We start from the raw sequence: 55368 nt of genomic DNA on the forward strand, positions 1-55368 counted from the left end.
CCCTCCACCAGCTTCGCTGGTCCCCCCGCCCCCGCCACGCGGGGGAGGATCATCGCGCGGACGGTGAACTCGCACTGATGACGCCTGCAACACATGCATGGCTTGCTTGCCTTCCGGCCCACTGCCGGAGGCAGGCAAGCCTTCCCATGTATGGGAGGACGAAAGGACCTCCAGATGACCCGCAAGCCGAACCTTCTCCGTGACGTCTTCAGCATCTTTGGCGCTGCCAATGCAGCCGCTGCCGCGACCCAGGCAGGCCGCATTCCGACCGCCCGCGACCTGCGCACCCTCGGCATCGAGCCCAAACAGTTCCGCGCCATCGGCCGTTGACCGGTCGAGCCGCTGGAAATGACGTTGCGCCAGGCATCGGTCCTGCGCAACGCGTTGCTCTTTGCCTCGCGCGCGGGGAATAAGTCCTCCGGATCAATGCACTAGGCTTTGACGCGAACCGGCATTCTCGTGTTTCTCGCCTCACCGAATCCTCGGTTCATTCCGATTTTTCTGCTGGGGCATAATGAACAAGCTTTTCACTACGGCCGTTGCCGCCATTCTGCTGGGGACCGCGCCGGTGCTGGCGCAGACCACCGAGATCCTCAACGTCTCCTATGACATTTCGCGCGAGCTGTTCGATGCGGTGAACGCCAAGTTCGTCCCGTCCTACAAGGCCTCGGCCAACGCCGACGTGAAGGTCAACCAGTCGCATGCCGGCTCGTCCAAGCAGGCCGGCCTGATCCTCGAGGGGCTGGAAGCCGATGTGGTTACCTTCAACCAGGTGATCGACGTCGACACGCTCGCCAAAGGCGAGTTCGTCACTGCGGACTGGAAGTCGAAGTTCGCCAACAACGCTTCGCCGTTCTACTCGCTGCCGGCGTTCCTCGTGCGTGAGGGTAACCCCAAGGCGATCAAGGACTGGGCCGATCTCGCTCGCGACGACGTCAAGATCATCTTCCCGAACCCCAAGACCTCGGGCAATGGCCGCTATACCTATCTCGCCGCCCGCGCCTGGGCGACCGAGGCGTTTGCCGGCGATGAAGCCAAGATCGAAGAGTACCTCAAGAAGGTGTTCTCGAACGTTCCGGTGTTCGAGACCGGCGGCCGCGCCGCCACCACCACCTTTGTCGAGAACAAAATCGGCGACGTGCTGATCACCTTCGAGGCCGAAGTGCTCGGCACCATAAAGCAGCTCGGCGACGACCAGTATGACGCGGTGATCCCGTCAGTCAGCCTCTTGGCCGAGTTCCCGATCGCTGTGGTCGACAAGGTGGTCGACAAGCGCGGCACCCGCGAGATCGCCACCGCTTACCTCAACTACCTCTACTCGCCCGAGGGGCAGGATATCGCCGGCTCGCTGTTCCACCGCGTGCACGAAGCGGCGGCGGCCGAGAAGTACAAGGGGCAGTTCCCCGAGGTGCGCCTCGTGACGGTCGAGGACGTGTTCGGCGGCTGGGACAAGATCAAGGCCGACCACTTCGCTGAAGGCGGCCTGCTCGACAAGGTATTCGTCAACCAGTAGGGCCGGGCATTGACCAGCCTCGATACGGCGCGGGAGGGCCCCCGCGCCGTTGCCTTCGGAACGCGCCTGCCCAAGGCGCGAAAGCCCGGTCGCAGGCATCTGCTGCCGGGCTTCGGGCTGACCTTCGGCATCACGGCGCTCTATCTCGTCCTGATCGTGGCGCTGCCTCTGGCGGCGATGCTGCTCAAGACCTTCAGCCTCGGCTGGCCGGAGTTCTGGCGCATCGTCTCGTCGCCGCGCGCTATTTCGGCCTACTGGATCACCTTCTCCTCCGCCGCCGCGGCGGCGGTGTTCAACGGCTTTTTCGGCCTGCTGCTGGCCTGGGTGCTGGTGCGCTATGAGTTCCCCGGCAAGCGCATCATCGACGGGCTGGTCGACCTGCCATTCGCATTGCCCACCGCCGTCGCGGGCCTTGCGCTGGTGACGTTGTTCGGTCCGGCCGGCTGGTATGGGCAGGTCCTCGTGCCGCTGGGGATTACCGTCACTCACGCGCAGCTCGGCATCATCGTTGCCATGGCCTTCACCTCGCTGCCCTTCGTGGTGCGCACGGTGCAGCCGGTGCTGGAGGACATTCCTGAGGACGTGCAGGAAGCGGCGCGGCTGCTCGGGGCAACGCCGTTCCAGGTGTTTTCGCGCGTGATCCTGCCGCTGATCCTGCCGGCGTTCACCACCGGCGTGGTGCTCTGCTTCGCCCGCGCCATCGGCGAGTTCGGCGCCGTGGTGTTCATCGCCGGGAACCTGCCGGGGATGACCGAGATCGTCTCGCTGCTGGTCTTCATCCGGCTCGACGAGCACAATTATCCCGCCGCCGCGGCGCTCGCGACCGTGCTGCTGGCGACGGCGTTCGTCACGCTCTTCCTCACCAACCTGCTTCAGGCCTGGCAGCTCCGCTATGCAGATAAATCCCGCTGACGCGTCGCTCCCGGCCGATCCGCGCCGCCCGCAGTCCGCGGTGGCGTGGGGGTTGATCGGGCTTGCCTACCTGATGGCCGGCGCGGTGCTGCTGGTGCCGCTGCTGCTGATCGTCGTCACCGGGTTTCGCGAAGGCGTCGGCGTCTACGTCGCCAACATCGTCGAGCCCGAAACCCTGCACGCGATCTTTCTCACCGTGCTGGCGGCGATCGTCGTGGTGCCGATCAATGTGGGGTTCGGCATCGCCGCCGCCTGGCTGGTGACGCGCTACGAATTCCGCGGCAAGCGGCTGCTGATCACCTTCATCGAGATCCCGTTCTCGGTGAGCCCGATCGTGGCTGGGGTGATCTACCTGTTCCTCTATGGCGGGCAGGGGCTGCTCGGCCCGTTGCTCGCACAGTTCGACATCAAACTGATGTTCACCGTGTGGGCGATCTTCCTCGTCTCGCTGTTCGTCACCTCGCCGTTCGTGGCGCGTGAGTTGATCCCGCTGATGCAGCAGCAGGGCGGCGAGGACGAGGAGGCGGCGCTGTCGCTCGGCGCCAATGGCCGGCAGATCTTCTGGCACGTGACCTTGCCTAATATCCGCTGGGCGCTGCTCTATGGCGCGGTGCTGTGCAACGCCCGGGTGATCGGCGAGTTCGGCGCGGTGTCGGTGGTTTCGGGCGCCATCCGCGGCCAGACCAACACGTTGCCGCTGCAGATCGAGCTCTTGTTCAACGATTTCAACGTCACCGGCGCTTTTGCCGCCGCCTCGACGCTGGCGCTGCTGGCCGTGCTGACCATCATCCTCAAGTCGGTGCTCGAGCAGAAGACTGGGCACTAGCTCCAGTTCGACATCAATCAGCGGCAAAACCAACCTCCGGCGTTAAGCCGAGCTTGCAGCGCGCCGCCTAGAGTTCGGCCTCGTCCTCACCGTCCGCAGCTGCGGATGCTCGTCCCAAGCGACCCCGTGAGGACCTGCCATGCTCTCGTTCCGCACTGCCTTCTGCGCTCTCGCCACCTTTGCCCTGCCGGTGACGTCGCTCGATTTCGCTACGACGCCGGCCTGGGCTCAGGATGTTGCTGCTGCGACCACCGACACCGTCAGCCCCGATGCCGCGCCCAGCGCGTTGAGCGAGGACGAGCTCGAGGTGCTGGTGGCGCGTATCGCGCTCTATCCGGATGACCTGGTGGCGCTGATCTCGTCGGCGTCGCTCTATCCGCTGCAGATCGTCGAAGCCGAGCGCTACCTCGAGGAGGCGAAGAGCAAGCCGGACGAACAGCCCAAGGACAGTTGGGACGGCAGCGTCATCTCGCTGCTCAACTACCCCGAGATCGTCAAGATGATGAGCGACGACCTCGAATGGACCCAGGATCTCGGCACGGCGCTGGCTTATCAGCAGAAGGATGTGCTGCTCGCCATCCAGCAGCTGCGCGACGAGGCGGTCGCTGAGAACGTCATCAAGACCGACGACAGGCTGACCGTCACGCACGAGGGTGAGAATGTCGTCATCCAGTCAGCGAGCCCGGACAAGGTCTACATCCCGCAATACCCGCCGGAGATGCTGTACGAGCCGGACTACGATCCCGTGCCGGTGAGCTACTACCCCGAGCCATATCCCTATTATTACGACCCGGCCGCGACCTATTTCGCCGGCTTCGTCACCGGGGCGGTGTGGGGCGCCGCGATGGATTGGGATCATTGGGGCGTGTGGGGTGGCGACATCGGCGACGACATCGACATCAACTGCCGCGATTGCTTCAACAATATCAACGGCAAGGTACGGATCGGCGATGTCGACTGGCGCAATGTCGACCGCAGCAAGGTGAGCTTCGACCGCGACCAATTCATCGGCGGCAACCACGACAATATCCGCAACAGCATCAAGGCCAACGACCACAACAACATCCGCACCAAGGCAGCGGACATCAAACGTGGTGACCACAGCAAAGCGCAGGCAGCGGCCAAAGCCCGGGACGTCCGCGCTGACCACCATCAGGCCAATATCGGCGGCAATGGCGGCAAACAGCGCCCGGCCGCGACTGGCGATCGTCGTCCCGGCGGCGATGCGGCCCGCACCGCTTCAGTCAAGCCCGGCACCAAGGCCGCGGCGACCAAGCACCACGCGAGCAAACCAAAGGCCGCGGCGCGCTCCGACCATCGCAGCAAGAAGCCGTCGGCGCTCGGCGAGGTGAAGAGCGGCAAGCATGCCAAGGTGCAGTCGAGCCGCGGGCACAAGTCGATGGGCGGCAGCGGGCGGCCGCACAAGTCAGTGAGCCGCGGGGGAGGTGGCGGTCGACACGCCGGCGGTGGCGGCGGTCACCGCGGCGGCGGCGGACGACACCGGTAATCCCGCAACAGAGGATCAGAACATGCGTACCCCTCATCTGCTAACGACGTCCTTCGTCGCCCTGACCCTGGCGATGGCACCCGCCCAGGCCCAGCAGCAATCGAGCCTCACCGACTTCGTCGCGGCCGACGATCCACCGTTGTTCGACCAGGCGGCCAGCGCCGTCGATGCCTTCAAGGCTGCCTTGGCCAGCAACGACCTCGATGCCCTCGCCAGGCTGCTCGGCCTGGATGCCGCGAAGCTGAAGGGTGCCGACGGCGCCGCGGATAGTTTCGCCCAGATGCGCGAGGGGGCGGCCACCCAACTGCTCGTCGACGACAGAGGCGACCAGCAGTTCATCGAACTGGGCAAGCAACTCTGGCCGGTGCCGTTCCCGATCGTCAAAGGCGATAACGGCAAATGGGCCTTCGACACCATCGCCGGCATCGAAGAAATCGTGAACCGCCGCGTCGGCGAGAACGAGATCGAGGCGCTCGCCACGGTACGTGCCTATGTCGAGGCACAGCAGGACTATTTTGCCGACGATCGCGACGGCGACGGGGTGCAGGAATATGCGCAGAAGCTGATCAGCACGCCTGGCACGACCGACGGGCTCTATTGGCCCGCGGACCAGGGCGACGGCGAGAGCCCGGCCGCTGCCATTCCGGATGAAGGCCGCCTCGACGAGGCCAAGGCGCAGTTCGAGAAGGCAAGGAACGATCAGGGCTACTACGGCTATCGCTTCCGCATCCTGAGCGGGCAGGGCGACAAGGTGGTCGGCGGCAAATACGACTATGTCATCAACGACAACATGATCGCCGGCTTCGCACTGGTCGCCTGGCCGGTGGCCTATGCCGAGACCGGGGTGAAGACTTTTGTCGTCAGCAAGGACGGTATCGTCTACGAGGCCGATCTCGGTGCGGAAACCGAGATGGCGGTGAAGACCATCAGCAGCTTCAACCCGGATGACAGCTGGGAAATCACGACGGATTGAGGCCCGGCGCCTGGCGCCGGGCCTCGGGAAGATCACTCGGCGGCCACGGCCTGCCTCGCAGGGCTGGCGATGAGCAGTAGCGCGGCCAGTGCGGCGATCGCCGCGACGATCATCGCGCCGAAGAACGCCGCCTGGAAGCCGGCCAGCAGGTCCGAGTCGCTTCCCGCCGCCACCGCCACCATGGCAGCGAGGCCGATGGCCGAGCCGACCTGGTAGGTGGTGCTGATCAGGCCCGAAGCGAGCCCGGTCTGCTCGGGACGCGCCCCGGACATCCCTGCCATCGTCGCCGGGATATAGGCCAGCGCCATGCCAAGCGCGGCGAGCAGCGAAGCCGGCAGCACGTCGACCCAGAAGTTGCCGTCGGCCGGCACACGGGTAAACAGGAACAGCGCGACCGCCATGGCGAGGAGGCCGGCGACGAGGTTGGCCTTGATGCCAAAGCGGCCGACCAGCCGGCCCGACAGCCACACCATCAGCACCATGATGGTGATGGTCATCGGCACCAGCGCCAGGCCGCTATAGAGCGCCGAGAGCCCCAGCACCTGCTGCAGATAGAGGTTGAGGTAGAACCACAGCGGAATCCACGCCGCGCCGAGCAGCGCCATCAGCAGGTTGGCGGCCGCGAGGTTGGGTGTCGCAAAGATCGAGAGCGGCAGCAATGGCTGCCGGCCCATGGCCTGCAGCACGATGAACCCGAAGAACAGCAGCGCCGCAACGCCCAGCAGGGTCAGCGTCGTGGGCGATGACCAGTTTCCGGGCTCGGTGGTGATGATGGCGTACACTGCGAGCGAGAGAGAGCCGGTGATGGTGATGGCGCCGAGCCAATCGATCCGGCCGATGCCGCCATGTACCCGCGGCAGCAGGGCGGGGGTCAGCAACAGCACCAGCGCGCCGAGCGGCACGTTGACGAGGAAGGTCCACGGCCAGCTCAACCACTCGGTGATGACGCCGCCGAGGAACACCCCAGCCGTGCCACCCGCTGCAGCGGCGGCCCCCCAGACGCCGAAGGCCTTGCCGAGCTCACGGCCATCATGCGCGAACAGCTGCATCAGCAGCACCAGCGCCGACGGCGCAATCAACGCTGCGCCAACACCCTGGATGGCGCGGCCCGCGATGAGCACCGCCTGAGAGCTTGCAACACCGGCGAGGATCGAGGCCGCCGTCAAAATGACGAAGCCGAGCGCGAACATGCGGCGCGCTCCGAACACGTCGCTCAGCTTGCCGCCGAGCAGCAGCAGGCCACCAAAGGCGACGACATAGGCATTGAAAATCCAGCTGAGGTTCTCGGGCGAGAAGCCGAGCTGGGTCTGGATCGCCGGCAGGGCGACGCCGACGATCGAGGTATCGAGAATGACGATGAACTGGGCGGCGCTGAGCAGCGCCAGGCCCCACCATCGCCGTGGATCGGGTTGCATTGTAAAGGTCCTTTCGACTGGTCCGGCGCGGGGAGTCGCGCGGCATCGATCGAGGTGCCTAAGGGTTCCAATGTTTGGAGGGTCAAGCCTCAGTGCAACTGAGCGATGCCGAAGCGGGGGCGGTTTGCCGGGCGGCCCGAAGGCGGCACGGCGGCGGCGATCTTTTCGATGATCGGGCAGCTCGGCCGATCGTCGCCGTGACAGGTTTCAGCCAGGTGCTGCAGCGTCTCGCTCATCGCGGCGAGGGCGCGGGCCTTCTCGGCCAGGACCGCGATATGCGCGCGGGCGATCGCCTTGACGTCGGCGCTGGCCCGGTCGCGGTCGCGCCACAGCGTCAGCAGGTCGCGCATCTGTTCGACCGAGAAGCCGAGGTCACGGGCGCGATTGATGAAGCGCAGCGCATGCAGATCGTCGTCGAGATAGACCCGGTAGCCGGACTCGGTCCTGTGCGGGGCAGCGACCAGCCCGATCGATTCGTAGTAGCGGATCATCTTGGTGGAGATGCCGGTGGCCTTCGCGGCCTGTCCGATGTTCATGCAATGCCTCCTTGCTCAGCAGGAGGCGGGTACACCTTCCCATGATGGGAAGGTCAAGCTCCAGGTCAGCCCCAGCTCAGGGGGATCACGTCGACGATCTCGCCCGGCGGCACGCCTGGCGAATCCTCCGGCACGACGATCAGGGCGTCGGCCAGCGCCAGCGAGGTCGAGTGGCTCGAGTCGGTCTCGAAGATCGGCTCGACCTGCAGGAAGCCGATATCGTTGCGGCTGAGCGTCGCCCGCATGAAGTGCCGGCGCGGCCCGTTCGGCGGCAGGCCGAGCAGGGTGGGGACGCCAATGCGGGGCCAGAACGGATCGATGTGGCCGGTGAGCGCCCTGAGCGCCGGCTTCAGGATCACTGTGGCCGTCACCAGCGCCGAGACCGGGTTGCCCGGCAGGCCGAACACCAGCGTCTTGCCGCGGGTACCGAACATCAACGGCTTGCCTGGCCGCATCCGCAACTTCCAGAAATCCACCTCGACGCCGAGGTCGCGCAGCACTTCCTGGACGTAATCGCGCTCACCGACGCTGGCGCCGCCAGTGGTGACCAGCATGTCGACGCCCTGGTCGAAGGCGCCGAGCAGAGCTGCCTCGAGCTTATCCTTGTCGTCGGCGACGATGCCGAGGTCGTTCACCTGCTCGGCCCAGGGCGCCAGCAGCGGGATCAGCCCATAGCTGTTCGAGGCGATGATCTGGTCCGGCCCGAGCGTCGTGCCCGGCGCCACCAGTTCGTCGCCGGTCGCCAGCACGGCGATCCGGGGGCGGCGCGTGACAGTGAGGGTCGGGTGGTTGGCTGAAGCGGCGAGGTTCAGCATCGCGGGGGTCAGCGCCACGCCAGCCGGCAGCAGCTCGGCGCCGCGCTTGAAGTCAAAGCCCTGCTTGCGGACGCTCTGGCCGACCGGCGGGGTCTTTTCGAAGCTGATCTGGTTGCCCTTGGCCGTGGCTTCTTCCTGCATGATCACTGCATCGGCGCCGATCGGCAGCGGCGCGCCGGTGAAGATGCGAACGCACTGGCCGTGCTCCATCATGCCGACGAAGCGGGCGCCGGCCTGCGAGGTGCCGGCCAGCTTCAACGGCCGACCGGGAAGCACCTCGGCGGCGCGCACGGCGTAGCCGTCCATGGCGCTGGCGTCGAACGGCGGCTGGCTGTGCCGCGCCACCAGTGGCTGGGCGAGCACCCGGCGATGCGCGCGGGCCAGCGGCACCGCCTCGCTGCCGAGCTTCGGGAGCTTGCGGAAGACCCGCTCGATGGCTTCGTCGACCGGCATCATCGGTGGAAATCACCCGACTTGCCGCCCGACTTCTCTTCGAGCTGGATGGAGGTCACCCGCATGGCGCGGTCGTGCGACTTGGCCATGTCGTAGAGGGTCAGCGCGGCGACCGAAGCCGCCGTCATCGCTTCCATCTCGACGCCGGTCTGCGCCGTCGTCTCTGCCGTCGCCGTCACCAGCAGGGCAGGGCCATCAGCTTCGATCTGGACGGTTATGCTGGTGAGCGGGATCGGGTGGCAGAGCGGGATCAACTCGGAGGTCTTCTTCGCCGCCATGATGCCGGCGATGCGAGCTACCGCCAGCGCATCGCCCTTCTTCAGCTCGCCGCCGAGGATCAGCGCCACCGTCTCGGGCTTGGCTTCCAGCCGCGCTGTCGCCACCGCCCGGCGGTGCGTCACGGCCTTGTCGCCGATATCGACGATATGCGCTTCCCCCCGCTGGTTGAGGTGGGTGAGCGCCATCAGCCGTGCAGCAGCTTGATGGTTGCGGCGGTGACGTCGTCCTGGCGCATCAGGCTCTCGCCGACGAGGAAGGTGCCGATGCCGGCATGCTCGAGCTTCACCAGGTCGGCATGGGTATTGACGCCGCTCTCCGACACCAGGTGCACGCCCTGCGGCACGCCGCCGGCAAGCGTGACCGAGGTGTTGAGCGTCGTCTCGAAGGTGCGGAGGTTCCGGTTGTTGATGCCGATGAACTCGGCATTCAGCCCTAGCGCCCGGTCTAGTTCGATCTGGTCGTGCACTTCGACCAGCGCATCCATCCGCCACTCCTCGGCAGCGTCGAGGAGGTAGCGCGCCGTATCGTCGTTGACCGCGGCGAGGATGATCAGGATGCAGTCGGCGCCCCAGGCGCGGCTCTCGGCCACCTGGTAGGTCTCGAACAGGAAGTCCTTGCGCAGCACCGGGAGCTTGGTGGCGTTGCGGGCCTCGATCAGGTAGCCCGGCGCGCCCTGGAAGCTGGGGCGGTCGGTGAGCACGGAGAGGCACGAGGCCCCACCCAGTTCATAGGCCCGGGCGATCTCGGCCGGGTTGAAGTCAGGGCGGATCAGGCCCTTGGAGGGGCTCGCCTTCTTCACCTCGGCGATCAGCGCGAACTGGTTGTCGGCCCGCTTCTTCTTCAGCGCCGAGAGGAAGCGCCGTACCGGAGGCGCGTCGTGCGCTTCGGCGACCACCTCGTTCCAGGGGCGGAGGGTTTTCGCCGCGGCGATTTCCTCGCGTTTATAGACTTCGATCTGGGAGAGGATGTCGGACATGGGTCAGCTGTTCGATACGGAAATGAGTTTGTCGAGGGTAGCTTTGGCGCGGCCGGAATCGATCTCGCGGGCCGCAAGGTCGGCGCCCAGCTTCAGGGTGTCGGTCCGGCCGGCGACGATGAAGGCGGCAGCGGCGTTGAGCAGCACGATATCGCGATAGGGGTCTTTCACCCCATCCAGCAGCCCGCGCAGCCGCGAGGCGTTGTAGGCCGGGTCGGCGCCCTTGAGATCAGCCATGCTGGCGCGCGGCAGGCCGGCGTCCTCCGGGGTGATCTCGAAGCTGCGCAGGTCCCCGCCCTTGATCGAGGCAACGAAGCTCGGGCCGGTGGTCGACAACTCGTCGAGCCCATCGGCGCCATGCACGACCCAGGCCGAAATGGCGCGGTTGGCGAGCAGCGCCGCCGCGACCGGTTCGACCCACTTCTTGTCGTAGACACCCAGGACGTAGCGGCGCGCGCCGGCCGGGTTCGACTGGGGCCCGAGGAGGTTGAACATGGTGCGGGTGCCCATTTCCATGCGGGCGGGGCCGACATGCTTCATCGCCGGATGGTGTGCCGGAGCGAACATGAAGCCGATGCCGGCGTCGCGAATGCACTGGCTGATCTTGTCCGGCCCGATATCGATCTTGATGCCGAGCGCCTGCAGCACGTCGGAGGCGCCGGAGTTCGAGCTCAGCGCCCGGTTGCCGTGCTTGGCCACCGGGATACCGGCGGCTGCGGCAACGATCGAGGTCGCGGTGGAAATGTTGAGGGTTTTCGCGCCATCGCCGCCGGTGCCGACGATATCGATGACGCTGTCGGGCGCGTCGATCGTCACCGGCACCATCTTGGCGCGGAGAATGGAGACCGCGGCGGCGATCTCGCCGACCGTCTCGCCTTTCACCCGCATGCCCATCAGGAAGGCGCCGATCTGGCTGGGCGTCGCTTCGCCGTCCATGATCGTGGTCATCACGGTGCGCATCTCTTCGCCGGTCAGATCCTGGCGCGCTGCGATCTTGTTGAGAGCTCCCTTGATGTCCATCACGCGGCCTTCCTGAGGTTGAAGTCGCGGGCGAGATTGAGGAAGTTCTGCAGAATCGCGTGCCCGTTTTCCGACGCGATGCTCTCAGGGTGGAACTGCACGCCGTGGCTCGGGTAATTGCGGTGCTGCATGCCCATGATCAGCCCGTCATCGCTGGAGGCGGTGACCTCCAGCACATCCGGCAGGCTCTGCGGCCTGACGATCAGCGAGTGGTAGCGCGTCGCCTCGAAGCCGGAGTTCAGCCCGCGGAACAGGCCCTTGCCGCTGTGATTGATCTTGGAGGTCTTGCCGTGCATCAGGTGCGGCGCACGGATCACCTCGCCGCCCATCGCCTGGCCGAGTGCCTGGTGGCCGAGGCACACCCCCAGAATTGGCGTCGTCGGAGCAAAGCGCTCGATCAGGCTGAGGCAGATGCCAGCCGTATCGGGGGTCGCCGGGCCCGGCGACAGCACGATGGCTTCGGGGGCAATCGCTGCGACCTGATCGAGCGTGATCTTGTCGTTGCGCCACACCTCGGACTCGCCGCCCAGTTCGCCCAGGAAGTGAACGAGGTTGTAGGTAAAGCTGTCGTAGTTATCGATGACGAGGAGTTTCATTCGGCCACTTGCTCCCTGTAGCCCTTCTATCACCGGGTCTTTCCCGCGAAAGCGGGAATCTCCGTTTTCGATGCCAGCCTCGGACCCGGTAAACAGAGGTTCCCGCTTTCGCGGGAATGACTCAGTAGTGGCGGCACCTACCGACCGAGCTCCGCCATCGTAGAGTGCTCATTGGCCCACCCGCGCTTCGCCGGCATAGCGGAGCGCCTCCTCTGCGGCGCTGAACAGGGCGCGGGCCTTGTTCTCGCATTCGAGCTGCTCGAGTTCGGCCTTGCTGTCGGCGACGATACCGGCGCCGGCCTGTACGTAGATCTTGCCGTTCGAGACGATCGCGGTGCGCAGCACGATGCAGGTGTCCATGGTGCCATCGGCGCCGAAATAGCCGACGCAGCCGCCATAGATGCCGCGACGCGATTTCTCGAGCTCGTCGATGATCTCCATCGCCCGCACTTTCGGCGCTCCCGAGACGGTGCCGGCCGGAAAACCGGCGGCCAGCGCGTCGACGAAATCGTATTTCGGATCGAGGTCGCCCACCACGTTCGAGACGATGTGCATGACGTGCGAGTAGTACTCGAGGAAGAACTTGTCGGTAACCTCGACGCTACCGATCTTGGCCACCCGGCCGACGTCGTTGCGGCCGAGGTCGAGCAGCATCAGGTGCTCGGCCAATTCCTTGGGGTCGCTCAGCAGCTCGTCCGCCAGTTCCTTGTCGCGCGTCGGCGTGGCGCCGCGCTTGCGGGTGCCGGCGATGGGGCGGATGTTGACTTTGCCGTCCTGTACCTTGACCAGGATTTCCGGGCTCGACCCCGCCACGGCGAAATCGCCGAAATCCAGCATATACATGTAGGGCGAAGGGTTGGTGCGGCGCAGCGCCCGATAGAGCGCGGTGGGCGGCAGGGTGAACTCGGCTTCGAAGCGCTGGCTCAACACCACCTGGAAGATGTCGCCGGCCCGGATGTACTCCTTGGCGTCCTCGACCATGCGGGCATACTGCTCGACGCTGGTGTTGGACTTCACCGCGATGGAGTCGATATCGGGCGGCGTCGAGGTGTAGGGCAGGGTGCGCCCCATGCGGCCCACGGCGTCGTCGATGCGGCTCTGCGCGCCTTCCCAGGCCTGCCTGGCGGTCACGCCCGGGCGGATGTAGACCGGCGCGGTGAGATAGAGTTCGTCCTTCAGCGTATCGAACACGGCGAGCACCGTCGGCCGCATCAGGATCGCCTCGGGGAAACCCAGCGGGTCCTCGTGGCGGTCGGGCAGCACCTCCATCAGGCGCACCATGTCGTAGCCGAGATAGCCGTAGATACCCGCGGCAGTGGATGGCAGCCCGGGCGGCACCTCGGCCTGGCTTTCGGCGACCAGGGCGCGCAGCACGTCGAGCGGCGGCTCGCTGACCGGCGTGAAGGCGTCGGGCGTCAGGCCGGCATTGCGATTGATGCTCGCCTGGCCCCGCTCGACCTTGAGGATGATGTCCGGATCGAAGCCGATCATCGAATAGCGCCCGACCGTGGCGCCATCCTGCACGCTCTCGAGCAGGAAGGTGTTCTTCCGCCCCTCGGCGAGCTTCAGGTAGGCGCCGATCGGCGTTTCCAGATCGGCGACGACGCGCCGGAAGACGATCTGGGCGCGGCCGGCTTCGTATCCGGCCGCGAAGGCGCCGTACTGGTCGTCAGCGGTCATTGCAGGGCGCCGGTATCGGTAAGCTGATTGAGCACCTGTTCGTTGATCCTGAGGCCGGCTTCCGACTTCAGGCCGGTCAGCAGATCGTTGTAGAGCGCATCACGGCTCGACTCTTCGACGAACTTCTTGATCTCGGCCGTCTGGTCGGTGGTGCCCTGGTTCACTTCGACCACCTGGAACACCACGTGGTCACCGTCGCCGTTCACCGCCGAGCCGAAATGCGTCGGGCCGCCGTTGAATATCTCGTTGGCGACAGTCTGGTTGAGCACGGTGGTGCCGTCGCCGGCGCGCTTCAGCGGCTGGCTGAGGATCGGGAACTGGCCGATGCTGCCGGCGACGTCGGCAAATGCCGAGCCGGCCTTCACCTGCTCGAGGAGCTTGGTCACTTCGGCGGCAACGGCCTCGTCGGTCTTGGCGTTGGTCCACGCAGTGATCACCGCATCGCGGACCTCTTCGAGCGTCTGGTCGCGCGCCTCATCGACCTGCTTGAGATCGAACCAGACGTTACGGGTCGAGCTCAGCTGGATGGTCGGCGCGAGGTTGCCCTGTTCCGCCTTGAACACGGCGGTGGCGATGCGCTGCGCGGCGTCGGCACCGACATCGGGGTCGTTGGCGAGCTCGGTGCCGGATTCGGTCAGCGGGATGGTCACGGTCTTGAGGCCGAAGCGCTCGGCGATCTCGGGCAGCGGCTTGAAGGCGGCGCGCAACTCTTCGATCTGGTCGAGCACGTCGGTATATTCATTGCGGGCCTGAGTGAGCGCCAATTGTTTGGCGATATCGGCCTTGGCGTCCTCGAGGCTGACCACGCCGCCCAGCTCGATCGCCGATACGGTGACGGCGCGCTTCGAGCCGATGCCTTCGATGATGACGTAGTCGTTCAGCGCCAGCCCGAATGCGGCGTCGGCGAGGCTACTGTCGGTGATCTCAGCTTTGCTGAGGTTGCCCAGATCCTGGGCGGTGGCGCCGCTGGCGGTGAGCACGTCGGCGAATGGCGTGCCGGCAGCCTTGCCGTCGGTGAAGGCCTTCTCGAGCTCAGGCGTGTTGAGCACCACCTGCTTGACGGTGCGCCGCTCGATCTTCACCCGGCTGTCCTTGGTGCGCTCGTATTCGGCGGCGATCTCTTCATCCGAGATCGTCTTGGTGGCGGCGATCGCCTCGGGCGACAGCGCCAGCAGTTCGATCGTGCGGGTCGCCCTGGTGCGGAAGCTGGCCTGGTTGTCCTTGAGATAGGTCGCCAGCTCTTCTTCCGTCGGCTCGGCAACCGGGGGGAGGGCCTGGGCGTTCAGCACGAAGTAGTCGACCGTGCGGGTGTCGCCCGAAAAGCGGGTCAACAGGTCGGTTGCGGTAGCGGGCGCCGGCGCACCGGAGAGCAGGCCGCTCACCAGTTGCTGGCGGCGCGCTGCCTTGGTCTGGAGGTCGAAATACTCAGCTTCGGTAAAGCCATTCTGCTGCAGCACGCGCAGGAAGTTGCTGCGATCGAACGCACCGAGTGCGCTCGAAAAGCTCGGGTCCTCAGCCAGCATCTTGCCGAGGCGATCCTCGGAGACGCCGAGACCGAGGTCTTCGCCGAGCTTGTTGACGGCGGCCTCGCCGGCAAGCCGGTCGAGCACCGCACCCGGCACGCCGAAGGCGTTGGCTTCCTCGACCGTTGGCACGCGGCCGATCTGCTGGGCGACGGCATTGATCTGGGTATTGTAGGCGCGCTGATAGTCGCGCACCGAAATATCCTGTCCGGCGACGGTGGCGACGGTGTTCGTGCCGAAGCCGGTAATGACGTTCGAAATACCGAACCCCGCCAGGCCGACAATCAGAAAGGCGCCGAGAATCTTGCCAAACCAGGTCTTGGTCAGGTGGCGAAAGCTATCGAGCATCGAGACAAATCCAACAACAGCCGCCTCCCCGGCGGGCGGCGGATACTAGACAGGGTCGAGTTTGTGCCGCAAGGCACATCGGGACGGGGGTTATGGGAAACTCCCGCAATAGGCAAGTAGAAGGAGCGTCAAGGTGACGGCAGAGATAACGCCGCTGATCGCGGGCAACTGGAAGATGAACGGCACCACGGCCTCCCTGGGGGAGGTGCAGAAGCTCGCGGCGCTGCTCGCCAATGGCGGCGGACCGCGGGGCACGGTGGTGCTCTGTCCGCCTGCCACGCTGCTCGAGCGGCTCAACGACCTGGCCTCTCCCGCCGGCATCGTCACCGGTGGACAGGACTGCCATTCGGCCGCCAGCGGCGCCCATACCGGCGATATCAGCGCGCAGATGCTGGCCGATGCCGGGGCGCAATACGTGATCGTCGGCCATTCGGAACGCCGCACTAACCACGGCGAAACCGATGCGCTGGTGCAGCAGAAGGCACTTGCGGCGCACGCCTCTGGGCTCGTGCCGATCATCTGCGTCGGCGAAACCGAGGCCGAGCGCGATGCCGGCGGCGCCGTTGCTGTCGTTATCGGGCAGCTCGAAGGCTCGGTGCCGGACGACTGGTCGGGTCACGACATCGTCATCGCCTATGAGCCGGTGTGGGCCATCGGCACCGGGCGCACGCCCACCTCCGCCGACATCGCCGAGATGCACAATGCCATCCGCGAGCAGCTGAAATCCCGCTTCGGCGAACGTGGCGCGGCCGTACGCATCCTCTATGGCGGCTCGATGAAGCCATCGAATGCCAGCGAGATTCTGCGCATCGCCAACGTCAATGGCGGGTTGGTCGGCGGGGCAAGCCTCTTGGCAAACGACTTCCACGCCATTATCTCCGCCCTCTAGAAGACGCATCCGGCGCCGAGCGAAAGGCGGCGGATGGCGCTGGCATTTGTGTTGGCGCGCGTGTAGAAGGCGCGCCAAACCGATATCGAAAGCCTGAAGGTCCAATGGCCAACGTCCTGATCGTCGCCTACCTCCTGATCGTGCTCGCGCTGATTGCAGTGATCCTGCTGCAGCGGTCCGAGGGCGGCGGGCTTGGTATGGGTTCCTCGAACGCCAACGGCCTGATTTCGGTCCGCGGCTCGGCGAACCTTCTGACCCGCACCACGGCGATCCTCGCGGCGCTGTTCTTTGCTTCGGCCATCGGCCTGACGATTCTCTCCTCGGTTGACCGCGGGACGAGCTCCATCCTCGATCGCGCCACCCAGGGTGGTGAAGCGGCGCCGACGACCGTGCTCGACGCGCTCGAGCAGCTGCAGCAGCAGACCTCGGGTGATTTGCCGGTCCCCACCGATACGACCACTGCGCCGGCGCCGGCGACCACCACCACTCCGGCGACCACCACCACTCCGGCGACCACCACCGAGGCGCCGGCAGCCGGTTCCGACCTGCCAGTGCCCACCGAAACGGCGCCCGCCACCGAAACTCCGGCGGCACCGGCGACGACAGAACAACCAGCGGCGCCCGCCAACTGAGGCCGCCGCGACAGCGAACCGGGGAAGGGGATGGCAACATCCCCTTCTTCTTTTTGTGTGGGGTGCCGTTCGTGATCGGCGGCGCTCTTGAGAATCAGAACTTCGACCGAATAGGATAAAGGCCCATGGCTCGGTACGTTTTCATCACCGGTGGCGTGGTTTCCTCATTGGGCAAAGGCCTTGCATCCGCTGCGCTCGGCGCGGTGCTGCAGGCTCGTGGCTATAAGGTCCGCCTCCGCAAGCTCGACCCCTATCTCAACGTCGATCCGGGCACGATGTCGCCCACCCAGCACGGCGAGGTGTTCGTCACCGACGACGGTGCGGAAACCGACCTCGATCTTGGCCATTACGAGCGCTTCACTGGGCGTCACGCCAACAAGCGCGACAACATCACCACCGGCCGCATCTATTCCGACATCATCGCCAAGGAGCGCCGCGGCGATTACCTCGGCGCCACCGTGCAGGTGATCCCCCACGTCACCGACGCCATCAAGGATTTTATCCGCGAGGGCAACGAAGACTTCGATTTCGTGCTCGTCGAAGTCGGCGGCACCGTCGGCGACATCGAGGGCCTGCCGTTCTTCGAGGCGATCCGCCAGTTCGGCAACGACCTGCCGCGCGGCCACGCCATTTATGTCCACCTGACGCTGATGCCGTTCATTCCCTCGGCCGGTGAGCTCAAAACCAAGCCGACCCAGCACTCGGTGGCGACGCTGCGTTCGATCGGCATCGCGCCCGACATTCTGCTGATCCGCTGCGACCGGCCGATTCCGCAGTCCGAGCGCAAGAAGCTGGCGCTGTTCTGCAACGTGCGCGAGAGCGCCGTGATTCAAGGCCTCGACGTCGCTTCGATCTACGACGTGCCGCTTGCCTACCACAAGGAAGGCCTCGACCGCGAAGTGCTCGCCGCCTTCGGCATCGAAGATGCGCCGGCGCCAGACCTCAAGGCCTGGGAAGATGTGTCGTCCCGCCTCCACAACCCGGAGGGCGAGGTCAATATCGCCATCGTCGGCAAGTATACCGGCCTCAAGGACGCCTACAAATCGCTCAGCGAAGCCCTGGTACATGGCGGCATTGCCAACCGGGTGAAGGTCAACCTCAACTGGATCGATTCCGAGATCTTCGAGCATGAGGATCCGGCGCCCTATCTCGAGCACATCCACGGCATTCTGGTGCCGGGCGGCTTCGGCGAGCGTGGGTCCGCCGGCAAGATCCAGGCGGCCCGCTTCGCGCGCCTGAAGGACGTGCCGTATTTCGGCATCTGCTTCGGCATGCAGATGGCGTGCATCGAGGCGGCGCGGAACACTGCCGGCATCAAAAATGCCAATTCCACCGAGTTCGGCCCGACCAAGGAACCGATCGTCGGCATCATGACCGAGTGGACCAAGGGTAACGAGCAGGTTACGCGCAGCTCCGAGACCGATCTCGGCGGCACCATGCGTCTCGGCTCCTACCCGGCGCAGCTCGCCAAGGGATCTCGCGTCGCCGACATCTACGGCTCGACCCGGATCACCGAGCGGCATCGCCACCGCTACGAAGTGAACATGAACTACCGCAAGGTGCTCGAGGCCAATGGCCTCTTGTTCTCCGGCGTCTCGCCGGACGGCAAGCTGCTCGAGATCGTCGAGCGCACCGATCATCCGTGGTTCATCGGCGTGCAGTTCCACCCGGAGCTGAAATCGAAGCCGTTCGAGCCGCACCCGCTCTTTGCCAGCTTCATCGAAGCGGCAAAGGAGCAGAGCCGGCTGGTCTGATGCAAATCCGTACGGCGCGGCTGGTTCTGCGCCGGGCGGTTCCGGCGGATCTCGACGCCTTCCATCCGATCCTGTCGTCGCCCGAGGCCATGCGCTACTGGGCAACGCTGCCGCATGCCTCGTTTGATGTGACCGAGAAGTGGTTCGCTGACCAGTTCTTCAGCGGCCTCGCCAATCGTGACGAGTGGGTGATCGAGCGGGACGGCCGGGTCATCGGCAATATCGGCATCTGGAACCTGCCGGAGTTCGGCTTCATCCTCCATCCCGACGCCTGGGGGCAGGGGATCGGCACCGAAGCCGCACGGGCCTTTCTCGACTATGCCTTTGCCACCCACCCGGTCGATGCCATCAAGGCCGATGTCGACCCGCGCAACAGTGCGTCGCTGAACCTGTTACAAAAGCTCGGCTTCACCGTCACCGGCACCGCCGAGAACACCTTCCTCCTCGGTGATGAATGGTGCCACAGTGTCTATCTTGCGCTGCCGCGCCCCAGTTGAGCTTCGGAGCTCCCGCCATGGCCGATATCCTCTCCCTCTCGAAAGCCCGCAAGGCCAAGGCGCGCGTTGCCAAGGAGCAGGTTGCGGCGGAGAACCGGATCAAGTTCGGCCGCAGCAAGGCGGAGCGGCAGCTCGAGACGGCGCAGGACGCGCTCCATACCCGGCGGATCGATGCGCATCTGCGCAACCCCGATGGCTCCGAGGGGTAGGGAAATTCGCCCCGCGTTGCGCTAGCCTCTTCTGATGATCGTAACGAGGTCGCGTGGTCGCCCGCCCTATGCCGATAGCCTGACGCCCGCCGAATGGCGGGTGGCCCATGCCATCCGGCATGGCGGTACCGACCGCACCATCTCGAAACGCCTTGGTATCAGCAGCGACGCGGTGAAATTCCACGTCAGCAACATCCTGAGCAAGCTCGGCTTCGCCGATCGGCGCGCGTTGCGGCAATGGGCCGGGGTGCCGCAGGCGAGCGCGCTTGGGCGGCACAGGCAGAGGGGAGACGACATGTCGATGACAGCTGAGGTTCCGGAGCGCAACGACGTCCGCTGGGGCACTATCGGGCAGCTGTCTCGCTCGGTTCATGACATTGCGGCGGCTGAGGCCTGGTATCGCGATGTGCTGCGGCTGCCGCACCTTTACACCTTCGGCAACCTTGCTTTCTTCGATTGCGGCGGCACCCGGCTGATGCTGAGCGCCGGTGAGAAAGCCGACGCCGACAGCTACGTCATCTATTTGCGTGTGCCCGACATCCACGCCGCGCACCGAGAGTTGCAGGCGCGTGGTGCGGTGTTCCAGGCGGCGCCACACATGATTCATCGGCATGCCGACGGCACCGAGGAATGGATGGCGTTCTTCGGCGACAACGAGGGCCGGCCGCTCGGTATCATGTGCCAGGTCCCGCCGGCCTGACGGTTACATGCCTGTTCCTTGAAAAGCCTCGCCAGATGATGCAGCTATCGAGTTAGGGCAGGGATGTTGCCCTGACCGGAGCTATTGCCTTGACCACACTTTATGACTTTTCCGCCCCGTTGCTCGGTGGGGCCGAGCAGCAGCTTTCAACCTATCGCGACAAGGTCGTGCTGGTGGTCAACGTCGCCAGCAAATGCGGTTTCACGCCGCAATATACCGGGCTCGAAAAGCTCTATGAGACCTACAAAGACCGCGGCCTTGTCGTTCTTGGCTTCCCCTGCAACCAGTTCGGCGAGCAGGAGCCGGGCACGGAGGCCGAGATCGCCGCGTTCTGCGATCTCAACTACAACGTCACCTTCCCGATCTTCAGCAAGGTGATGGTCAATGGCCGCGGCGCGCTGCCGCTCTACCAGTGGCTGCGCCGCAAGGCGCCGGGCCTGCTCGGTGTGCAGCTGATCCCGTGGAACTTCACCAAGTTCCTCGTCGATCGCAGCGGCAAGAACGTGCAGCGCTTCGCCTCGGCGACAGAGCCAACCGATCTCGCGCCTGCAATCGAGAAGCTGCTCTAGCTAGTTAGCCCTTGTGATGCAGGCGCCGTCGCTCGGCGCGTGTTTCGTGCCGAGCCTCGTGCACGGCCTTCTGATCGACGACACGGCCACGCCAGAACAGCACCGCGCCCCAGGCCACGAAGCCCAGGAGCACCACCAGAGCCAAGACCACCCCACCCGGCATCTTCGCCACCTCGTTTGGGTTGCTGAGGGGGACGATATGCCTGTTGGGGAGCGGTGAACAGGGGCCGGGGGCCCCTGTCTTCGGCGGGATGGCAGCGACGGGCCGGACCGAGCTACTTTCGTTTCAGGTTCCACAGCGCATAGAGCCGGTTCAACTCCTCGGCATTCCCGGCGAAGACGTGCGGCAGGCCGGAGGCCACGGCCAGCTGCCGGTACTTGGCGGCGGCGTTCCGAGACTTCCATAGCCAGCGGAGCATCATCCAGCTCAGCGAGTCCTGTTCTCCGTCCAGGGCGCCCGCTCGCGACCTCTGAAACAGGGTGCGGTAGAAATAGCGTCGATATCGCGTGACCAGACTTGCATCGATAACGACGATGCCTGTGGCCCGTCGAACCCGCTGTGGCGCCAGCCGCGAATAGCCGCCATCAATGATCCAACTGCGCTCCAGGATGACTTGGTCGTGCAGCGCCGCGAACTCCTCCTCTGGCCGCACCTGCCAGTTGGTATTGGGCAAGTGCTGCAGGCGATCGAGGTGGATGGCGGGGATATCAAGCTTCCGCGCCATCGCAGCGGCCAAGGTCGATTTACCCGAGTTGGTCGGGCCCAGAATCATGATCCGGCAGCCGAGATTGGCAAGTGGAGGCAGGTCCTGCACGTCGTTCCTCCAGAGACAGAAATGCCGCCCCAGCACTGGGCTGGAGCGGCATAGCGGCGTGAGAGGCGATCACTCGGCCGGCTGCATGTCCTTGCCGGTGTAGACGTCGTCCACCCAGTACTGGTCGCGGCGCCAGAAGCCGTTGAACGGGGTGAGCGAGGCCTGGGTATAGGCACCCATCAGGCCGAACTCGATCCAGTCATCTTCATCGACGTCCGAGGGCAGGGTGAAGATCTGCGGCAGCACGTCGTAGCTGTCGCAGGTCGGGCCCCACACGGTGAAATCGGAGAACTCGCCGTCATTGTCGTGCAGGCGCGGACCACGCCACACCCGGGTCGGCGGGGTGAAGTGCATGAACTTCACTTCCATCAGCGAGCCGTAAGCGCCGTCGTTGAGATAAACCGATTGCCCGCCGCGCTGATGCTTTACCCGCAGCAGCAGCGAGGTCGACGAGGTCACCAGTGCACGGCCCGGCTCGATGATCAGTTCGGGCTTCGAACCGGCAAAGTTGTCCTTCACCGCCTGCGAGATGGTCTCGAAATAATAGTCCATCGGCGGGGCTTCGGAAGTCGGGTAGGGGGCCGGATAGCCGCCGCCGATGTTGAGGCGCTTCAGCTCGATGCCACTTTCCTCGGCAATCTTGGCGGCTGCCGCGATGTGACGCTCATAGGCGTAGACGTCCTCGCACTGCGACCCGACATGGAAGCAGAGCGACGGCGTGTAGCCCATCTGGTCGACGAGCCGGACGATCTCGGCGGCGCCGTCCTGCATCACGCCGAACTTGATGCCGAAATCGTAGGATTTCAGCGCCTTGCCGGCCTTGAAGCGGGTCGTCACCTCGATATCACGCGACGGCGAGACCACCGCCGCCAGCTGGTCGAGCTGCTGCGGGTGATCGATGGTGAACGAGCGGACCCCGAACTCCTCATAGGCGCGCTCGATCTCGCGCTTGTTCTTGATCGGGTTGTTGTAGTGCATCGCCGCGCCCGGGGCGTGGTCGCGCACCAGCTCCATCTCCATGTTGGAGGCGACGTCGAAGGCCTTGAGGCCCTCTTCGTGCAGCTGCCGGATGATGTGCGGCGACGGGTTGCACTTGACCGCGTAGGTCAGCAGGCCGTCGAAGCCCTTCTTGAACACCTTGGTCGCCCGGTGCAGTTCTTTTTTGGAGAACAGGAAGCTCGGAAAATCCGGCTCCTCGCTGGCGATAAGCTGCGACGTGTTGGTGTAGACCGTGGTCGGCTCAGTCATTGGGCGGCTAACCTTTCAGGGGTCTTGTACGAGAAGGTCCTCGGGGCAGAAAAGTGAGCGCTGCATATAGGGTCGATTGACCCACTGGGCAACGTCATATTTCGGGGATTACCAATCCGTAAGCCCAGTACCTAAAAGGCGCCAGATTCGCGGCGTTTGTCGGGCCATCGCGCCCACGGTTCGCGGCGCATTATCGCCCGAGGATATGACGATGTCGAAACAGGGTTTGGTCTTGGTGCTCGGAGGCGTCGCTGCCGGCGCCGCGCTGGTGTTCGGTTACGCCGAGCTGTCGAGTCGCACTGCCGAACCGCCGGCCATAGTCAGCGCCGTGCAAGCTACCGAGCCCGTCGCCGCCGAAACGCGCGCCGTTCCAGCCACCCGCACCGAGCTGCAGCTCAGCTTTGCACCGGTGGTGAAGTCGGTGACCCCCTCGGTGGTCAATGTCTACGCCACGACGATCAGCCAGCGCGCCACTTCGCCGTTCCTCGATGACCCGTTCTTCCAGCGCTTCTTCGGCGGCGATGGGCCGTTCATGGACAGCCGGCCGCAGAAGTCGCAGTCGCTCGGTTCCGGTGTCATCGTCGATGGCGCCGGGGTGATCCTCACCAACCACCACGTCATCGAAGGCGCGACCGATATCCGGGTCTCGACCAATGACGGGCACGAATATCCGGTCGACCTGGTGCTGGACGATCCCAAGACCGATCTCGCCGTGCTGAAGGTCAAGGACGCCAAGGGCGCCACGTTCCCGGCACTGGCCTTTGCCGATTCCGACCAGTTGGAGGTCGGCGACCTGGTGCTCGCCATCGGCAATCCGTTCGGCGTCGGCCAGACCGTCACTTCCGGCATCGTCTCGGCGCTGGCGCGCACCGGCGTCGAGAGCTCGAACTACGAGTTCTTCATCCAGACTGATGCTGCGATCAATCCGGGCAATTCCGGCGGGGCGCTGGTCGATCTGCAGGGCCGGCTGGTCGGGGTCAATACCGCGATCGTCTCGCGCTCCGGCGGCTCGGTCGGCATCGGCTTTGCCATCCCGGCCAATATGGCGAAGCTCGTCGCCGAGACCGGCATCGCCGGTGGCGCGCTGGTGCGTCCATGGTTCGGCGCGCGCATGCAGCCGGTCACCGCCGATCTCGCCGACAGCCTGGGGCTCGGCCAGGCGCGGGGTGCGCTGATCAGCGAGATCGCCCCGGGTGGACCGGCCGAGAAGGCCGGCTTTGCCGATGGCGACGTGATCCTCGCGGTCGATGGCTTCAATATCGAGCAGCCCAGCGCCTTCGACTTCCGTCTCGCCACCAAGCCGGTCGGCGCCACGGCGGACCTGCAATATTTCCGCTCGGGCAAGACCGAGGACAAGATCATCACCCTCGAAGCCCCTCCGGGCACCGCTAAGCCGGTCACCGTCTCGGGCAATACCCGCTTCGCAGGCACCACGGTGGAAACGGTGACGCCCGCTGTAGCGCAGGAGCTGGGGCTGCCCTACGACACGCATGCGGTGGTGGTGCGTGGCATCGAGGCCGGCTCGCCGGCCGACGATATGGGCTTGCGCGCCGGTGACCTGATCATCAGCCTCAACGGCGATGCGACCGATGATGCGGAGCGCTTCGGCAAGCTTGCCAATGACCGTCCGCAGAGCTGGCGGGTTGTGCTACAGCGGGGCGGCCGGATTGTCCGGGCCGAGGTGAGTGGTTGATGCTTTCGCTGTTCGATGATGCCGCGCCGCGTCCGCTCGCCGAGGCCCTGAGGCCGCAGCGGCTCGCCGACGTCATCGGGCAGGATCACCTCTTGGGACCCAATGGCCCGATCGGCCGCATGGTCGCCGCCGGCCGGGTCTCGTCGTTCATCCTGTGGGGCCCACCGGGTGTCGGCAAGACCACCATTGCGCGCCTCGTCGCCAAGGAGGTCGGGCTCGATTTCGTGCAGTTGAGCGCCGTGCTGTCGGGCGTTGCCGACCTCCGCAAGGTGATCGCCGACGCCAAGGCCCTGCGGCTCGGGGCAGGGCGGCAGACGGTGATGTTCGTCGATGAGCTGCACCGCTTCAACCGGACCACGCAGGACGCGTTGCTGCCGCATGTCGAAGACGGCACCGTCATCCTGATCGGCGCCACCACGGAAAACCCGAGCTTTTCGATGGTCGCGGCGCTCTTGTCGCGCGCCAAGGTCTATACGCTGCGCCGCTTCGAAAAGCCCGATCTCGCCATCCTTGCAGAGCGAGCTGAGGCACATGTCGGCCGGACGCTGCCGATCAGCGCCGAAGCGCGCGATGCACTGCTCGAGATGGCGGACGGCGATGGCCGCTATCTCATCGGCCTCGCCGAGGAGCTGTTCGCGCTGCCGGAAGACGCGATGCTCGATGTCGCCGCCCTCGCCGAGACGGTACAGAAGCGGGCGCCGGTCTACGACAAGGGGCAGGAGGAGCATTACAACCTGCTCAGCTGCTTCCACAAAAGCCTGCGCGGCTCCGATGTGCAGGCGGCGATGTACTGGGCGCAGCGCATGCTGGTGGGCGGCGAGCACCCGGACACCATCTTCCGCCGTCTCGCCTGCGCCGCATCGGAGGATGTCGGCATGGCCGATCCGCAGGCCATGGTGCAGGTGATCACCGCCTGGAACGCTTTCGAACGCACGGGTTTCCCCGAGGGCGAGCTGTTCATGGCGCAGGCCATTGCCTATGTCGCGACGGCGCCGAAATCCAACGCCGCCATGGTTGGCTTTGCCAACGCCAAGGCGCTGGCCCAGCAGACCGGCTCGCTGCCGCCGCCCAAGCACATCCTCAACGCCCCGACCAAGCTGATGAAAGAGCTCGGCTACAACAAGGGCTACCGCTACGACCACGACTATCCCGATGCCTTCTCAGGCCAGGAGTTTTTCCCGGACGAACTGGCCGGTGACCGCCGGCCCGAGCTCTACCAGCCGAACGAACGCGGCTTCGAACGCGAGGTGATCAAGCGCCTCGACTTCTGGTCCAGCCGCCGCGAACAGCGGCGGGAGGAAGAGGGCGGGGAGTAGCCGCTTCTGCTCTCCTCCCCCTTGAGGGGAGGGCCATCGCATATGCGGCCCTGGGCACCTCTTGCCTTCTCCCCTTGTGGGAGAAGGTGGCGCGTAGCGCCGGATGAGGGGTCCGCGCAACGAAGTGTAGCGCGGCCGGAGCGAAGCGACGGACGATGAGTACGCGGAGAGGACCCCTCATCCGGCCTTCGGCCACCTTCTCCCACAAGGGGAGAAGGCCATCCAACTTCTGTCTGTGCTCCATATGTGATAGCCCTGCCTTGTGGGGAGGGAGGCACTAGCCCTTACATCCCCGCCCAGTTGCAATCGTCGGTGCGCCCGCCGTTGCTTGCCTCCGCCTGAGCAGCCAAGATTAGCCATATCGAGATTCTGCGCCTCGAAGTCCTTGCGGCCTATGGAAAACTGTCACAACAGTCCCATATGACCTGAAGGGATCAGGGGAGGGGCAAGATAGAACTGTTCGCGCCGGAGTTCGCACCGTTCACCGTTGCATTGATCGTCATGCTGGCGATCGGCGTAATCGAGTTGCTATCGCTCCTCATCGGCTTCTCGCCCTCCGCCTCGATCGAGGCGGCGCTTCCGGGCGTCGATGTTCCCGACCTCGAGGCGCCTGAACTCAGCGGCGCCGAAGTCGGCCCGCTATCGCATGTGCTCAGCTGGTTCTCGGTCGGACGGCTGCCCTTCCTGGCGCTGCTGGTGATCTTTCTCACCGGCTTCGGCCTCTCTGGCTACATCGTGCAGTGGGCGGCTGGCGCCGCCATCGGCAGCCCATTGACGCCTTGGCTCGCCGCGGTGCCAGCGCTGGTCGGCGCCAGCTATGCAACACGCCACCTTGGGCGCTGGCTTGGCGATATCTTCCCGAGGGATCAGTCCGAGGCGGCCAGCCGCTCGGAGCTCGTCGGCAGCTACGCCACGATCATTCGCGGCGAGGCCAGGCAGGGCCAGCCGGCCGAAGCCAAGACCACAGACCTCCGCGGTCGTACCCATTACATCCTGCTCGAGCCGGGTGAACGCGGCATGACCTACGGCGCCGGCGACCGGGTGTTCCTCGTCGGCCGCGACAAGAACATCTACCGCGCCATTACGCGCCTCACCCCGCCACAGGAATAGCTCCGCAATGTACGACCAGCTCATTTCGATCCTGATCTTGGCCGCCATCATCATCGTCGCGATCTTCGTGATCGGCATGATCATCGCGCGGCTCTATCGTCGCGCCAGCAAGGAAGTGTCGTTCGTGCGCACCGGCTTCGGTGGGCAGCGGGTGATCATGAACGGTGGCGCCCTGGTGCTGCCGGTGCTGCATGAGACCATCCCGGTCAATATGAACACCCTCCGCCTCGAAGTGGTGCGCACCGCCGAGCAGGCGCTGATCACCAAGGACCGCATGCGCGTCGACGTGCAGGCGGAGTTCTACGTGCGCGTGCAGCCGACCGCCGAGGCGATCGCCGACGCCGCCCAGACGCTGGGTCGCCGCACCATGGAGCCGCAGGCGCTGAAGGAACTGGTCGAAGGCAAGTTCGTCGATGCGCTCCGCGCCGTCGCCGCCGAGATGGCGATGGAGGAACTGCACGAGCAGCGGGTTAACTTCGTACAGAAGGTGCAGTCGGCGGTTTCCGAGGACATCCTCAAGAACGGCCTCGAACTCGAATCCGTGTCGCTCACCGGCCTCGACCAGACCAACCGGGAGTTCTTCAATCCCGACAACGTGTTCGACGCGGAAGGTCTCACCAAGATGACCCAGTCGATCGAGGATCGGCGCAAGACCCGTAACGACATCGAACAGAACACCCAGGTGGCGATCGCGCGAAAGAACCTCGAGGCGCAGCAGGAGCAGTTCACCATCACCCGTGACAGCGAGTATGCGCGCCTCAACAACGAGCGCGAGATCGCCATCCGCATCGACCAGCAGAACGCCGAAATCGAGAGTCTCCGCGCCCAGCGCGCCACCGAAGCCGAGGCGGCTCGTACGCTGTCGCGACAGCAGGTGAAGGAGGCGGCAATCAAGGCCGACCAGGCCATCGCGCTCAGCGAGCAGATCAGCGCCACGGCGATCGCCGCCAAGTCCGAGGAGCAGTCGAAGGCGGAGGCCAAGGCGGACGTCGCCCGTGCGCTCGCTGCCAAGGCGGCCGAAGAGGTGGAGACCGCGCGTCTTACCGAGATCGCCGAGCGCACCAAGCGCATCCAGCTGATCGAAGCCGAGCAGGAAGCCCAGAAGGCCTCGATCAACATCGTCATCTCGTCCGATGCCGAAAAGCAGGCCGCCAAGAACCGCGCCGAGGCCGCCCGCACGCTGGCGCAGGGCGAGGCGGAAGCCGCCAAGTTGAAGGCCGCCGCCACCGAGGTGACCTACGCGGTCGAGGCTGAGGGTAAGCAGAAGCTCAACGAGGCCGCCAACCGGCTGTCACCCGAGCAGATCGCGATGAACATCCGCATGGCGCTGATTGAGGCGCTGCCGTCGATCATCGCGGAATCGGTGAAGCCGATGGAGAACATCGAGGGCATCAAGATCCTGCATGTCGACGGGCTGTCGGGGGGTGGCTCGGGCGGGCACGCGATGAACGGCCACAATGGCGCCGGGATCGCCGACCAGGCGGTCGATGCGGCGCTGCGCTACCGCAGCCAGGCCCCGCTGATCGACGCGCTGCTGGCCGAGCTCGGTCTCAAGGGCGGCTCGCTCAACGGCCTCGTCTCGTCGGCCGTGGCGCCGGCGCTGGAGATCGACCCCGAAGACGAGGACGAGGCCCCCGCCAGCGCCTGAGCGGCCGATCTCGATAGCAGAGAGCTCGCTGTCATCCTTGATTTCATCGATGGCAGCGGGCAGAAGGATCGGTATTCATTCGGACCCGGTGCAAACCCGGGTGGCTCTTCCGGCCGCCGATCCGCCGGACACTCCAGCAGAACCGCATCACAGTTGTCGTTCGCCGTCGGGCGAGCCGCACGCTCATGCCGTCTGGACCAGCAATGACTTTCGCTCAGACCTTCCGCCGTGACTGGCTCTCCAATATTCGTGGCGATGTGCTCGCCGGCATCGTCGTCGCCCTGGCGCTGATCCCCGAAGCCATCGGGTTTTCCATCATTGCAGGCGTCGATCCCAAGATCGGGCTCTACGCCTCGTTCATTATCGCCATGGTGATCTCGGTCGCCGGCGGCCGTCCGGCGATGATCTCCGCCGCCACCGCCGCCACCGCGGTGCTGATGGGCACGCTGGTGCGCGAGCACGGCCTGCAGTACCTGCTCGTCGCCACTATCCTCGCCGGCATCCTGCAGGTGGTCGCCGGCTACGCTCGCGTCGGCTATGTCATGCGCTTCGTTTCACGCTCGGTGATGACGGGCTTCGTCAATGCGCTGGCCATTCTGATCTTCATGGCGCAGTTGCCAGAATTGATCGGCGTCACCTGGGAGACCTACGTGATGATCGCGGCCGGCCTCGCGATCATCTACCTGTTCCCGCGCCTCACCCGGCTGGTGCCGTCGCCACTGGTCTGCATCCTCGTGCTCTCGGCGATCTCGCTGATGCTGCATGTCGATGTCCGCACCGTCGCCGACCTCGGCGAGCTGCCCTCCACATTGCCGACGCTGCTGTTCCCCGATGTGCCGCTGACGCTCGCGACGGTCTGGATCATCCTGCCGTACTCGGTCGCCGTCGCGGCAGTCGGCCTGCTCGAGAGTCTGCTCACCGCCTCCATCGTCGACCAGATGACCGACACCCGCAGCGACAAGAACCGCGAGTCGATCGGGCAGGGCATCGCCAACATGGCGAGCGGTTTCTTCGGCGGCATGGCCGGGTGCGCGATGATCGGCCAGTCGGTGATCAACGTGAAGTCCGGTGGCCGCGGGCGGCTCTCCACCTTCGTTGCCGGCGCCTTCCTCCTTTTCCTGCTGATGGTGCTCGGGGACATTGTGGGCCTGATCCCGATGCCGGCGCTGGTCGCGATTATGATCATGGTCTCGATCGGCACTTTCAGCTGGACCTCGCTCAACGATCTCCGCCGCCATCCGCGCCGCTCCAGCATCGTCATGCTGGCGACGGTCATCACTGTTGTCGGCACCCATAACCTGGCGCTTGGCGTCGGCGTTGGCGTGCTGCTGTCGGGCATCTTCTTTGCATGGAAGGTGGCACAGATCTTCCGTGTCAGCTCGGTCCTCACTGCGGACGGACAGGAGCGCGACTACCTGGTTGAAGGCCAGCTGTTCTTCGCTTCGGTCGAGGATTTTCTCAACGCGTTCGACTTCAAGGAGCCGCTGCAGCGGGTGCGGATTGATGTCAGCATGGCCCATATCTGGGATGTCAGCGGGGTGAATGCCGTCGATGTGGCGGTGCTGAAGTTCAGGCGCGAGGGTGTCGAGGTCGAACTGGTCGGGATGAACGACGCCAGCGCAACTCTGATGGACAAACTGGCGGCGCATGACCGGCCGGGCGCCATGGAACGGATGCTGGGCCACTAACCGGTAATTCGGCACGCCGCGCTTGAGTATTTGCGCGGGCCGGGCCAAAGAGGGGCCATGAACTCATATCTTCTCGTCGGCATCGGCGGCGCGCTCGGCGCCTTGGCGCGCTTTGGCGCGCAGAACTGGATCGGCAGCCTGCCCAACGGCTTCCCGGTGGCGACGTTCCTCGTCAACATCGTCGGCTCGATCGCCATGGGCGTGCTGGTCGGGGTCCTCGCCAAGACCACGCCGCAGTACCAGAACGAGATCCGGCTGTTTGTCGCCGTCGGCGTCTTTGGCGGTTTCACCACCTTCTCGAGCTTTTCGCTCGACGCCATCACATTGATCGAGCGCGGCGATATCCTGCTCGCCGCATTCTACATCGTCGGCTCGGTGCTGCTGTCGCTGGCCGGGCTGTGGATGGGCATGCTGGCCATGCGGGTGGTCGCATGAGTGGCGTCCGGCAACAGGTCGTCGCCCGCGACGAAGACGGCATGCGGCTCGACCGCTGGTTCGCCACGCACTTCCCACAGGTCACTTTTGGTCACCTGCAGAAGCTGTTGCGCTCGGGCCAGATCCGCGTCGACAGCGGTCGGGTCAAGGCCAACGCTCGCCTCGCGGCCGGGCAGGTGGTCCGGGTGCCGCCGATCGAGGCGGCTCCGGAGCGCCCCGAGGGCGAAATCAATTCGAAAGACGCCGACTTCCTCCGGGATATCATCCTCTACGAGGACGACGAACTCTACGTCTTCAACAAGCCGCATGGCCTCGCTTCGCAGGGCGGCTCGGGCACCAAGCGGCATATGGATGGGCTGCTGAAGAGCCTCCCCAACAAGAAGGGCGAGGCGCCCCGTCTGGTACACCGGCTCGACCGCGACACTTCCGGTTGCCTGGTCGTCGCCAAGACCAAGGCGGCGGCGGCGTATTTCGGCGAGGTATTCTCCTCACGCCAGGCGCGGAAAATCTACTGGGCCGTGGTGTGGGGAAATCCGCACCCCAAGCAGGGGTCGATCTCGTGCTTCCTCGCCAAGCAGGCAACCACCGATGGCGAGCAGATGGTGGTGGTGCCGCAGGGCACGCCCGGCGCGCAGCATTCGATGAGCTACTATTCGACCACCGACACCGCCGCCCGCCGTTTCGCCTGGGTGACGCTGAAGCCGGTGACCGGGCGCACGCACCAGTTGCGCGTCCACATGGCGCAGTTGCACAACCCGATCATGGGCGATCCGCGCTATTTCAACATCGAGAACTGGACGCCGCCGGACGAGATTTCGAAGGGCCTGCACCTGCATGCCCGCCGCATCCGGCTGCCGCTGCGCAACGGGCAACTGCTCGATGTCTCGGCGCCGCTGCCACCGCATATGCAGGCGACCTTCGACGTGCTCGGGTTCGATGCCGATCGCTACGACGTGCAGGATCAGGATCCGGAACAGGACTGATCAAATCGCCGCGAGCGCCGGACGAAACGTCCGGTTCGCGTGTTCACCCTGTTGCGGCCCATTGCGGGCGCACAGGGAGATGCCAATGAAAACGATCGTTCTCGCCGCTGCCACCGCGGCAACCCTCGCCATTGCAGCACCGGCCATTGCGCAGGACGCGACCACCATGACCTTCTTCGTCACCAGTGTGGGTGCCGGAGACGGCGCCAATCTCGGCGGCCTTGAGGGGGCCGACGCGCATTGCGCCAAGCTGGCGGAAGCCGCCGGCTCCAGCGGCAAGACCTGGAAGGCCTATCTCAGTGCCGAAGGAGTCAACGCCAAGGACCGGATCGGCGCCGGCCCGTGGCAGAATTTCAAGGGCGACGTGATCGCCACCGATGTCGCCAATCTCCACAGCGCCGACAACAAGCTGAGCAAGGCGACGGCGCTCTCCGAGACCGGAGCTCCGATCAACGGGCGCGGCGATGATCCGAACCAGCATGACATCCTCACCGGCTCCAACCCGGACGGCACGCTGGCCGCCGGCCAGACCTGTGGCGACTGGACGCTGAACGGCGAGGGCAGCGCCATTGTCGGCCACTCCGACCGCACCGGTCTCGACGAGTCCGACGCTGCCAAATCCTGGAACTCCTCGCATCCGTCGCGCGGCTGCAGCCAGGAGAACCTGGTCGGCACGGGCGGCGCAGGACTTCTCTACTGCTTTGCTGCGATGTAGACTTCATCCAGTGGCGCAGGGCGTGACACGCCCTGCGTTTCATGGTTCTGAACGGGCCGAATTCAGGGGGAACTCCCGTGCGGCTCATCGTTTTCGATATGGATGGAACACTGATCGATACCCAGGCGCTCATTTCCGAGCACATGGGGTCGGCGTTCCGCTCGCTCGACCTGCCGGCGCCCACCCCAGCAGAGGTTCGGCAGATCATCGGGTTGTCGCTGCCGGTCGCTGTCGGCCAGCTCGCCGGCACCAGTGATATCGATCTGATCGAAGGCATCGTCGGGCAGTACAAGAGCTTCTACAAGGCCTCGCTCGAGCACGAGATCGACCGCGAGCCGCTCTATCCGGGCGCGCGCGAAGCGCTGGATCGGCTGCGTCAGCAGAAGGGCACTGTCCTCGGCATTGCCACGGGCAAGGGCCTCACCGGCGTCGCCCGCATCCTCGACAACCATCGGATCACCGCGCATTTCGCCACGCTGCAGACGCCTGACCACAATCCCTCCAAGCCGCATCCCGGCATGCTGCTGAGCGCCATGCAGGAAACCGGCGCCAGTCCGGACCAGACGGTGATGATCGGCGACACCATGTTCGACATGGAGCTGGCCCGTGCCGCCAAGGTGCGCTCGATCGGCGTCAGCTGGGGCTATCACGACGCTGCCGAGCTGCTCAAAGCCGGGGCAGGGACCCTGATCCACGACTATTCTGAGCTCGCTGCCGCCATCGAGCGGGTGCTGGAGTAGCGTCAGTCGGTGCAGTTTCCGTGATCGAGCCATGCCTTCGCAGGGCGTGACACGCCCGGCAAAGTGTGGTTCTGAGCGGGCCTGGAGCGGGATTGCGTTTCGTTGAATCGCACTCCCGCTCCAAGTCTTTGTTTTGTCGCGAGATCGAACCGGAAAGGTCTGCAACCTTCCTGATCTCGCTCTGGGCAGGAGTTCTCCCGATGCGGCTCGTCGTCTTCGATCTCGATGGCACTTTGATCAATTCCGAGGCGCTCATCATCGAGACGGTCCGCGAGTCCTTCGCCTCGGTAGGGCAGGCAATCCCCAGCGACGACGCGATCCGCTCGATCTCAGGCATCACCGCACGCGACGCCATGGGGATCCTCGCGCCTGGTGTCGACAGCGACCGCATCGACGTGATCCTCAATGCCTACCGCGCGACGTATCTGCAGAAGGCCGGGCTCGCCCGCGAGCCGATGTTCGACGGCGCGCTCGACGCCCTCGATCGTCTGCAGGCCGACCCTGAAACGATCCTCGCCGTAGCCACCGGCAAGGGCCATGCCGGCGCCATCACGCTGCTGGAGCGCCACGAGATCATCGGTCGGTTCAACTCGATCCAGACGCCCGCCCACAATCGCGGCAAGCCCGATCCGCAGATGATCGAGACCGCGATGGACAAGGCCGGTATCGGCCGTGAAGCCACCGTAATGATCGGCGACACCTCGCACGACATGAAGATGGCCCGGAACGCCAACGTCAAGGCGCTCGGCGTGGCCTGGGGTTATCACTCGGTGGCCGATCTCGAGGCCGCCGGCGCCCACCTCGTCATCCATCGCATGGATCAACTGGTCGACGCCGTGGACAAGCTATTGGAGGCCTGATGCGCGAGTTCCTCGAAGACGCCGACAAGCACCGCGACGACGGTTACGGCCGGGCCCAGCACCTCAACAAGGTCGAGCTGCCCAAGCGCTTCTACAAGGAGGTTGGGGTAGGCTCCGCCCCAGGCGGCTTTGCGGTGACGCTCGACGGCAAGACGCCGCGCACTCCGGCGCAGAAGCCGGTGGTGGTGCCGTATCAATCCGTGGCCGCCGCCATGGCCGAGGAATGGGCGGCGCAGCAGGAGTTCATCGATCCCAAGACCATGCCGATGGTTCGGCTGATCAACTCGGCGGTCGAGGCCGGCGACGAACGGCTCGAAGCGTTGCGCGAGGAGATCGTCAAATATTCCGGCAACGACCTGCTGCTCTATCGCGCCGACACACCGCGCGAGCTCGTCGCCGAGCAGGAGCGGGTTTGGGACGCCGTGCTTATCAAGCTCGCCCGCCATTTCGAGATCGGCTTCCAGCCGACTATCGGCATCGTCCATCAGCCGCAGCCGGCGCCAACGCTGGAGCGGCTGCGCACCTCGCTGGCCGATGCCAAGCTGATCGAGGCGGTGGCGCTCAACTCGCTCACCGGCATCACCGGCTCGGGCCTCCTCAGCATCGCCCTGCGGGAAGGGCTGCTGACCCCGGAAGAGGTCTGGACCGCCGCCCATGTCGACGAGGACTACAACGTCCGGCTGTGGGGCGTGGTCGAGGAAGCCACCGAGCGCCGCGCCAAACGCCGGATGGAGTTCGACGCCGCGGTGCGGGTGCTGGAGATGGTGAGGGGGTAGGCGCCCTCAACACGATCGGGACACCTCCCCTCATCCGGCGCTGCGCGCCACCTTCTCCCCGACGGGGAGAAGAATACGCTGCGGCACCATTGGGGCACCATTCCTCTCCCCGTCGGGGAGAGGGTGGATCGCGCGTAGCGCGAGACGGGTGAGGGGCGCTGGCCCGTGAATGTTGAAGGGGACTGTCGGGCGCGGCCTAACGGCCTCGTCCCACGATCCACGCCGCCACCTCAGGTGCAATCTCGCGCAGCGGGTCGAGGACGAAGTCGCGCTCGTGCGCGTGCCGGTGCGGCACGTGCAGCCGTTCGGTGTCGAGTTCCAGCCGCTCATAGGCCACAACGTCGATATCGATGCGCCGCGGTCCCCAGCGGATATCACGCACCCGGCCCATGACGCGCTCGATGCCGAGGCAGGCGTCGAGCAGTTCGACCGGGGCGAGGCTGGTCTTGACCTCCACCACCATGTTGGAGAAATCCGGCTGGTCGGTCTTGCCCCAGGGCTTGGTGATCAACATGGCGGATTGCGCCACCACGGCAATGCCCGGCCAGGCGTCCAGTCGCTGCACGGCCTCGCGCACCTGCGCTGCGGGATCGCCGATATTGGCCCCGAGGCCGAGCCAGGCGCGCGGCATCAGCGATCGTCCCGGTGGCGATGCAGCTCGATGGCGGCCTCGCCAGCCACCATGGCGATCGGGGCCGAGGGCTTTTTCACCCGCACCTCTATCCACCGGATCGCGGGAAACGCTTCGAACAGCCGATCGACGATGTGCTGGCCAACCGCCTCGATCAGCTTGAACCGCTGCGCCTCGAACGCTGTCTTCGCCACGTCGTAGATCTCGGCATAGGAGATCGAGTGCTCGAGATCGTCGCTGCGCCCGGCCTCCGTGAGGTCGGCACCGCAAACGAGATCGACGAAGAAGCGCTGGCCCAGCACCGCCTCTTCCGGCATCACGCCGTGATAGCCGAAGAACCCCAGGTCCTTGAGGATGACGCGGTCGCCGTTGAAGTCTTTGGTCACGTCGGAGTTCCTAGTCTCGCGGTCCATATAGGGCCGCCTCGGCGACGCGCAAGGCATCGCGGTTGGGCCGGATGTCGTGAACCCGGAAGATATGGGCGCCGGCGGTGTAGCCGAGCACCGAGGTCGCAACGGTCCCCGCCAGCCGTTCGCTGGCCGGGACGTCGAGCAGCTTGCCGATCATCGATTTTCGCGAGGTGCCGACCAGCACCGGAAAGCCCAATGCCACCAGCTCGGGCAGTCGCCGCAGGATCTCGTAGTTCTCGCTCAGCGACTTGGCGAAGCCGAAGCCCGGGTCGAGCACGATGCGGTCGCGCGCCACGCCGGCTTTGTCGGCGATATCGAGGGTGACGTCGAAGTACCTGGCCATCTCCGCCATCACGTCGCGGCCGGTGTCGCGCGCCTTGTCCCAGTGCATCACCACCAACGGGGCGCCGTGCTCGGTCGCTACCGCCGCCACCTCCGGCTCGCGCTGCAGCCCATGGACGTCGTTGATGATCGTCGCTCCGGCAGCGATCGCCCGTTCGGCGACCTCGGCCTTATAGGTATCGATCGAGATCGGCGCCGCGATCCCATCGGCGCGCAGTGCCTCGATCGCCGGCAGCACCCGCGCCAGCTCGTCGGCCACCGAAACTTCCGAGGCTTCCGGTCGCGTGCTCTCGCCGCCGATGTCGATGATGTCGGCCCCCTCAGCCAGCATCAGCCGCGCCTGCGCCAATGCCGCCGGCACCGCATCGAAGCGGCCGCCGTCGGAAAAGCTGTCGGGGGTGACGTTGAGGATGCCCATCAGCCGGGAGGTGCGCCCAAGCCGCAGCGCGGCGCCCGCGGGCGCCAGCTCATATTCGCGATGCGCGGGCATCAGCTGGCGACGGCGGTCGGCTTCAGGTCGTCCCTGGCGGCAACGGCGGAGGGCACGGCGAACAGGTCGTACTCGTCCGACTCGGTCACCAGCACCGACACCTTGTCGCCGACCTTGATGCCGTCGGCTTCGTGGATGATCACGGTGCCGTCGATCTCGGGCGCATCCCACTGGCTGCGGGCGATGGCGCGACCGGTGTCGGGCTCGACGTCATCGACCAGCACGTCGATGGTGCGGCCGACCTTCTTACTCAACACGTGTGCCGAGATGTCCTGCGCCACTTCCATCAGGCGCTCATAGCGCTCGCGCTTCAGCTCATCGGGGACGATGCCCTCGATGTCGTTGGCGGGGGCGCCGGTCACCGGCTCGTACTCGAAGCAGCCGATGCGATCGATCTCGGCCTCTTCCAGCCAATCGAGCAGGAACTCGAAATCTTCCTCGGTCTCACCGGGAAAGCCGACGATGAAGTTGGAGCGGATGGCGAGGTCGGGGGCGATGGCGCGCCAGGCCTTGATCCGGTCGAGCGTCTTCACCTGGTTGGCCGGGCGGCGCATCGACTTCAGCACCGACGGGGCGGCGTGTTGGAACGGAATATCGAGATAGGGGAGGATCTTGCCCTCGGCCATCAGCGGAATGACGCTGTCGACATGCGGGTAGGGGTAGACGTAGTGGAGCCGGGTCCACACGTCCATCTTGCCCAGCTCCTCGGCGAGGGTCTGGAAGCGTGCCTCGATGTCGCGGCCGCGGAACTTTGAGCTCTGGTACTTGACGTCGAGGCCGTAGGCCGAGGTGTCCTGCGAGATCACCATGATCTCCTTGACGCCCGTCGCCACCAGCCGCTCCGCCTCATACAGCACCGAAGCGATCGGGCGAGAGACGAGATCGCCGCGGATCTGCGGAATGATGCAGAAGGTGCAGCGGTTGTTGCAGCCCTCGGAAATCTTCATGTAGGCGTAGTGGCGCGGCGTCAGCTTCAGGCCGGCTTCCGGCACCAGGTCGACGAACTTGTTCGGCACCGGCGGCACATGCAGGTTCACCGCGTTGACCACATCCTCGTACTGGTGCGGGCCGGTGACGGCGAGCACGCTCGGATGGGTGGCGCGGATCATTTCTTCTTCGACGCCGAGGCAGCCGGTGACGATGACGCGGCCATTGGCGCCGACGGCCTCGCCGATCGCCTCGAGGCTTTCCTTCTTGGCGCTGTCAAGGAAGCCGCAGGTATTGACCAGCACGACGTCCGCGCCCGCATAGTCGCGCGAGAACGAATAACCCTGCGAGCGCAGCGTCGTCATGATGCGTTCGGAGTCGACGAGGGCCTTGGGGCAGCCGAGGCTGACCAGACCGATTTTCGGAGCTTGTGTCATTGGCGCGTGCCTATGCGCCAAACTCGGGAAAAAAGCAATGATCGGCACTCTGCGATGGAAGCAGGGCAGCCCTGATCACTCGTGATCACGAGCCCGTCAGGTTACCAAGCTGTAAGTTGACCCGAATCCTGACCCTCGTGCTCTTATTTCCGATGCGCCCATTTCCGAGGCGTCCAGCAGGAAAAAGACCAATGAATCTCGAAGCCCTCAACCGGTACCAGCCGCAGGCGCTGGCCGTCCTCCGCATCGTCGCAGCGCTCTGCTTCATGGCTCATGGCACGCAGAAAATGTTCGGCTTCCCGGCCTCGGGCGGCGGCGGCGGGTTCGAGCTGTTCTCGCTGATGGGCCTCGCGGCAGTGCTCGAAGTGTTCGGCGGCCTCGCAATCCTGCTTGGCGTGTTCACCCGTCCGGTGGCTTTCATTCTCGCCGGTCAGATGGCCTATGCATTCTGGTTCGTGCACGTGCCGATGATGGGGCAGGGCAACATCATCCCGGTCGCCAATGGCGGCGACGGCGCCGTGCTGTTCTGCTTCGTGTTTCTCTACCTGGTTTTCGCCGGTCCGGGCGCCTGGAGCGTCGACGAAATCCTGAAGTCGCGCCGCTCGTTCGCCACTGCCTGATCCCTCGAGATCACCAACGGGGCGAGCCATCCGCCCCAACGAAAAGGCCGCCCGAGGGCTGCCTTTTTTGTGTCTCAGATATCGGGCTTCTCGGTCGGTGGCGGCGTTCGCCTCGCGGTCCGTCGCACTGCCGGCGTGGTCGGCTCAATCGCGCCTTCGCTCGTCTCGTCTTCGTAGGGCTCGTCCTCGGCGATGTCATGGATGGCGTCGCGCACTTCGTCGATCAGCGAGGTCGGCACGCGGCTGAGGCTGACGGTGCGGGTGACCGTCTCGTTGGCCTTGAAAAACACCAGCAGCACCTCGCAGACGATGCGCAGCACCAGCAGGAACAGCGCGCCATAGACCGCGATCTCGAGGAGGCCCCACAGGCCATCGCCAAAGTTGCGGCCGAAGCTGACGAACAGGTGCCCCACCGACCAGAGCAGCAGCGCCGCCAGCCCTGTGGCATAGAGCACCGGCACCAATCGCGGCGAGAGGATGGTCTCGAGCCGGAACAGTGTCGGGCTGAGGAAGATTTTCTTGAGATCGTCCAGCGTCATGGCCTCACCCCCATGGAATCGGTCACCCAGAAAATGCGTGCGTCACGCGGCACTGACAAGAGCCTCTGGATGCAGGTCTGCCGTCGCGCCGAAGCGGCGCTCGAAGGCGGTACGCAGCGCGGCATCGACTTCGGCCATGGCGACCAGCTGTCCGAGATCCTCGAAACTGGTCACGCCCTGGTCGGAAATGCCGCACGGCACGATGCCGTCGAAGTGTGAAAGGGTCGGCGATACATTGATCGCAATGCCATGGAAGGTCACCCAGCGGCTGACCCGCACGCCGATCGCCGCCACCTTGTCCTCGCGGCCAAAGCCCTTGTCCGGCCGCGCCACCCAGACGCCGATCCGGCCGTCGCGCCGCTCGCCCCGGATGTTGAAGGCGGCGAGGGTATCGATGATCAGCCCCTCGAGCCCCTGCACCAGGCAGCGGACGTCGCGGCCGCGCTGCCTCAAATCTAGCATGAAGTAGACCACACGCTGGCCGGGGCCATGATAGGTGTATTGCCCGCCGCGCCCGGCGTCGTAGACCGGGAAGCGGTTGGGCGACAGCAGGTCCTCGGGCGCCGCCGAGGTGCCCGCCGTATAGAGCGGCGGATGCTCGAGCAGCCACACCTGTTCGCTGACCGTTCCGTCGGCGACCGCCGCCGCGCGGGCCTTCATCGCCTCGAGCGCTTCGGGGTAGGGCACGTAGCCCTCGGAGATTCGCCACTCGACCGGCACCCCATCGGCGCGGAACAGCTTGGTCCCGGTGTCGCAAGTTGGGTCAGTCGTTAACGCTTCGGTAAGCATGGGTGTCCAATGCTCTCTCACAAGGGGCCCGCGCGATTCAGCCGGGATGGTCGGTCGCGGTTTATGTATGAACACTCTAGACAATATTGAAGTCGATATCACCGTCGAGCTGGGCGCGGCGATCATGCCGGTGCACCATTTGCTGCGCATGGGTCGCGGCGCGGTGATCGAGCTCGACACCGGCGAGAACGACCCGCTTCGCGTTTACGCCAACAACACCCTGATCGCGCGCGGTGAAGTGAAGGTCGAGGACGGCCGGCTCAGCGTCGAACTCACCGAAAAAGTCCGCCGTCCAGCCTGATTTCGTCGATCCGGCAAAAGCGGAATTAATCGCTTGCGCCCGCCAACAAGCGTTGCTACACGCTGCCTCGCTTCGCCGGTTCTGGCGTTGCTCCTACCTCGGCGTGCGGTCGTGGCGGAATTGGTAGACGCGCAGCGTTGAGGTCGCTGTGCCGCAAGGCGTGGAAGTTCGAGTCTTCTCGACCGCACCAGGTTCTCTCGAGATCCTGCAGTCCAAAACAAACGGCTCCCCTCGGGGAGCCGTTGTTGTTTTCGGGCCGCATCATGACCTCTGACAACTCTGGGTCCCCTGACGTGCTAGCGGAAGTGCACTCGTACCCGCCGCGTCGGCAACACCCGCAGCCAGAACGCCACCTTTCGTGCCACTCTTTCGAGATCCCGCCGAAGTTTGCCGACGCTAGTCAGCTTGTGGTCCGCAACGGCGCGCTCAATCAGGCTTTCGAACCTGGGCGCGCTCGATGCGTGGTCCTGTATACAAAGCGCCGGTAGGATTTTGTAGATGTTGAGATCAGGACGTCCTCCGTTGAAAAGGATCTGGTCGAACTCCTTGTCGATCGTGAGAAGCTCCCGGTGCAGCTTGGCCGCGCAGTGTTTGGAGATGATGTACGCCTCGGTGCCGCCGTTCTCACCGATCGCACGAAAAAGCCGTCTGTCTCCAACGGGAAGCCATTTCCGCTGCACCAGGCAATGTCTCAGGCTCCCGCCTACATGTACGATATCAGCATTCGGCGGCACCCAGGACAAATCCGTGAAGTAGGATGCCGCTTCGGGGCTGAGATGCACATCATCTTCCAGTACGATGGCGTGGGGGGCGTGGCCTGTTGCTATTACCCGCCAAAGCTCTCTGTGACTGAGAAAGCATCCTACTGCGCCTGCCGAGACAGGGAATTTCGGAAGATTGTGGCGGGCACTCCCATCTACCGCAGCGAAGCGCTCGAAATGCAGACCTGTGGCCTTGGCCTGCTCCTCCATCCACAATCGCCGGTCAGGAGATCGGTCCAGATTTATGTAAACGATGCGAATTTCCTGCCTACCATCCATCCGCGATCCTCCCCCGAGATCGGCCAGACAGTAAGCGGTGCCCTATGGCCCCAACAAGCGCGAGTTAATGCTTCTCACGCGCCGGCGGTCTATTGCACGGGGTAAGAAATCTCGCCTATTTGGCCCGCCACCCCAGGAGCCGCATGGCGTTGAGCGTCACCAGCACCGTCGCGCCGGTGTCCGCCAGAATCGCCGGCCAGAGCCCCGTTACGCCGATGATGGTGGTGACGAGGAACACCGCCTTCAGCCCCAGCGCCACGGTGATGTTCTGGGCGATGTTGCCCATCGTGGCCTTCGACAGCCCGATCATGTTGGCGATGTCGGCGACGCGGCCGTGGAGGATGGCGGCGTCGGCGGTTTCGAGCGCCACGTCGGTGCCGCCGCCCATGGCGATGCCGATATCGGCGGCGGCGAGGGCAGGGGCGTCGTTGATGCCGTCGCCGACCTTGGCGACGACGCGGCCCTGCTGCTGCAGCTCGCGCACGAGGCGCTGCTTGTCCTCGGGGAGGAGGCCGGCGCGCACCTCGATGCCGAGAGCGGCGCCGATGGCTTTGGCGGTCCGTTCGTTGTCGCCTGTGAGCATCACGGTGGTGACGCCCTCGGACTGCAACCGGCGCAGCCCATCGGCGGCGTCGGCGCGCGGTTCGTCGCGGATGGCGAGGAGGCCCGCCACCTCTGTGCCGACCAGCAGCACCGAGACGGTCTTGCCGGCATCGTTGAGGGCGCCGATCCGCTCGCGCAGCGCCGCATCGAACGGCACCTGCTCCTCGGCCGCCCTGGGCGAGGCGAGGAACAGGGCTTCGCCGCCGACCTTGCCGGTGACACCCTTGCCGGGCACCGCCTTGGCGTCGGCCGCGGGTGGCACGAAGGCCTTGTCGGACTGGGCGCGGGCCAGCACAGCCACTGCCAGCGGATGGCTTGAGCCGCTCTCCAGTGCAGCCGCCAGCGACAACACCTGAGCTTCCAAGCGCCCGATGCCAACGATGTCGGTGACCTGCGGCTTGCCTTCGGTGAGCGTGCCGGTCTTGTCGAGCGCCACGGTATCGATCTTGCGTAGCTGCTCAAGCACCGCGCCGCCCTTCAGCAGCAGCCCGCGTCGGGCGCCGGCCGAGATGCCAGCGGCGATCGCCGCCGGGGTCGAGATCACCAGCGCGCAGGGGCAGCCGATCAGGAGGATGGCGAGGCCCTTGTAGATCCACTCGTCCCAGGGCTGGCCGGCCAACAGGGGCGGCAGGATGGCGACCAGTGCGCCGACCACCAGCACGGCGGGCGTATAGTACTTTGAGAACTTGTCGATGAACCGCTCAGTCGGGGCCTTGCTTTCCTGGGCTTCCTCGACCAGCCGCACGACGCGAGCGATGGTGTTGTCGGCGGCGGCCGCCGTCACCCGCACGCGCAGCACGGCATCGGTATTGATGGTGCCGGCGAACACCTCGTCGCCCGTTCCCTTGGTCCTCGGCACGCTCTCGCCGGTCACCGGCGCTTCGTTGATGGCGGAACTGCCGTCGATGATGACGCCGTCGGCGGCGATGCGGTCGCCGGGACGCACGAGGATGATGGTGCCGACGGCCAGTTGGGCGGCGGGCACCTCGGTGGTTCCGCCATCCCGCTCGACCAGCGCCAGCTTGGGCACGAGGTCGGCGAGACCGCGGATACTGGCCCGGGCGCGGCCGGCGGCGACGCCCTCGAGCAGCTCGCCGACGAGGAACAGCAGCACCACGGTTGCCGCTTCCTCAGTGGCGCCGATGAACACTGCGCCGACAGCGGCAATGGTCATCAGCGTTTCGATCGAAAATGGCGTGCCGGTCATGCCGGCGACGACGGCGCGCCGGGCCACCGGGATCAGCCCAACCGCCATGGCGACGAAGAAGGCCCAGTGGCCGATCTGCGGGAATAGCTGGCCGGCAATGTAGGCCGCGAGCAATGCGCCAGCGGAGATGAAGGTCAGCAGGGCCTTGCGGGTCGTCCACCACGGGCCATCGATGATCTCGCCGTGTCCGGAGTGATCATTATCCGCGTGATCGTGCCCGGCGTGATCGTGCCCGGCGTGATCGTGCCCGTGGCCATGCCCTGGATGGCTGTGGTCCTCCACCATTGGCGCGGCAGACCCGGTGAAGGCGGGTTTGGCGGGGGCGATCTGGTAGCCAAGCGCCTTCACCTGCCGCTCGATGGCGCCCCTGGCAACCTCGCCCGAGCGCGTCACCGTCATCGTGCCGTTGGGGAGCGACACGCCGACCTCGCCGACACCGGGCAGCCGGCTGACGGCGTTCTCGATCTTGGTCACACAGGCGGCACAGTCCATGCCGCCAATGCGGAATTTCAGCTTCTCGGCGGCCTCGGACATGCGGCGCTCCTTGGATTCTTCATCATGTCCGCATACATCTAGGACCTCTAGCCACTAGAGGATCAAGGGGTGAATGCAATGAATCTGCCGATCGGCGAATTGTCACGACGGACCGGCGTCAAGGTCCCGACCATCCGCTTCTACGAGCAGATCGGCCTCTTGTCGGCGCCGCCGCGCACCGAGGGCAACCAGCGCCGCTATGGCAAGCCGGAGGTGGAGCGGCTCAACTTCATCCGCCACTCGCGCGAGCTCGGCTTCGAGGTCGAGGATATCCGTGAACTGCTGGAAATGGCCGCGTCGCCGCAGGCTTCATGCCACCAGGCCGACAGCATCGCCCGCAACCACCTGACCGAGATCGACCGCCGCATTGCCAGCCTGTCGGCGCTGCGCGGTGAGCTGACCCGCATGGTTGAGGAATGCGGCCACGGCCGGATCTGCGATTGCCGGATCATCGAAGTGCTGGCCGACCATGGCGAGTGCGTGACCGAGCACGCGCACTAGCCTGCGGCGCTTCCCGGGAAGCCCGTTACTGGCGAGCCGACGGCGGGTACTTGCCGTTGGCATAGCCGAGGAAGATGCCGGCGATGATGCCGAGCACCAGGCCGGCGCCAATCAGCATGATTCCAGGGCCTACGGCGCCACCGATCGCTTCCGGGCTGGCGTTCGGACCGAATGCCGTCAGCAGCGGCCCCAGGATGGCGCCGATAAGCCCAAGCCCCATCAGCATGATGGCGCCGAAGAGCAGCTTGCTCCCGACATTGACCGAGAACGGATCCGGATGCTCTGCCATTAGCCACGCCCCCTCAAGCGCACAGTCTCCGCCACCAATGGTGGCAGCACTGGCAGCTTAGCGCGGCGTCGTCTTACTGCAAGTAATACTGAGGTTTGGCGTGGCTAGGCTTGCCAGGCGAGCACGGTGTTGCCGGCGCGGCAGAAACTGACGCCGAGCTGACCGGAGTCGCCGATCCAGCTGTGGGTTTCGCCGTCGCGGCTGAGGGTATGACCGGCGCGGCGCAACTCGGCGACGATCATGCCGACCTGGTTTTGCCAGTCGCGCGTCTCCGGCACCGTCGCCAGCCGCGAACGGATCGCGGCCTGCTGCGCGTTGAGCCGCTCGGCCCGCTCGGTCGCGTCGAGCGCCAGCAGCGCGGCGCGGCTGATCGGGTGGATATCGTCGGCCGCGGGCCGGATGAACAGATCAAGCGCGGCCATCAGACCACCTCCGCCAGATGAAAGTTGCGGGCCACGGTGAAATCGCGGAGCCCGAAGGCCGGGAGCTTGCCGGGAACGATGGCGTCGGCGACAGCCGTACGATCTTCGACGTCGGTGGCGTCCACCACGACCCGCACGAACGGCTCAGCCATGCCGAGCCGCACCTTTTCCTGCAGCTCGAACAGCAGCACCCGCACATTGCCGCGGCTCTCGCAGGCAATGCATTCGGCGCCGGGTTCGTGCGCGTGCAGTGGTGGATCGAGATGCACCACGGCCGTGTCTCGACCGCCGAAGCGGCCGAGGGCCGCCTTATCGGTGACCACAGTCACCGGCACGGACGTGGCGCGGCGGGCGAACGGGGCAGGGGAGGTCATACGGCCTCCTTGTCCGAGCTCGGGATGTAGTTGAGGATTGGCCCGAGCCAGCGCTCCACTTCGCGGATCGCCATGCCCTTGCGCCGGGCATAGTCCTCGACCTGGTCACGTTCCACCTTGGCGACGCCGAAATAGAAGCTCTCGGGATGGCTCAAATACATGCCAGACACCGACGAGCCCGGCCACATGGCGTAACTCTCGGTCAGTTCGACGCCGATGCGCTGCTTGGCGTTGAGCAGATGGAACAGCGTCGTCTTCTCGGTATGGTCGGGCTGCGCCGGATAGCCCGGGGCCGGGCGGATGCCCTGGTAGGGTTCGCCGATCATCTCGTTGGGCGCGAAGGTTTCCGCGGCGCCATAGCCCCAGAACTCCTTGCGCACCCGCTCGTGCATCAGTTCGGCGAAGGCCTCGGCGAAGCGGTCGGCCAGCGCCTTGATCAGGATCGACGAATAGTCGTCGTTCCGCCGTTCGAAGCGCTCGGCGATGATGTTCTCCTCGAGCCCAGCCGTCACGACGAAGCCGCCCAGATAGTCGGGGATGCCCTCGGGCGCGACGAAATCGGCCAGAGCCATGTGCGGCTTGCCGCCGGTCTTTGAAAGCTGCTGGCGCAGGGTGAAGAAGGTCGCCAACTGGTCCTTGCGGTCGGCATCGGTATAGAGCCGGATATCGTCGCCGACCTGGTTGGCGTGCCAGAAACCGATCACTGCCTTGGGGCGGAACCAGTTCTTCTGGATTACTTCCTTCAGCATCTTCTGCGCGTCGTCCCAGAGCTGGCGCGCCGCCGGACCCTGTTTCTCATCCTCGAGGATGGCCGGGAAGCGGCCCTTCAGCTCCCAAGCCTGGAAGAACGGGGTCCAGTCGATGTAGCGCGCGATCTCGGCAAGGTCGTAGTTCTCGAACACCCGGGTGCCGAGGAAGCTCGGCTTGGGCGGCACGTAGCCATCCCATCTCGGCTGGAAGCGGTTGGCGCGGGCAGTGGCCAGCGAGGTGCGCTGCTTTTCCGCCTCGCTCTGCCGGTGCTTCTCGGCCAGCCGCTCATACTCGGCCTTCACGTCCTGGACGTAAGCCGGGCGCTGCTCCTCGGACAGCAGCGACGACACGACGCCCACGGCGCGGCTGGCGTCGTGCACGTGCACGGTCGGGCCGCCATGGTACTGCGGGTGGATCTTCACCGCGGTATGGACGCGCGAGGTGGTAGCGCCACCGATCAACAGCGGCACGTGGAAGCCTTCGCGCTCCATCTCGGAGGCGACATGCACCATCTCGTCGAGCGAAGGGGTGATGAGGCCACTGAGCCCGATGACGTCGACATTCTCGGCCTTCGCCACCTCGAGGATCTTGGCCGTCGGCACCATGACGCCGAGGTCGATGATCTCGTAGTTGTTGCAGCTCAAAACCACGCCGACGATGTTCTTGCCGATATCGTGCACATCGCCCTTCACCGTTGCCATCAGCACCTTGCCGGCGCTGCGGCGGCCGGTGGCGTTGCCATCGGCATTCTTCTCCGCCTCCATGAAGGGGAGAAGGTGGGCAACGGCCTGCTTCATGACGCGGGCGGATTTCACCACCTGCGGCAGGAACATCTTGCCGGAACCGAACAGGTCGCCGACCACGCTCATGCCGGCCATCAGCGGGCCTTCGATGACGTGCAGCGGCCGCGCCGAGGCCAGCCGGGCTTCCTCGGTATCGGCGTCGATGAACTCGGTGATGCCGTTGACCAGCGCATGTGAAATGCGCTCGGCCACGGGCTTGGTCCGCCAGGTCAGGTCCTTGGCCTTCTGCTCGCCACCGGCCTGGCCCTTGAACTGCTCGGCGATCTCCAGCAGCCGCTCGGTCGAATCCGCCCGGCGATTGAAGATCACATCCTCGCAGGCCTCGCGCAGCTTCGGCTCCAGCGTGTCATAGACCGCCAGCTGGCCGGCATTGACGATGCCCATGTCCATCCCCGCCTGGATGGCGTGATAGAGGAAAACCGAGTGCATGGCCTCACGCACCGGCTCATTGCCGCGGAAGGAGAAGCTGAGGTTGCTGACGCCGCCGGAAATATGTGCGTGCGGAAGGGTTTGCCGGATGGTCCTCGTCGCTTCGATGAAGGCGATGCCATAGCCGACATGCTCCTCGATGCCGGTGGCGACGGCGAAGATGTTGGGGTCGAAGACGATATCCTCGGGCGGAAAGCCGACTTCCTCGGTCAGGAGCTTATAGGCCTTCGAGCAGATCTCGACCTTGCGCTCATAGGTATCGGCCTGACCCTGTTCATCGAACGCCATCACCACCACGGCGGCGCCGTAGCTACGCACCAGCCGGGCGGTCTCGAGGAACTTCTCGACGCCTTCCTTCATGGAAATGGAGTTGACCAGCGCCTTGCCCTGCACGCATTTCAGCCCCGCCTCGATCACCTCGAACTTCGAGCTATCGATCATCACCGGCACGCGGGCGATATCGGGTTCGGCGGCGAGCAGGTTCAGGAACTCGACCATCACTTTCTGGCTGTCGAGCAGGCCCTCGTCGACGTTGATGTCGATGACCTGGGCGCCGTTCTGCACCTGGTCGCGCGCCACTTCGAGCGCGGCGGTGTAATCGCCGGCGGTGATGAGCTTGCGGAACTTGGCGGAGCCCGTGACATTGGTGCGCTCGCCGATGTTCACGAACGGAATGTCTCCCGTCAGCGTGAACGGCTCGAGCCCGCTCAGCCGCAGGAAGGTCGGCACCTCGGGGATCTTGCGCGGCTTGTACTTTCCGACCGCTTCCTTGATCGCCCGGATGTGGTCCGGGGTCGAACCGCAGCAGCCGCCGACGATGTTGAGGAAGCCATCCCGCGCAAAACCCTCGAGCTGGCGGGCCATGAATTCCGGCGTTTCGTCGTAGCCGCCGAATTCGTTGGGTAAGCCCGCATTGGGGTAGGCGCAGATCAGCGTATCGGCGACATCGGAGAGCTCGTTGATATGGGCGCGCATGGCATTGGCGCCGAGCGCGCAATTGAGCCCGATGGTGAAGGGCTTGGCGTGCCGCACCGAGTACCAGAACGCCGTCGGTGTCTGGCCGCTCAGCGTGCGGCCGCTGAGGTCGGTGATGGTGCCGGAGATCATCACCGGCAACTCGTTGCCGCGCTCTTCGAAGATGCGCTGCGCCGCAAAGATACCGGCCTTGGTGTTGAGTGTGTCGGTGATGGTCTCGAACAGCAGGAGGTCTGCGCCACCGTCGATCAGCCCGTTAATCTGCTCGGCATAGCCTCTGACGATCTCGTCGAAGGTGATCGCCCGGTGCCCCGGGGAGTTGACGTCCGTCGACATCGACGCCGTCTTGTTCAGCGGCCCGAGCGCGCCTGCCACAAAGCGCCGCTTCCCATCAATGTCGAAGGCCTGTTGCGCCGCCTCGCGCGCCAGCCGGGCGCCCTCGACATTGAGCTCATAGGCGAGCGCCTGCATGCCGTAATCGGCCATGACGATGTCGGTGGAGGAGAAGGTGTTGGTCTCCACCATGTCGGCGCCGGCAAGATAGTATTGCAGGTGGATGGCCCGGATCGCATCGGGCTGGGTCAGGTTGAGCAGGTCGTTATTGCCCCTGACATCCTTGTGCCAATCCTTGAAGCGCTCGCCGCGATAGGCGGCTTCGTCGAGCTTCAGCTGCTGAATCATGGTGCCCATGGCGCCATCGAGGATCAGGATGCGTTCGGAGGCCGCCTGGGTAAGGGCTGCCCGCACCTCCTCGCCCTTGGGCAAGGAATTTCTATCGATCTCAATGTGTTGAGCTTCAGTCATCGCTCGACTTTCCAACGTCTGTCACGCCAAACTGCGTTCACCGCCGGCACACTCGCATGGCGGGATATAAAGATATCTTTATATGAGTGCCGACCGCCCGGCAAGCAAGCCCGTTTCTGCTCTTGGTGGGGTGGAAGAACGTTCTCCCTGGGGAGAACGAAACCGTTCCCCCGGGAACCGGAACAATCGATCAGGACTTTCCGTCTCATGACAACGCCGATCCTCCTCGTTCCCGGCCTCAACTGCACCGCCGAGATCTATGCCCATCAGGTGCCGGCACTATGGCAGTTCGGGCCGGTGACCATAGCCAACCACACCGAAGGCAGCTCGATGCGGGAGATCGCGGCATCAATCCTCCGCGATGCGCCGCCCGAATTTGCCCTCGTCGGCTTTTCGATGGGCGGCTACCTGGCGTTCGAGATGTTGCGGCAGGCGAGGGGGCGGGTGCTGAAGCTGGCGCTGCGCGACACCTCGGCGCGAGCCGAGACGCCTGAGGGGGCCGAGAAACGGCGCGCCGCCATTGCGTTGACAGAGCAAGGGAAGTTCAACCTCGCCGTCGCCCAGTCGTTCCCGAACGCCGTCCATCCGGACCATGTCGGCAATGCCGCACTCAAGGCGCTGCATGTGCGCATGGCCACGGCGAATGGCGGCGAGACCTATATCCGGCAGCAGACCGCCATCATCGGCCGGCCCGACTCTCGTCCAGAGCTCGGCGCCATAGAGGTGCCGACACTGGTGGTGGTCGGCGACAAGGACGCGATCACCGTTCCCGAGGCCGCTCGCGAGATGGCCGCCGGAATTGCCGACGCCAGGCTCGTCGTGGTGCCGAGGGCAGGGCACATGGCGCTGGTCGAGCAGCACGCCATCGTTACCGCAGAACTCACGGAATGGACGGCTAAATAGCTGGTATTTGAAGCAAATTAACCCGGCCGCAACCACGTTGCGGTTCGATGCGATCATCGCCGCACGGCTTTCGGTATGGTGCGGAAATCTCTCGATGGGTTGATCTGGTTTTGGCAGTGTTTTCTCGCGACCTTCGCGCGGCCGCCCGGCTGCTTGTTCTTGCCGCGCTCGTAGCGCCGGTCCTGGCTGCCTGTGGCAGCGGCGGAGGAGGGGTGCCGCACATCAAGCGCGCCGCGTTCAGCTCCAAAGAGTTCGGCGTCGCCGTCAGCCCGCGCGTCACCAATGCCAAGAACCCGCCCAAGGGCGGCGGCCGCTACATGGTCGGCAAGCCCTATACGGTGCGTGGTGAGGTCTACGAGCCGATCGAGAATCCGATCGGCTATGTCGCCTCGGGTGGCGCCTCCTGGTACGGCAACGACTTCCATGGCCGCCGCACCGCCAATGGCGAGATCTTCTCGGCCACCGCCATCTCCTGCGCCAGCCCGGTACTGCCGCTCCCCAGCTATGTCCGCGTCACCAATGTCGATAACGGGCGCTCGATTGTCTGCCGGGTCAACGATCGCGGCCCGTACCTGCATGGCCGGGTGATGGATCTGAGCTACCGGACCGCCGAGATCCTGGGCTATGCGGGCAACGGCGTGGGCAACATCCAGGTACAGTATATCGGCCCGGCGCCGCTCAATGGTGACGACACCCGCATGCTGCTGGCCAGCGTCGATCGGCCGACCCGCATGGAGCAGGGGGCTACCCGCCTCGCCATGAACGAAGAGCGTCCGAACCTCATCGGCGGCATCATCGACATGTTCGGCTATGTCGACAGCGGCGCCGCCGACCAGGCCATCACCGGTGCACACGCCGCCGCCAACGCCATGGCCACTCGTTCAGGTTCGCTCGAGAACTGGGTGGCGACGGTCGACGAAGACAGGCGCGCCATCAAGCTGGAGCTCGGCGTATTCGCCGATGCCACGAGGGCCGATGACGTGGCGCTGCAATTCGCCATGCTGGGCGCGGTCGACGAGGATGCGGTGCGCATTCCCGGCGCCGATGCCACACGCCTGACACTCACCCATCTTAAGCCCGGGGTGGCGCGAGATGATGTGATGTCGCTCGCCAGGCAACTTGGACTCAAGGACCTGGTGCTCTATTAGTTTGAGAGCGGTCGAGTTCTGACCGCGATCGGGGTTGAGATTGCGGAATTTTGGCCTGAAACTCCTGGTCGCGCTGTTCGCCGTCTGCTGGACGGCTTCCGCACACGCGCAGGATTTCGACACCAAAGCGCCGTTCGCCGTGCTGATGGACTACGAGTCCGGCACGATCCTGTTCAACAAGGCAGGGGACGAGCAGCTCGAACCCGCCAGCATGGCCAAGCTGATGACGCTGGCCGTGGTGTTCGACCAGCTGCAGTCAAAGAAGCTCCAGCCCACCGACGAGTTCTTCATTTCCGAGCATGCCTGGCGCGATGGCGGCGCCTCCTCGGGCGGCTCGACCATGTTTGCCGAGCTGAACTCAAAAATCCCGGTGATGGATCTGGTCCGCTCGGTGATCATCCAGTCCGGCAACGACGCGGCGATCGCGCTGGCCGAGGGCATTGCCGGAAGCGAGCTGAGCTTCGCCCAGATGATGAACCAGCTGGGCAAGGAGATCGGGCTCAGCGGCTCGAACTTCGTCAACTCGACAGGTTTGCCCGATCCGGCGCAGTTCTCGACCGCCCGCGACCTCGCGACCATCGCCCGCTTCATCATCGCGCAGTTCCCGGAATACTACCCGATCTTCTCGGAGAAGGAGTTCACCTGGAACAAGATCCGCCAGATGAACCGCAACTCGCTGCTCGAGATCGGCATCGGCGTCGATGGGCTGAAGACCGGCCACACCGAGGCCGCCGGCTATGGCGAGGTGGTTTCGACCGCCGCCACCGGCCGCCGCCTGATCGCCGTGCTGCATGGGCTCAAATCGATGACCGAGCGTACCGAAGAGGCGCGCAAGCTCGTCACCTGGGGCACTCGCGGCTTCGAGCTGATCCCGGTGTTCCCGGAAGGCTCTGCCATCTCGCATGCTGATGTCTATGGCGGCAGCGCCGGGCAGGTGTCGCTGGTCGGCAAGGGCAGCATCGACCTGTTCCTGCCCAAGGGCGCGCAGAACTGCCCACAGGCCACCGTCACCTACAAAGCGCCGATCCGCCCGCCTGTGCAGAAGGGCGATCAACTGGCCCAGCTCAATGTCATGTGCAACGGCGCTGTGGTACAGGTCACCCCGCTCTACGCGGGCGAGGACGTCGCCGACGGCGACATCGTCCGCAAGGCGACCGACGCGCTCAAGGAACTGGCGCTCGGCTGGTTGTAAGTTCGGGAATGCAAAGCAATGCTCGATGTGCCGGCGAAGCCCGCCGCCCGTTTCATCACCTTTGAGGGCGGCGAAGGCGTCGGCAAGTCGACGCAGGTCAAACGCCTGCTGGTGCGGCTGAACCGCATGGATATCGAAGCTGTCCGCACCCGTGAACCCGGCGGCACCCCCAAGGCCGAAGCCGTTCGCGCCTTCATCCTGCAGGGGCGCTCCGAGAGCTGGGGCGCCGGGGCCGAGGCGGTGCTGTTCGCTGCCGCCCGCTACGATCACGTCAGCTCGCTCATCGCCCCCAGCCTCAATAGCGGCAAGTGGGTGATCTCCGACCGCTTCCACGATTCGACCCGCGCCTATCAGGGGCTGACCGGTGGGGTCGACGACAAGCTGATCCGCGGCCTCGAGACGCTGGCGCTCGACGGGCACCAGCCCGACATCACCTTTATCCTCGACATGGACCCCGCCGTCGCCTTCGCACGGGTCAATAACCGCGAGATCGAGAAGGCGCTGGCCGAAACCGGCGACCGCTTCGAGAAGGAAGACCTCGAGTGGCACCGCCGCCTGCGGCAGGCCTTCCTCGCCATCGGCAAGGCCAACCCGGAGCGTTGCGTGGTGTTGCCGGCCGGCCAATCGGAAGATGCGCTGGAGCAGGAGATCTGGGATACGCTGAACCGGCGCTTCCCCGAGCTCGAGGCAAAGGCCGGCTGAATTGGACTATCCCGAACGCGAACCCGATCAGCTCGAGGGCGTGCCGCTGCCCGAGTTCCAGACCGGCGTTTCCGGCCATGATGCGGCGCGCGCCACCTTGCTCGAGCGGCTAGATGCCGGGCGGCTACCCGGCGGCATCCTGATCCACGGGCCGCGCGGCATCGGCAAGGCAACGCTGGCCTTTGACCTCGCCCGAAAGATCTTCGAAAAGACCGGTGACGAGTCGCCCGGGCACATCGCGGCGCAGGTCGCTGCCGGCGCCTATCCAAACCTGTTCCTGATGCGCAAATCGCTGCGCGACACCGGTAAGGGCTATTACACTGCGATCCGCGTCGAGGAGGTTCGCCGCTTCATCGAGGAAATGCGGATGACCCGCGGCCGCGCCGGCCATCGCATCGCCATTGTCGATCCGATCGATGACTGCAACGCCTCGTCGGCCAACGCGCTCTTGAAGATCCTCGAGGAGCCGCCGGCCGATACGACCTTCCTTCTCGTCTCACACCGGCCGGGCTCGCTCCTGCCCACCATCAAATCGCGCTGCTTCCAGGTAGCGCTGCGGCCGATCGCCGACAGCGACGTCCGCACCGTGCTGGACCAGGTCGGCGGCCAGCCGCTCGCCATCGAGCGCGCCGTGTCGCTTGCCGGCGGACGTCCGCGCCGCGGCTTCGAGGCGATGCTGCTGGGGGAGGGGGGCGCCCTGCAGCTGCTGCAGGCCTGGCTCGCCGACCCCGCCGGCGCGCCATCGGCGGCCCGGATCGCGCTGGCCGATGCGCTCGCCGCCGAGCGCGACTCCGCCGAGCTGCGCTTTGCCCGCGACATTCTCAATGACTGGCTGGCCGATGCCGCCAAGGCTGCGGCGAGCGCCGGCGACCGGGTTCGCCTTGCCTCGGCCAACGAGCTATGGGACAAGGCCCGGCTTTCACTCGCCGATGCCGATGAATACAACCTCGACATGCGGCAGACCCTGGTCGCGCTTTTCGATGCGATCCGGAAACACCAGTTGCTGAGCGTCCAGCCGACATCATGACCGACACGTTCTACGTCACCACTGCAATCGCCTATCCCAACGGCGCGCCGCATATCGGGCACGCCTACGAGATGATCACCACCGACGCCATCGCCCGCTGGGCGAGGCTCGAGGGCAAGGACACCTATTTCCTTACCGGCACCGACGAGCACGGCATCAAGATGGTGCAGACGGCAGCGGCCGAAGGCATCACGGCGCGCGAACTGGCTGACCGCAACGCCGCCCGCTTCAAGGAGCTGGCGGGGCGCCTCGACGTCTCCAACGACGATTTCATCCGCACCACCGAGCCGCGCCATCACGAGTCGAGCCAGGAGATCTGGCGCCGGATGGCCGCCAGCAATAATGGCGACATCTACCAATCGACCTACAAGGGCTGGTACTCGGTCCGCGACGAAGCCTATTTCGACGAGGAAGAGCTCAGCGACGGCGAGGACGGCAAGAAGTTCGCGCCGACCGGCGCCGAGGTGAAGTGGGTCGAGGAAGACAGCTATTTCTTCCGCCTCTCCGCCTACCAGGATCGCCTGCTGAAGCTCTACACCGACCGCCCGGATTTCATCGCGCCCGAAGAGCGGCGCAACGAGATCATCTCGTTCGTCAAGGCCGGGCTGCGCGACGTCTCGATCAGCCGCACCACCTTCGACTGGGGGATCCCGGTGCCGGGCGCCTCCGGGCACGTGATGTATGTCTGGGTCGACGCGCTCACCAACTACATTACCGGCGTCGGCTTTCCCGATGCCGCCTCCGAACAGTTCAAGAAGTTCTGGCCGGCGAACCTGCATGTCATCGGCAAGGACATCATCCGCTTCCACACCGTCTACTGGCCAGCCTTCCTGATGAGCGCCGGCATCGAGGTGCCGCACCGGGTCTTCGCGCATGGCTTTCTGACCTCGGAAGGCAAGAAGATGTCGAAGTCGGTCGGCAACATCGTCGACCCGCATGAGCAGCTTGATCTCTACGGCACCGATCCGGTGCGCTGGTACTGCCTGCGCGAAGTCAGCTTCGGCCAGGATGGCGACTGGGGCCGCGAGAAGTTCATCAACCGCAACAACTCCGACCTTGCCAACAATTTCGGCAACCTGGCGCAGCGCTCGCTGTCGACGATCCAGAAGAACTTTGGCGGCGCGCTGCCCGAGGCGCAGCCGACCGAGGCCGAGCATGCCATCGTCGCCACGGCCATCGCGGCCATCGGCAAGATGGACCTCGCCATGAAGACGCAGCAGATCCATGAGGCGGCCGGCGAGCTGACGACGCTGCTCAACGCCGCCAACCTCTATTTCGCCGACCAGGCGCCGTGGGGGCTGAAGGCCGACCTGCCGCGCATGGGCACGATCCTTGCGACCACCGCCGACATCGTCCGCCGCGCCGCCATCGCGGCGCAGGCGTTCGTTCCGGCTTCTGCAGCGAAGTTCCTCGATGCCCTGGCGGTGCCGGAAGACCAGCGCCTGTTGAGCCATGCGCTGAGCGCGTCCGGCGTTCCCGCCGGAACCGTCTTGCCGCCGCCCGAGCCGGTGTTCAAGAAGTTCGAGCACC

Annotated in this window: 57 protein-coding genes, 1 tRNA gene and 1 other annotated feature (1 of these 59 only partly in view); of the genes, 34 read left to right on the plus strand and 24 right to left on the minus strand. The window is 65.3% G+C overall.

Features of this window, described 5'->3' with window-relative positions; genetic code table 11:
* Window positions 1–174 precede the first annotated feature (174 nt).
* The 6 genes from VW23_RS29085 to VW23_RS19800 all read left to right on the plus strand — a co-directional run bounded on the left by VW23_RS29085 (window position 175) and on the right by VW23_RS19800 (window position 5731).
* Window positions 175–330, plus strand: coding sequence for a hypothetical protein (locus VW23_RS29085; RefSeq protein WP_176730446.1), 156 nt, complete (start codon window positions 175–177; stop codon window positions 328–330).
* Between the two features lie 184 nt (window positions 331–514).
* A complete protein-coding gene (gene cysP, locus VW23_RS19780; protein ID WP_069911257.1) occupies window positions 515–1513 on the plus strand; it encodes a thiosulfate ABC transporter substrate-binding protein CysP in 999 nt (332 codons plus the stop codon).
* 66 nt (window positions 1514–1579) lie between these two features.
* The gene (cysT, locus tag VW23_RS19785) at window positions 1580–2425 is read left to right on the plus strand and encodes a sulfate ABC transporter permease subunit CysT (protein WP_425285224.1); all 846 of its coding nucleotides are present in this window, start codon (window positions 1580–1582) and stop codon (window positions 2423–2425) included.
* Window positions 2406–3251: a sulfate ABC transporter permease subunit CysW gene (gene cysW / locus VW23_RS19790; protein ID WP_069911258.1), complete on the plus strand. Its 846-nt coding sequence runs from the start codon at window positions 2406–2408 to the stop codon at window positions 3249–3251. The genes cysT and cysW overlap by 20 nt, the downstream gene beginning before the upstream one ends.
* Window positions 3252–3390: 139 nt before the next feature.
* A complete protein-coding gene (locus tag VW23_RS19795; protein WP_069911259.1) occupies window positions 3391–4758 on the plus strand; it encodes a DUF3300 domain-containing protein in 1368 nt (455 codons plus the stop codon).
* Between the two features lie 22 nt (window positions 4759–4780).
* Window positions 4781–5731 carry a DUF2950 family protein gene (locus VW23_RS19800; RefSeq protein ID WP_069911372.1) on the plus strand — a complete coding sequence of 317 codons (951 nt, stop codon included), beginning with the start codon at window positions 4781–4783 and terminating at the stop codon, window positions 5729–5731.
* Between the two features lie 32 nt (window positions 5732–5763).
* On the opposite strand, the gene VW23_RS19805 is transcribed toward VW23_RS19800, so the two are convergent.
* From VW23_RS19805 to VW23_RS19845, 9 genes are all read right to left on the minus strand, one after another.
* The gene (locus VW23_RS19805; RefSeq protein ID WP_069911260.1) at window positions 5764–7146 is read right to left on the minus strand and encodes an MFS transporter; all 1383 of its coding nucleotides are present in this window, start codon (window positions 7144–7146) and stop codon (window positions 5764–5766) included.
* A gap of 89 nt (window positions 7147–7235) precedes the next feature.
* Window positions 7236–7682: a Cu(I)-responsive transcriptional regulator gene (gene cueR / locus VW23_RS19810; RefSeq protein ID WP_069911261.1), complete on the minus strand. Its 447-nt coding sequence runs from the start codon at window positions 7680–7682 to the stop codon at window positions 7236–7238.
* A 65-nt stretch (window positions 7683–7747) separates the two neighbouring features.
* Window positions 7748–8953: a molybdopterin molybdotransferase MoeA gene (locus tag VW23_RS19815; RefSeq protein WP_069911262.1), complete on the minus strand. Its 1206-nt coding sequence runs from the start codon at window positions 8951–8953 to the stop codon at window positions 7748–7750.
* Complete coding sequence (moaC, locus tag VW23_RS19820) at window positions 8950–9414, minus strand: cyclic pyranopterin monophosphate synthase MoaC (RefSeq protein WP_069911263.1); 465 nt, start codon at window positions 9412–9414, stop codon at window positions 8950–8952. Before moaC ends, VW23_RS19815 begins: the two co-directional genes overlap by 4 nt.
* A complete protein-coding gene (gene trpC, locus VW23_RS19825) occupies window positions 9414–10205 on the minus strand; it encodes an indole-3-glycerol phosphate synthase TrpC (RefSeq protein WP_069911264.1) in 792 nt (263 codons plus the stop codon). The genes moaC and trpC overlap by 1 nt, the downstream gene beginning before the upstream one ends.
* A 3-nt stretch (window positions 10206–10208) precedes the next feature.
* Window positions 10209–11228, minus strand: a complete 1020-nt coding sequence (gene trpD / locus VW23_RS19830; RefSeq protein ID WP_069911265.1) for an anthranilate phosphoribosyltransferase — start codon at window positions 11226–11228, stop codon at window positions 10209–10211.
* Window positions 11225–11821, minus strand: coding sequence for an anthranilate synthase component II (locus VW23_RS19835; RefSeq protein WP_069911266.1), 597 nt, complete (start codon window positions 11819–11821; stop codon window positions 11225–11227). The genes trpD and VW23_RS19835 overlap by 4 nt, the downstream gene beginning before the upstream one ends.
* A gap of 168 nt (window positions 11822–11989) precedes the next feature.
* The gene (gene trpE / locus VW23_RS19840; RefSeq protein WP_069911267.1) at window positions 11990–13501 is read right to left on the minus strand and encodes an anthranilate synthase component I; all 1512 of its coding nucleotides are present in this window, start codon (window positions 13499–13501) and stop codon (window positions 11990–11992) included.
* Window positions 13498–15372, minus strand: coding sequence for a peptidylprolyl isomerase (locus VW23_RS19845; protein WP_069911268.1), 1875 nt, complete (start codon window positions 15370–15372; stop codon window positions 13498–13500). Before VW23_RS19845 ends, trpE begins: the two co-directional genes overlap by 4 nt.
* A gap of 133 nt (window positions 15373–15505) precedes the next feature.
* Here VW23_RS19845 and tpiA point away from each other — a divergent pair, with 133 nt between their 5' ends.
* From tpiA to VW23_RS19880, 7 genes are all read left to right on the plus strand, one after another.
* The gene (tpiA, locus tag VW23_RS19850; RefSeq protein WP_084646331.1) at window positions 15506–16261 is read left to right on the plus strand and encodes a triose-phosphate isomerase; all 756 of its coding nucleotides are present in this window, start codon (window positions 15506–15508) and stop codon (window positions 16259–16261) included.
* Between the two features lie 104 nt (window positions 16262–16365).
* The gene (gene secG / locus VW23_RS19855) at window positions 16366–16893 is read left to right on the plus strand and encodes a preprotein translocase subunit SecG (protein WP_069911269.1); all 528 of its coding nucleotides are present in this window, start codon (window positions 16366–16368) and stop codon (window positions 16891–16893) included.
* Between the two features lie 125 nt (window positions 16894–17018).
* Window positions 17019–18647, plus strand: a complete 1629-nt coding sequence (locus VW23_RS19860; RefSeq protein ID WP_069911270.1) for a CTP synthase — start codon at window positions 17019–17021, stop codon at window positions 18645–18647.
* A complete protein-coding gene (locus tag VW23_RS19865) occupies window positions 18647–19144 on the plus strand; it encodes a GNAT family N-acetyltransferase (RefSeq protein ID WP_069911271.1) in 498 nt (165 codons plus the stop codon). The genes VW23_RS19860 and VW23_RS19865 overlap by 1 nt, the downstream gene beginning before the upstream one ends.
* Window positions 19145–19161: 17 nt before the next feature.
* Window positions 19162–19353, plus strand: a complete 192-nt coding sequence (locus VW23_RS19870; RefSeq protein ID WP_069911272.1) for a DUF4169 family protein — start codon at window positions 19162–19164, stop codon at window positions 19351–19353.
* 34 nt (window positions 19354–19387) lie between these two features.
* Window positions 19388–20053 carry a LuxR C-terminal-related transcriptional regulator gene (locus tag VW23_RS28345; RefSeq protein WP_084646332.1) on the plus strand — a complete coding sequence of 222 codons (666 nt, stop codon included), beginning with the start codon at window positions 19388–19390 and terminating at the stop codon, window positions 20051–20053.
* An 89-nt stretch (window positions 20054–20142) separates the two neighbouring features.
* Window positions 20143–20622 (plus strand): glutathione peroxidase, encoded by a 480-nt coding sequence (locus VW23_RS19880; protein WP_069911273.1) that lies wholly within the window; start codon window positions 20143–20145, stop codon window positions 20620–20622.
* A gap of 4 nt (window positions 20623–20626) precedes the next feature.
* On the opposite strand, the gene VW23_RS29090 is transcribed toward VW23_RS19880, so the two are convergent.
* From VW23_RS29090 to VW23_RS19890, 3 genes are all read right to left on the minus strand, one after another.
* The gene (locus VW23_RS29090) at window positions 20627–20773 is read right to left on the minus strand and encodes a hypothetical protein (protein WP_176730447.1); all 147 of its coding nucleotides are present in this window, start codon (window positions 20771–20773) and stop codon (window positions 20627–20629) included.
* A 124-nt stretch (window positions 20774–20897) separates the two neighbouring features.
* Complete coding sequence (locus VW23_RS19885; RefSeq protein ID WP_244513668.1) at window positions 20898–21437, minus strand: isopentenyl transferase family protein; 540 nt, start codon at window positions 21435–21437, stop codon at window positions 20898–20900.
* Between the two features lie 69 nt (window positions 21438–21506).
* Entirely contained in the window at window positions 21507–22685 is a 1179-nt protein-coding gene (locus VW23_RS19890; RefSeq protein WP_069911274.1) for a type III PLP-dependent enzyme domain-containing protein, read from the minus strand.
* 211 nt (window positions 22686–22896) lie between these two features.
* Here VW23_RS19890 and VW23_RS19895 point away from each other — a divergent pair, with 211 nt between their 5' ends.
* From VW23_RS19895 to VW23_RS19945, 11 genes are all read left to right on the plus strand, one after another.
* Complete coding sequence (locus VW23_RS19895; protein WP_084646333.1) at window positions 22897–24378, plus strand: DegQ family serine endoprotease; 1482 nt, start codon at window positions 22897–22899, stop codon at window positions 24376–24378.
* Complete coding sequence (locus VW23_RS19900) at window positions 24378–25694, plus strand: replication-associated recombination protein A (RefSeq protein WP_069911275.1); 1317 nt, start codon at window positions 24378–24380, stop codon at window positions 25692–25694. Before VW23_RS19895 ends, VW23_RS19900 begins: the two co-directional genes overlap by 1 nt.
* A gap of 456 nt (window positions 25695–26150) precedes the next feature.
* On the plus strand, window positions 26151–26804 hold the full coding sequence (locus VW23_RS19905) for a YqiJ family protein (RefSeq protein WP_280138997.1): 654 nt from the start codon (window positions 26151–26153) through the stop codon (window positions 26802–26804).
* Between the two features lie 7 nt (window positions 26805–26811).
* Window positions 26812–28452, plus strand: coding sequence for a flotillin family protein (locus VW23_RS19910; RefSeq protein WP_069911277.1), 1641 nt, complete (start codon window positions 26812–26814; stop codon window positions 28450–28452).
* Window positions 28453–28530: 78 nt separating this feature from the next.
* Window positions 28531–28586: a sequence feature (sul1 is cis-regulatory element that is thought to sense ions involved in sulfur or methionine metabolism; They are found in Alphaproteobacteria), on the plus strand.
* Between the two features lie 69 nt (window positions 28587–28655).
* Window positions 28656–30140: a SulP family inorganic anion transporter gene (locus VW23_RS19915; RefSeq protein ID WP_069911278.1), complete on the plus strand. Its 1485-nt coding sequence runs from the start codon at window positions 28656–28658 to the stop codon at window positions 30138–30140.
* Between the two features lie 57 nt (window positions 30141–30197).
* Window positions 30198–30575 carry a fluoride efflux transporter CrcB gene (gene crcB, locus VW23_RS19920; RefSeq protein WP_069911279.1) on the plus strand — a complete coding sequence of 126 codons (378 nt, stop codon included), beginning with the start codon at window positions 30198–30200 and terminating at the stop codon, window positions 30573–30575.
* Complete coding sequence (locus VW23_RS19925; RefSeq protein ID WP_069911280.1) at window positions 30572–31558, plus strand: RluA family pseudouridine synthase; 987 nt, start codon at window positions 30572–30574, stop codon at window positions 31556–31558. Before crcB ends, VW23_RS19925 begins: the two co-directional genes overlap by 4 nt.
* Window positions 31559–31643: 85 nt before the next feature.
* Complete coding sequence (locus VW23_RS19930) at window positions 31644–32273, plus strand: hypothetical protein (RefSeq protein ID WP_069911281.1); 630 nt, start codon at window positions 31644–31646, stop codon at window positions 32271–32273.
* Window positions 32274–32350: 77 nt separating this feature from the next.
* Window positions 32351–33013 (plus strand): HAD-IA family hydrolase, encoded by a 663-nt coding sequence (locus tag VW23_RS19935; RefSeq protein ID WP_069911282.1) that lies wholly within the window; start codon window positions 32351–32353, stop codon window positions 33011–33013.
* A gap of 200 nt (window positions 33014–33213) precedes the next feature.
* Window positions 33214–33873, plus strand: coding sequence for an HAD family hydrolase (locus tag VW23_RS19940; protein ID WP_069911283.1), 660 nt, complete (start codon window positions 33214–33216; stop codon window positions 33871–33873).
* The gene (locus VW23_RS19945; RefSeq protein ID WP_069911284.1) at window positions 33873–34649 is read left to right on the plus strand and encodes an ATP12 family chaperone protein; all 777 of its coding nucleotides are present in this window, start codon (window positions 33873–33875) and stop codon (window positions 34647–34649) included. Before VW23_RS19940 ends, VW23_RS19945 begins: the two co-directional genes overlap by 1 nt.
* Window positions 34650–34845: 196 nt before the next feature.
* On the opposite strand, the gene folK is transcribed toward VW23_RS19945, so the two are convergent.
* Genes folK through rimO form a run of 4 tightly spaced genes read right to left on the minus strand, consistent with a single transcriptional unit; the run spans window position 34846 to window position 37886 of the window.
* Window positions 34846–35280, minus strand: a complete 435-nt coding sequence (gene folK / locus VW23_RS19950; RefSeq protein WP_069911285.1) for a 2-amino-4-hydroxy-6-hydroxymethyldihydropteridine diphosphokinase — start codon at window positions 35278–35280, stop codon at window positions 34846–34848.
* Entirely contained in the window at window positions 35280–35666 is a 387-nt protein-coding gene (folB, locus tag VW23_RS19955) for a dihydroneopterin aldolase (RefSeq protein WP_244513671.1), read from the minus strand. Before folB ends, folK begins: the two co-directional genes overlap by 1 nt.
* Before the next feature lie 10 nt (window positions 35667–35676).
* Window positions 35677–36522, minus strand: a complete 846-nt coding sequence (gene folP / locus VW23_RS19960) for a dihydropteroate synthase (RefSeq protein ID WP_069911287.1) — start codon at window positions 36520–36522, stop codon at window positions 35677–35679.
* Entirely contained in the window at window positions 36522–37886 is a 1365-nt protein-coding gene (gene rimO / locus VW23_RS19965) for a 30S ribosomal protein S12 methylthiotransferase RimO (RefSeq protein ID WP_069911288.1), read from the minus strand. The genes folP and rimO overlap by 1 nt, the downstream gene beginning before the upstream one ends.
* A gap of 191 nt (window positions 37887–38077) precedes the next feature.
* Here rimO and VW23_RS19970 point away from each other — a divergent pair, with 191 nt between their 5' ends.
* Entirely contained in the window at window positions 38078–38506 is a 429-nt protein-coding gene (locus VW23_RS19970; RefSeq protein WP_069911289.1) for a DoxX family protein, read from the plus strand.
* Window positions 38507–38580: 74 nt separating this feature from the next.
* Here VW23_RS19970 and VW23_RS19975 read toward each other — a convergent pair whose 3' ends face one another.
* Window positions 38581–39045, minus strand: a complete 465-nt coding sequence (locus tag VW23_RS19975) for a DUF4282 domain-containing protein (RefSeq protein WP_069911290.1) — start codon at window positions 39043–39045, stop codon at window positions 38581–38583.
* A gap of 42 nt (window positions 39046–39087) precedes the next feature.
* Window positions 39088–39834, minus strand: a complete 747-nt coding sequence (gene lipB, locus VW23_RS19980) for a lipoyl(octanoyl) transferase LipB (protein ID WP_069911291.1) — start codon at window positions 39832–39834, stop codon at window positions 39088–39090.
* A 67-nt stretch (window positions 39835–39901) separates the two neighbouring features.
* Here lipB and VW23_RS19985 point away from each other — a divergent pair, with 67 nt between their 5' ends.
* Both VW23_RS19985 and VW23_RS19990 read left to right on the plus strand, forming a co-directional pair.
* Entirely contained in the window at window positions 39902–40135 is a 234-nt protein-coding gene (locus tag VW23_RS19985; RefSeq protein WP_055049144.1) for a FliM/FliN family flagellar motor switch protein, read from the plus strand.
* Between the two features lie 105 nt (window positions 40136–40240).
* A tRNA-Leu gene (locus VW23_RS19990) sits at window positions 40241–40325 on the plus strand.
* A gap of 106 nt (window positions 40326–40431) precedes the next feature.
* Here VW23_RS19990 and VW23_RS19995 read toward each other — a convergent pair.
* Both VW23_RS19995 and VW23_RS20000 read right to left on the minus strand, forming a co-directional pair.
* Window positions 40432–41175, minus strand: a complete 744-nt coding sequence (locus tag VW23_RS19995) for a glycosyltransferase family 25 protein (protein ID WP_069911292.1) — start codon at window positions 41173–41175, stop codon at window positions 40432–40434.
* A gap of 115 nt (window positions 41176–41290) precedes the next feature.
* The gene (locus tag VW23_RS20000) at window positions 41291–43519 is read right to left on the minus strand and encodes a heavy metal translocating P-type ATPase (RefSeq protein WP_069911293.1); all 2229 of its coding nucleotides are present in this window, start codon (window positions 43517–43519) and stop codon (window positions 41291–41293) included.
* Between the two features lie 78 nt (window positions 43520–43597).
* Here VW23_RS20000 and VW23_RS20005 point away from each other — a divergent pair, with 78 nt between their 5' ends.
* Window positions 43598–44020: a MerR family transcriptional regulator gene (locus tag VW23_RS20005; RefSeq protein WP_069911294.1), complete on the plus strand. Its 423-nt coding sequence runs from the start codon at window positions 43598–43600 to the stop codon at window positions 44018–44020.
* A gap of 25 nt (window positions 44021–44045) precedes the next feature.
* Here the strand turns inward: VW23_RS20005 and VW23_RS20010 are convergent, their stop codons facing one another.
* The 4 genes from VW23_RS20010 to metH all read right to left on the minus strand — a co-directional run bounded on the left by VW23_RS20010 (window position 44046) and on the right by metH (window position 48866).
* Window positions 44046–44309, minus strand: a complete 264-nt coding sequence (locus VW23_RS20010; RefSeq protein WP_069911295.1) for a hypothetical protein — start codon at window positions 44307–44309, stop codon at window positions 44046–44048.
* Window positions 44310–44413: 104 nt separating this feature from the next.
* Window positions 44414–44731: a hypothetical protein gene (locus VW23_RS20015; RefSeq protein WP_069911296.1), complete on the minus strand. Its 318-nt coding sequence runs from the start codon at window positions 44729–44731 to the stop codon at window positions 44414–44416.
* The gene (locus VW23_RS20020) at window positions 44731–45105 is read right to left on the minus strand and encodes a hypothetical protein (protein ID WP_069911297.1); all 375 of its coding nucleotides are present in this window, start codon (window positions 45103–45105) and stop codon (window positions 44731–44733) included. The genes VW23_RS20015 and VW23_RS20020 overlap by 1 nt, the downstream gene beginning before the upstream one ends.
* Window positions 45102–48866, minus strand: a complete 3765-nt coding sequence (gene metH, locus VW23_RS20025; RefSeq protein ID WP_069911298.1) for a methionine synthase — start codon at window positions 48864–48866, stop codon at window positions 45102–45104. The genes VW23_RS20020 and metH overlap by 4 nt, the downstream gene beginning before the upstream one ends.
* Before the next feature lie 207 nt (window positions 48867–49073).
* Here metH and VW23_RS20030 point away from each other — a divergent pair, with 207 nt between their 5' ends.
* The 6 genes from VW23_RS20030 to metG all read left to right on the plus strand — a co-directional run.
* Window positions 49074–49769 (plus strand): alpha/beta fold hydrolase, encoded by a 696-nt coding sequence (locus tag VW23_RS20030; protein ID WP_069911299.1) that lies wholly within the window; start codon window positions 49074–49076, stop codon window positions 49767–49769.
* A 212-nt stretch (window positions 49770–49981) separates the two neighbouring features.
* The gene (locus VW23_RS20035) at window positions 49982–50917 is read left to right on the plus strand and encodes a septal ring lytic transglycosylase RlpA family protein (RefSeq protein WP_069911300.1); all 936 of its coding nucleotides are present in this window, start codon (window positions 49982–49984) and stop codon (window positions 50915–50917) included.
* 40 nt (window positions 50918–50957) lie between these two features.
* Complete coding sequence (locus VW23_RS20040; RefSeq protein WP_244513672.1) at window positions 50958–52109, plus strand: D-alanyl-D-alanine carboxypeptidase family protein; 1152 nt, start codon at window positions 50958–50960, stop codon at window positions 52107–52109.
* Window positions 52110–52127: 18 nt separating this feature from the next.
* The gene (gene tmk / locus VW23_RS20045) at window positions 52128–52811 is read left to right on the plus strand and encodes a dTMP kinase (RefSeq protein WP_069911302.1); all 684 of its coding nucleotides are present in this window, start codon (window positions 52128–52130) and stop codon (window positions 52809–52811) included.
* A 1-nt stretch (window position 52812) separates the two neighbouring features.
* A complete protein-coding gene (locus VW23_RS20050) occupies window positions 52813–53838 on the plus strand; it encodes an AAA family ATPase (protein ID WP_069911303.1) in 1026 nt (341 codons plus the stop codon).
* On the plus strand, window positions 53835–55368 hold the 5' portion of the coding sequence (gene metG, locus VW23_RS20055) for a methionine--tRNA ligase (protein WP_069911304.1). 14 nt of this gene lie beyond the right edge of the window; only the first 1534 of its 1548 coding nucleotides appear in the window; its start codon is at window positions 53835–53837; its stop codon lies off the right edge, out of view. Before VW23_RS20050 ends, metG begins: the two co-directional genes overlap by 4 nt.

It is taken from the genome of Devosia insulae DS-56 (assembly GCF_000970465.2).
Lineage (GTDB): Bacteria > Pseudomonadota > Alphaproteobacteria > Rhizobiales > Devosiaceae > Devosia_A > Devosia_A insulae.

What these genes read in the sequence shown, in the direction of transcription:
- VW23_RS19900 (WP_069911275.1), top strand. Translation starts at nt 24,378, where the DNA reads ATGCTTTCGCTGTTCGATGATGCCGCGCCGCGTCCGCTCGCCGAGGCC.
- folP (WP_069911287.1), bottom strand. Translation starts at nt 36,522, where the DNA reads ATGCCCGCGCATCGCGAATATGAGCTGGCGCCCGCGGGCGCCGCGCTG.
- cysW (WP_069911258.1), top strand. Translation starts at nt 2,406, where the DNA reads ATGCAGATAAATCCCGCTGACGCGTCGCTCCCGGCCGATCCGCGCCGC.
- cueR (WP_069911261.1), bottom strand. Translation starts at nt 7,682, where the DNA reads ATGAACATCGGACAGGCCGCGAAGGCCACCGGCATCTCCACCAAGATG.
- VW23_RS28345 (WP_084646332.1), top strand. Translation starts at nt 19,388, where the DNA reads ATGATCGTAACGAGGTCGCGTGGTCGCCCGCCCTATGCCGATAGCCTG.
- VW23_RS19995 (WP_069911292.1), bottom strand. Translation starts at nt 41,175, where the DNA reads ATGGATGGTAGGCAGGAAATTCGCATCGTTTACATAAATCTGGACCGA.
- trpC (WP_069911264.1), bottom strand. Translation starts at nt 10,205, where the DNA reads ATGTCCGACATCCTCTCCCAGATCGAAGTCTATAAACGCGAGGAAATC.
- tmk (WP_069911302.1), top strand. Translation starts at nt 52,128, where the DNA reads ATGCTCGATGTGCCGGCGAAGCCCGCCGCCCGTTTCATCACCTTTGAG.
- cysP (WP_069911257.1), top strand. Translation starts at nt 515, where the DNA reads ATGAACAAGCTTTTCACTACGGCCGTTGCCGCCATTCTGCTGGGGACC.
- VW23_RS19865 (WP_069911271.1), top strand. Translation starts at nt 18,647, where the DNA reads ATGCAAATCCGTACGGCGCGGCTGGTTCTGCGCCGGGCGGTTCCGGCG.
- VW23_RS19915 (WP_069911278.1), top strand. Translation starts at nt 28,656, where the DNA reads ATGACTTTCGCTCAGACCTTCCGCCGTGACTGGCTCTCCAATATTCGT.
- VW23_RS20020 (WP_069911297.1), bottom strand. Translation starts at nt 45,105, where the DNA reads ATGACCTCCCCTGCCCCGTTCGCCCGCCGCGCCACGTCCGTGCCGGTG.
- crcB (WP_069911279.1), top strand. Translation starts at nt 30,198, where the DNA reads ATGAACTCATATCTTCTCGTCGGCATCGGCGGCGCGCTCGGCGCCTTG.
- VW23_RS19815 (WP_069911262.1), bottom strand. Translation starts at nt 8,953, where the DNA reads ATGATGCCGGTCGACGAAGCCATCGAGCGGGTCTTCCGCAAGCTCCCG.
- VW23_RS19985 (WP_055049144.1), top strand. Translation starts at nt 39,902, where the DNA reads ATGAACACTCTAGACAATATTGAAGTCGATATCACCGTCGAGCTGGGC.
- lipB (WP_069911291.1), bottom strand. Translation starts at nt 39,834, where the DNA reads ATGCTTACCGAAGCGTTAACGACTGACCCAACTTGCGACACCGGGACC.
- VW23_RS20030 (WP_069911299.1), top strand. Translation starts at nt 49,074, where the DNA reads ATGACAACGCCGATCCTCCTCGTTCCCGGCCTCAACTGCACCGCCGAG.
- VW23_RS29085 (WP_176730446.1), top strand. Translation starts at nt 175, where the DNA reads ATGACCCGCAAGCCGAACCTTCTCCGTGACGTCTTCAGCATCTTTGGC.
- VW23_RS19800 (WP_069911372.1), top strand. Translation starts at nt 4,781, where the DNA reads ATGCGTACCCCTCATCTGCTAACGACGTCCTTCGTCGCCCTGACCCTG.
- VW23_RS19910 (WP_069911277.1), top strand. Translation starts at nt 26,812, where the DNA reads ATGTACGACCAGCTCATTTCGATCCTGATCTTGGCCGCCATCATCATC.
- VW23_RS19925 (WP_069911280.1), top strand. Translation starts at nt 30,572, where the DNA reads ATGAGTGGCGTCCGGCAACAGGTCGTCGCCCGCGACGAAGACGGCATG.
- VW23_RS20000 (WP_069911293.1), bottom strand. Translation starts at nt 43,519, where the DNA reads ATGTCCGAGGCCGCCGAGAAGCTGAAATTCCGCATTGGCGGCATGGAC.
- folK (WP_069911285.1), bottom strand. Translation starts at nt 35,280, where the DNA reads ATGCCGCGCGCCTGGCTCGGCCTCGGGGCCAATATCGGCGATCCCGCA.
- metH (WP_069911298.1), bottom strand. Translation starts at nt 48,866, where the DNA reads ATGACTGAAGCTCAACACATTGAGATCGATAGAAATTCCTTGCCCAAG.
- VW23_RS19930 (WP_069911281.1), top strand. Translation starts at nt 31,644, where the DNA reads ATGAAAACGATCGTTCTCGCCGCTGCCACCGCGGCAACCCTCGCCATT.
- VW23_RS20010 (WP_069911295.1), bottom strand. Translation starts at nt 44,309, where the DNA reads ATGGCAGAGCATCCGGATCCGTTCTCGGTCAATGTCGGGAGCAAGCTG.
- VW23_RS19845 (WP_069911268.1), bottom strand. Translation starts at nt 15,372, where the DNA reads ATGCTCGATAGCTTTCGCCACCTGACCAAGACCTGGTTTGGCAAGATT.
- moaC (WP_069911263.1), bottom strand. Translation starts at nt 9,414, where the DNA reads ATGGCGCTCACCCACCTCAACCAGCGGGGGGAAGCGCATATCGTCGAT.
- rimO (WP_069911288.1), bottom strand. Translation starts at nt 37,886, where the DNA reads ATGACACAAGCTCCGAAAATCGGTCTGGTCAGCCTCGGCTGCCCCAAG.
- secG (WP_069911269.1), top strand. Translation starts at nt 16,366, where the DNA reads ATGGCCAACGTCCTGATCGTCGCCTACCTCCTGATCGTGCTCGCGCTG.
- VW23_RS19970 (WP_069911289.1), top strand. Translation starts at nt 38,078, where the DNA reads ATGAATCTCGAAGCCCTCAACCGGTACCAGCCGCAGGCGCTGGCCGTC.
- VW23_RS19945 (WP_069911284.1), top strand. Translation starts at nt 33,873, where the DNA reads ATGCGCGAGTTCCTCGAAGACGCCGACAAGCACCGCGACGACGGTTAC.
- VW23_RS20015 (WP_069911296.1), bottom strand. Translation starts at nt 44,731, where the DNA reads ATGGCCGCGCTTGATCTGTTCATCCGGCCCGCGGCCGACGATATCCAC.
- VW23_RS19890 (WP_069911274.1), bottom strand. Translation starts at nt 22,685, where the DNA reads ATGACTGAGCCGACCACGGTCTACACCAACACGTCGCAGCTTATCGCC.
- trpE (WP_069911267.1), bottom strand. Translation starts at nt 13,501, where the DNA reads ATGACCGCTGACGACCAGTACGGCGCCTTCGCGGCCGGATACGAAGCC.
- VW23_RS19860 (WP_069911270.1), top strand. Translation starts at nt 17,019, where the DNA reads ATGGCTCGGTACGTTTTCATCACCGGTGGCGTGGTTTCCTCATTGGGC.
- VW23_RS19835 (WP_069911266.1), bottom strand. Translation starts at nt 11,821, where the DNA reads ATGAAACTCCTCGTCATCGATAACTACGACAGCTTTACCTACAACCTC.
- VW23_RS20005 (WP_069911294.1), top strand. Translation starts at nt 43,598, where the DNA reads ATGAATCTGCCGATCGGCGAATTGTCACGACGGACCGGCGTCAAGGTC.
- VW23_RS19870 (WP_069911272.1), top strand. Translation starts at nt 19,162, where the DNA reads ATGGCCGATATCCTCTCCCTCTCGAAAGCCCGCAAGGCCAAGGCGCGC.
- VW23_RS19805 (WP_069911260.1), bottom strand. Translation starts at nt 7,146, where the DNA reads ATGCAACCCGATCCACGGCGATGGTGGGGCCTGGCGCTGCTCAGCGCC.
- VW23_RS19795 (WP_069911259.1), top strand. Translation starts at nt 3,391, where the DNA reads ATGCTCTCGTTCCGCACTGCCTTCTGCGCTCTCGCCACCTTTGCCCTG.
- VW23_RS19940 (WP_069911283.1), top strand. Translation starts at nt 33,214, where the DNA reads ATGCGGCTCGTCGTCTTCGATCTCGATGGCACTTTGATCAATTCCGAG.
- VW23_RS19895 (WP_084646333.1), top strand. Translation starts at nt 22,897, where the DNA reads ATGTCGAAACAGGGTTTGGTCTTGGTGCTCGGAGGCGTCGCTGCCGGC.
- VW23_RS19975 (WP_069911290.1), bottom strand. Translation starts at nt 39,045, where the DNA reads ATGACGCTGGACGATCTCAAGAAAATCTTCCTCAGCCCGACACTGTTC.